Source organism: Streptomyces sp. NPDC050806, assembly GCF_055586425.1.
The window spans coordinates 359816-415830 of sequence record NZ_JBVJIF010000011.1 but is presented as its reverse complement, the minus strand read 5'-3'; the positions used below and the strand labels follow the sequence as shown (position 1 = coordinate 415830).

The window sequence follows — 56015 nt, the reverse complement described above, 5'->3', positions numbered from 1 at the left end:
AGAGCTTGGCGAGGGCCGCTTCGATGCGGATGTCGTTGCGGTCCTCGTCGGCCATCTGGGAGGAGAGGTCGACGACGGCCTCCAGCGCGAAGGTGGTGGCCGCGATGAAGGAGATCTTCCCGCCGACCGCCTCGTGCTCGGCGACCGGCCTGCCCCACTGCTCGCGCACCCCCGACCACTCACGGGCGATCTTCAGGCACCACTTGCCGACGCCCACGCACATCGCGGGCAGCGACAGCCGACCGGTGTTCAGCGTGGTCAGCGCGATCTTCAGGCCGGCGCCCTCGGGGCCGATACGGTTCGCGGCCGGGACCCGCACCCGGTGGAAGCGGGTGACGCCGTTCTCGATGCCGCGCAGACCCATGAAGGCGTTGCGGTTCTCCACGGTGATGCCGTCCGAGCCCGCCTCGACGACGAAGGCGGTGATGCCGCCCTTGTGCCCCTCGGACTTCGGTACGCGCGCCATCACGACGAGCAGGTCGGCGACGACTCCGTTGGTCGTCCACAGCTTGACGCCGTCGAGTACGTAGTCGTCCCCGTCCGGTACGGCCATGGTGGCCAGCCGGGCCGGGTCCGAACCTACGTCCGGTTCGGTGAGCAGGAACGCGGAGATGTCCGTACGGGCCAACCGCGGCAGGAACTGGTCCCGCTGCTCCTGTGTGCCGAACAGTTTCAGCGGCTGCGGTACGCCGATCGACTGGTGCGCGGAGAGCAGCGCCCCGACCGCCGGGCTGACGGAACCGACCAGTGACAGGGCCTTGTTGTAGTACACCTGGGTGAGGCCCAGGCCACCGTACTTGGTGTCGATCTTCATGCCGAGCGCGCCGATCTCCTTGAGACCGTTGATGGTCTCGTCGGGGATCTGCGCCTCACGCTCGATGCGCGCACCGTCGATCTTCGTCTCGCAGAAGTCGCGGAGCTTGGCGAGGAACTCCTCACCACGCTGGACCGCTTCCGCGGCAGGGGTGGGGTGGGGGTGGATGAGGTCGAGCCGGAAACGCCCCAGGAACAGCTCCTTGGCGAAGCTGGGCTTGCGCCAGTCCTGTTCACGGGCCGCCTCGGCGACCTGCCGGGCTTCGCGCTCGGAGACGTTGCGGGTGGATGGAGCCGTCATGAGGAGGGTCACCTCACCGCGGAGTCGGTGGTCCGTACCGGTCCGCCGGGATCGGCTACCGGTCAGTGGCCTGCCCGGGCTGGCTACCGGTCAGTGCTACTTGTGAGTCTGTACCCGATCCGCACGACTTGCACCAGTCCTCGCGCACACGGACGCGGAGCCGTGACCCCGGGCCCGCCGTCCGGCCCGCCGCCGTCAGGCCCGCGGAGGATCGATCAGCCCGCGCTGGTACGCCTTCACCAGACGGCGCGGCACGGTGTACTGGCTGCCGTCGATGGTGATCGGCACCAGATCGGGCGTGCCGGCCTTCCAGTTGGAACGGCGGTGCCGGGTGTTGGCGCGGGACATCTTCCGCTTCGGGACGGCCATGGCCTGCCTCCTGTGACAAGGGGTGCGATACGGACGCCAGCCTACATGAAAATGATTCCCATATTTACGGGAGGGGGTACCGCCCACGTCCGGGCAAACCGGAGGGCCGGGGCGCGCCCGATACGCGCCCCGGCCCCTGCTGTCCAGTGTCCGGCTCTACGGCCGGAAGCGTCAGAGTTCCAGCCCGGTCATCACCATCACTCGCTCGTAGGTGTAGTCCTCCATCGCGTAGCGGACGCCCTCGCGGCCCACACCGGACTGCTTGGCGCCGCCGTACGGCATCTGGTCGGCGCGGTACGACGGCACGTCGCCGATGATCACGCCGCCGACCTCCAGCACCTTGTGGGCGCGGAAGGCGGTCTGCAGGTCGTGCGTGAACACGCCCGCCTGGAGGCCGTACTTGGAGCTGTTGACGGCGGCGAAGGCCGCCTCCTCGCCGTCCACCTTCTGGACGGACAGGACCGGTCCGAAGACCTCCTCGCACGCCAGCGTGGTGCCCTCGGGCAGGTCGGCGAGCACGGTCGGCGCGTACGTGGCGCCCTCGCGCTTGCCGCCGGCCAGCAGCTGCGCGCCGGCCTGCACGGCCTCGTCCACCCAGGACTCCACGCGCTCGGCGGCGGCCTCGCTCACCAGCGGGCCGACCTCGGTCGCGGGGTCCGTCGGGTCGCCGGTGACCTGCGCCTCGACGCGCTCGACGATCTTCGGCAGCAGCCGGTCGTACACGCTCGCGTCGGCGATCACGCGCTGCACGGAGATGCAGGACTGGCCGCCCTGGTAGTTGGAGAAGGTCGCGATGCGCTGCGCCGCCCAGTCCAGGTCCGCGTCGGAGGCGTAGTCGGCGAGGATCACGGCCGCGCCGTTGCCGCCCAGCTCCAGGGTGCAGTGCTTGCGCGGCACCGAGTCCATGATCGCGTAACCGACCGTCTCGGAACCGGTGAAGGAGATCACGGGCAGCCGCTCGTCCTGGACCAGCGCGGGCATCCGGTCGTTCGGCACCGGCAGGATGCTCCACGAACCGGCCGGCAGCTCGGTCTCGGCCAGCAGCTCGCCGAGGATCAGGCCGGAGAGCGGGGTGGCCGGGGCGGGCTTGAGGATGATCGGCACGCCGGCCGCGATCGCCGGGGCGACCTTGTGGGCGCTCAGGTTGAGCGGGAAGTTGAAGGGCGCGATGCCGAGCACGGTGCCCTTGGGCACCCGGCGGATCAGCGCGAGACGGCCCGCGCCGCCGCCGTCGGTGTCCAGGCGCATGGCCTCGCCGGCGTTGAAGCGGCGGGCCTCCTCCGCGGCGAACCGGAAGACCGACACGGCGCGGCCGACCTCACCGCGCGCCCACTTGATCGGCTTGCCGTTCTCCGCGGAGATCAGCTGCGCGATCTCCTCCGTACGCTCCACCAGGCGCTTGGTGACGTGGTCCAGCGCGGCGGCGCGCACGTGCGCGGGGGTGGCGGCGAACTCGGCCTGCACCGCGACGGACGCGGCCACGGCCTCCTCGACCTGCTCCTCGGTGGGCACGCTCACGGTGCCGACGGTGCGGCCGTCCCAGGGCGAGGTGACCTCGAAGGTCTCCGTGCCGGTCGCCTCTCGGCCGGCGAGCCAGAAAGCCGTGGTGGCTGCGTCATTACGGATCGGCACAGTGGTTACCGGCCCTTCTCGGTGGCGGGGTGAGTGGCGCGCCGCCCGGTACGCGCGGCGGTTCCCGCCACGCCCGGCCTCGGTCGCCCTTCCGGACGGGATCCACGGTAGGTGCGCACTCCCGGACCGGTGTTTGTCCGGGACGTACTACTCCACGGGCCGGGTCCTACGGATTGGCGAGTGCGGGAGGGGCCTGCGGGCCTCCGGGCCTGCGGGCCTGCGGGCCTTCGACCGGTGCGGCCCGCTGGTCAGGCTTCCGGGGAGAAGGTGGTCGCCTTCAGGGCCAGCCACAGTTCCATGCGGACGTCCGGGTCGTCCAGGGAGCGCCCGAGGATCTCCTCGACGCGACGCATCCGGTAGCGCAGCGTGTGACGGTGGACGCCCAGGTCGGCGGCGGCCGCGTCCCACTGGCCGTGCCGGGACAGCCAGGCGCGCAGCGAGGCGACGAGATCGCCGCGGCCGGTCGCGTCGTGGTCGTGCAGGGCGCGCAGCATGCCGTCGGCGAAGGCCCGTACGGCGTCGTCGGCGAGCAGCGGCAGTACGGAACCGGCCGCCACGTCCTCGTGCTCGACCAGCGCCCGGCCGCGCCGCCCGGCCACCGACATCGCCTGCTCGGCCTGCCGGTGGGCGGCCGCCGCCGCGGCGGGACCGGCGGGCGCGGAGAGGCCGGCGGCCAGGCCCGGGGTGCCGCGGAGGGCGCCGGGCGCGCTCTTGGGGGCGCTCGCGCCTGCGCGGGCCTCCAGCGCTGCGGCGTGTGCCGCGCACGCCTCGGCCGCCGCGCCGCCGTCCGCCACGAGCACCGTCAGCCGGGAGTCGCCCGGGACCGCGAGCACCGCCTCGCCGCTGCGGGCCGCCGCCGACTCCATCGCGTCGGCCAGCGCGTCCAGCGCCGCCGTCGCCTCGGCCGCGGGCCGCTCCTCGCCGCCGCTCCCGGGCACCGGCTCGGCCACCAGCACCCGGAACGGCGTGTCCAGCAGCCCGCCGTACAGCCGCCCGGCCACGCCGCGCGCGTGGTCCGGCTCGCCGGCCAGCAGCATCCGCAGCACCGCGGCGCCGAGGCGCTGCTCGGCCTCCTGCAGCGCGCGGGACCGCTCGGTGGTCAGGGTCAGCAGGGCGACGGCCGAGTGCATGGCGTACCGCTCCGCCGTGCCCAGCGGGGCGCCCGTACCGACCGCGAGCACGCCGCGTGCCCGGCGGCCCGTGCCCAGCGACTGCAGCTCCACCCGGTCCTCGCCCTCGGCGTCCGGGACCACCGAACTCGCGGGGGCCGGGCGTTCGCGCAGCCTGCCGATGTCGCCGGTGAGCCGGGCGGCGCGGCGGGCCGCCCAGTCGGGGGCCGCGGCGACCACAGCGCCGGAGGCGTCGTACAGCGCTGCCCAGCCCTTCAGGTGCGCGGCGAGGCGGGCGAGCAGCTCGGCCGGGCCCTCGGCGGACAGCGCCGCGCGGGTCAGCTCCCGCTGCGCCTCGAACCCCTCGGTCACCGCGCGGTACTGGTCGGCGGCCACGGACGCCGAGACGGCCTTGCTGATCGCCACGAAGGGCGTCCGGCGGGGCACCGCGAGCAGCGGGAAGTCCTCCTCGCGGGCCGCGGTGAGCAGCGCGTCCGGCACGTCCTCGTAGTTCACCCCGACCGCGAAGCCCAGGCCCACCACGCCGGCGCCGGCGATCCGCCGTACGTACCGCCGGGCGACCTCCGGGTCCTCCGCGTCCAGCTTGAGCGCGGTGATCAGCAGGAGCTCGCCGCCCTCCATGTACGGGACGGGGTCGATCAGCTCGCTCACGTGCGCCCAGCGGACGGGGGTGTCCAGCCGGTCCTCGCCCGCGAGCACGGTCAGCTTGAGCGCGGAGTGGTGGGCGAGGGAGGCGAGGGTGTGAGGCATGGGACCTTCGATGCGCGTGCGGCGGGAGCCGGGGTTTTTCCGTCGGGTTTTCTCCGTCCCGTACGAACGACCACCATCAATTCTGCCTCAGCGGAGGAATCCCGGCGCCCGCATCCGCGGCCCGAGGAGCGGCGGAAGCGGGCAAGGGCGCCACCGGCCCGCCACCGGCTCACCCCCGCAGGTCGACCAGCACCGGCGGGGCCGTCTCCCCCGTCACGGACGTCACCGACAGCACCGCGTGCCCGGCCGGTACGGCATTGGCCAGGTCCGACGCCGACCACCGCTCCCGCTCGACCGTCCGTACGGTGACCGCCTTCGCCGTCACGTCCTTGCCCGTGACCAGCCGCCTGATCGAGTGCATCAGCTTGGTGAACGGCTCGTCGGAGACGATCTGCCGGTCGGTGACGTCCCGCGTCTCCACCCACGCCTTGCCCCACACCTCGGCGAACCGCGCGCCGTCCCACGTCGTCACGCCCGCGAACGCCATCCGGCAGCCGACCGTGCCGAGCAGCGCCCCGCGCAGTTGCTCCGGCACGTCGTCCAGCGCCCGCAGCGTCAGCACGACCCCCGCGTTCGCCGACCGCAGCCGCTGCAGCCCCCGCAGCGCCTCCTGCGTGACGACGTGCGAGGCGTCGTCGAGCACCAGACACGCGAACACCGACCGATCGGCCCGTGCCACCGCGCACTCCGTGAACTGCGCCAGCACCAGCCGCGCCAGAATCCGCGACGCGTCGGCGTGCCCGCGCTCCGGCAGGTCGATCCGCACCCGCAGCGGGCGGTCCAGCGCCCGCAGCGACACCTGGCGCGTCCGCCCCGCCGGGTCGAAGAACCCGGCGAACGCGGGCCGGTCCAGCAGCGCGATCCGGTCCGCGAGCAGCGCCCCGGCGTCCCCGGCCCACGCCGCCTGCCGCTCCCGCGCGTCCAGCTCGCGCAGCGCGCCCTGCTCCCCCGCCGTCTCCAGCGCGGTCCGCAGCCCGGTCATCGCCTCCGGCACCCCGTCCAGCAGCTCCCGCAGCTCGGCCACCCCGGGGAACCGCCCGTGCGCCGTCCGGAACGGCCCGAGCACCTGCCCCAGCACCGTAGCGGCCCGCCGGCTCTCCGCCCCCGCCGCGCCGGCGACCACGTCCCCCACCAACGCCTCCGCCAACACGGCAGCCGCCTCGTCGGGATCACTGGTCCCGCCGTAGAGGTCGAGGTCGCAGGGAGAGTCGGGACGACCGGCCGTCACGATGGCGTCGAAGGCGGCGTCCGGGCCCAGCTCGGCACCGGCCGCCCCGACGGCGACCACGGCCGTTCGGCCCGCCAGCGCCTGGAGGCACATCGCCTCGACCACGGGCCGGGTCAGCCGGCTCGTCTTGCCGCTCCCCGGCGGGCCGACAGCCAGCAGGGACGTACCGAGCAGCCCGGGCTGCAGTGCGATCCCCGCGCCTCGGTGCTGATAGGGGTTGCGCAGGTCGTCCAGAGCGGTTCCGATCCGCACCTGGCCGGCCAGCAAGTCGTGGCGCGCCCCGCGGTGCGGCAGATCCCGCAGTCCGGAGGGGTGCGCACAGGCCGCCGCGCCGTGGCGCAGCACCGTGTCGGTGAACGAGGCGAGGGAGTTCCGTCCGGCCCGGACCGAACGCCAGGCGCGCTCGATCCGGGCGGCGTCCACATCGTTCATGCGACCGCTGCGGGCCTCGGCGGCCAGTTTCTCCGCGGCGTCCGGGGCACCGCCCTGCCGAAGGGCGGGCCACAGCGAGCCGTCCTCCTCGGGGGACGGGGCGGCCTTCGGTGCGTGGTCCCGTGCTTCGCGTACCAGGGGGGCGGCCAGCCGCCGCCCCAGTTCGGCCCAGCGCCCCAGCCGGCCGAAGACGACGAGGAACGCCGCGATGACCAGGCCGTAGTAGATGTACGACGCCCAGACGTACGCCATCTTGTCTCCGCCCGCCTGTCGCCAGGAGTCCGGCGTCAGAGCCACCAGCGGCCACATCCAGTACCCGCCGAGATAGCCGTTCCACAACAGCGACCACAGGAGCCAGCCGCAGAGGAAGGAGATCACCGCACCGCTGACGAGCTGCCGCGTCGGCGCCCGGTCGGGCTCCTCCGGCGGCCGCACCCGGTGGCCGTACCGCCAGATTCCCGGCTCCGTTTCGGGGCGGGAAGCGCGCAGCCAGCCGACGACCGGCGGCTCGCCCGCCTCGGTGGGCGCGAGCTGCGCCGGCATCGGGGGTGCCGGCGGTACGGACGGTGGTGGCGGAACCGGCGCCGGCCCCCCGGCCCCACCGGGTCCCCCCGCCGGTCGCGGGATTTCGGCCGAGTGGGTGTTGCGTGCGTCGTGCGTGCCCTCGGTGTCCATCCGGTGTCCCTGTTCCCCCTAGTCAGCGGTGGCGGTGCGGTGGGCGGTGTGCCGCGGATCAATCTACTGGCCGTACGCCGTCGGCATACCCGGCCCGCGCTATGTCCGGTGCGGACAACGCGACCCCCGTACTTCTCCCGAACGGTGCATGCCCCGGCCGCCGGACCGCCCCTAGCCTGCGAACGCAACCCTTAGTACGTCACGTAGTACGCCGCCTCTGTGCGTCCGCGTCCTCGTTCCCTCCAGGAGACTCCCATGACCGAACTGACCGGAGGCCCCGCCCTCCCCCAGGAGCGCCGCGTCGTCACCGCGATCCCCGGCCCCAAGTCGCAGGAGCTGTGGGAGCGGAAGTCGGCCACCGTGGCGGCCGGCGTCGGTGCGGTCCTGCCCGTGTTCATCAAGCGCGCCGGCGGCGGTGTCCTGGAGGACGTGGACGGGAACTCGCTGATCGACTTCGGTTCCGGCATCGCCGTGACCTCGGTCGGCAGCAGCGCGGAGGCCGTCGTGCGGCGCGCCGCCGCGCAGCTCGCGGACTTCACCCACACCTGTGCGATGGTCACGCCGTACGAGCCGTACATCGAGGTCTGCGAGCAGCTCGCCGAGCTGACCCCGGGCGACCACGAGAAGAAGTCGGCGCTGTTCAACTCCGGCGCCGAGGCCGTCGAGAACGCCGTCAAGATCGCGCGTGCTTACACGAAGCGGCAGGCCGTGGTCGTGTTCGATCACGGGTACCACGGCCGTACGAACCTGACGATGGCGCTGACGGCGAAGAACATGCCGTACAAGCACGGCTTCGGGCCGTTCGCGCCCGAGGTCTACCGGGTGCCGCTGGCCTACCCCTACCGCTGGCTGACCGGCCCGGAGAACTGCGCCCAGGAGGCCGCGGACCAGGCCATCTCGCAGATCACCAAGCAGATCGGCGCGGAGAACGTCGCCGCGATCATCATCGAGCCGGTGCTCGGCGAGGGCGGCTTCATCGAGCCGGCCAAGGGCTTCCTGCCCGCGATCTCGAAGTTCGCGAAGGACAACGGGATCGTCTTCGTCGCCGATGAGATCCAGTCGGGCTTCTGCCGGACCGGGCAGTGGTTCGCGTGTGAGGACGAGGGCATCGTTCCGGACCTCATCACGACCGCGAAGGGCATTGCCGGTGGTCTGCCGCTGGCCGCCGTGACCGGCCGCGCGGAGATGATGGACGCCGCGCACGCGGGCGGCCTGGGCGGCACCTACGGCGGCAACCCCGTCGCCTGCGCCGCCGCCGTCGGTGCGATCGAGACCATGCGCGAGCAGGACCTGAACGGCAAGGCCAAGCGCATCGAAGAGGTCATGAAGGCCCGTCTGACGGCCCTGGCCGAGAAGTTCGACATCATCGGTGAGGTCCGCGGCCGCGGCGCGATGATCGCGATCGAGCTGGTGCAGTCCGGCTCGAAGGACCCGAACCCGGAGGCGACCGCGGCGCTGGCCAAGGCCTGCCACCAGGAGGGCCTGCTGATCCTCACGACCGGTACGTACGGCAACGTCATCCGCTTCCTGCCGCCGCTGGTCATCGGCGAGGACCTGCTGAACGAGGGCCTGGACATCCTGGAGTCGGCCTTCGCGGCCCTCTGATCCACCCCGCCGCCTGGTTCAGGTGAGCGAAGAACCGAGCGCCCGTCCGCCCGCCGGCACGGGCGCTCGGCGCATTCCGGAGGCGGAATGCGGGATACCGGCAGGAACCGGCGGGACGGCGTGAAGAAGATGTGCGGGGGCGATGGCGGGTGGGTGATCCGGCTGTCGGAGGGCCACCGGTCTGCCGTACGGTTTCTGCAGATGAGAGAAACACCCCGCTCGCAGGGGACTGCGAGCGATGCCCGGTCGGCGCTTCCCCGGCTTCGACCTGGCTGTGCCCTCGCGCACACCACCGGAGCCTCGGGCTCCGGGAATCCTCACCGATCGGATGGCCGCCCGCCCCAGACCCCCCGGGGCGCGCGGTTCGCCGGTCAGCACGGCCGCCCCGGAACCACCCCCCCTGTTCCGGGGCGGCCGGCCTCTCTCCCCGCGTACGCGTGCACGCTGGCCGCGTCGCTCCTCCTCTTCGCCCTCCTGACCTGGCAGGTCGCTGCCCAGGGGGCGCTGCTGCGGCTGGACGCCCGGCTGGACCGGGTCATGCTGGGCCGGGCCCTGCCCGCGCCGCTCGCCGAACTCCTCGCCGATCTGGGCAACATGACGGTGGCGCTGCCCGTCCTGCTGCTCGCGGCCGGCTGGACAGGATGGCGGGCCCGCACCGCGCCGTACCCCCGCCGGTGGCTGCCGCCGCTCGCCGCCGTCGTCGCCATGGCCCTGGTGCCGGCGCTGGTCGGGCCGCTGCAGGCCGCCCTGGCCCGGCCGGCCCCGCCGGGCGCGCTGGCCGGCGAAACCGGGTTCTACCCCTCGGGGCACGCCGCGACCGCCGCCGTCGCGTACGGGGCGGCCGCGCTGCTCCTGCTCCCGTACGCGGCCGCCCCGTACGCCCGGCGCCTGCTGATCACCGCGGCGCTCGTCCTCGTCCTCGCCACCGGCCCGGGCCTGGTCGTCCGCGGCTACCACTGGCCCGTGGACGTCGTCGGCTCCTGGGCGCTGTCGGCGGCGCTGCTGACGGTGCTGTACGGCGTGCTGCACGGCATCCGCCCACGGCCCGGCGCGCAGCAGGCTCCCGCAACTCGGCGATCGGCAGCTCCTCGTAGCCGCCCGGCGAGCGGCGGTCCCTCGTAGCGCGGCGAGCGGCAGGCCCCCGTGCCCCGCCGCTCGTCCGAGGGTCCTCAGGGGTCGCCCGCCACCCGCGCCGCGGCCTCGTGCAGGGCCAGTTCCAGGACGCCGGGGTCGGTGAGGGTGCCGTGGCCGTCCGGGGGGATCAGCCAGCGGGTGCCGCCGGTGGCGCGGCCCGGGTAGGGGACGACGATCCAGGTGCCGCGGCCGGCACCGCGTACGCCCGTGCCCAGCCAGCGGGCCGCCGTGCCCGGCGGGACGAAGAACCCCATGCGGCTGTCGCCGAAGTCGGCGAGCACCGGGCCCGGGCGGTCGAGACACCGGGTGAGCACGTCGAGCGCGGGATAGCCCAGGGACCCGGGGATGATCAGTACGTCCCAGGCCAGTCCGGCGGGGAGCAACGCCACCCCGAGCGGATTGCGCTCCCATTCGAAGCGGCAGGCCTCCGGGTCCGGCGCCACCGATACGAGCCATTCCACGGCGCGCTTGTCCCCCGTGGGGTCCATCTCTGCCTCCCTCACTCGCTCACCGGCCCGTCGGGGCCGCGTTCCGAGAGGGAGAGCGGGATGCCGCCGCCTTCTTACACGGGTTGATCAAGGATCTTGGGGTCGTGTGGTGCACCGGTCCGGGGAAGCCGTGCGCGGGCGCACCTCCGAGGCACGCCCGCGCCGACGGGAGACGTCTGCCGGGACAGACGGCTGTCCGAGGAGACGGCTGTCAGCTGTCGAAGCCCATGCCCACCTTGTCCATCGCCTTCAGCCAGAGGTTCCGCCTGCCGCCGCGCGCGTCGGCGCGGCTCATCGACCACTGGGTGATGCCGATGCCGGCCCAGCGCAGCGGCTCCGGCGGGAACGGCAGCGGCTTCGTGCGGACCATCTCCAGCTCGGTGCGCTCGGTGCGCTCGCCGGAGAGCAGGTCGAGCATGACATCGGCACCGAAGCGGGTGGCGCCCACGCCGAGGCCGGTGTAGCCCGCGGCGTACGCGACCCGGCCGCCGTGCGCGGTACCGAAGAACGCCGAGAAGCGGGAGCAGGTGTCGATCGCACCGCCCCAGGCGTGGCTGAAGCGGACGCCCTCCAGCTGCGGGAAGCACTGGAAGAAGTGGCGGGCGAGCTTCTCGTACGTCGCCGGGTGGTGGTCGTACTCGGCGCGGACGCCGCCGCCGTAGCGGTACACGATGTCGTAGCCGCCCCACAGGATGCGGTGGTCGGCGGTGATCCGGAAGTAGTGGAAGTGGTTGTTGCTGTCGGAGAGCCCCTGACGGTTCTTCCAGCCGAGGGCGGCCAGCTGCTCGCCGGTCAGCGGCTCGGTCATCAGGGCGTGGTCGTAGACCGGGACGACGTACGGGCGGACCCGGCGGACCAGGTGGGGGAAGGCGTTGGTGCCCAGCGCCACGTGGCGGGCGAAGACCCGCCCGTAGGGCGTGCGCACGGCCATGCCGGTGCCGTCGGCGGCGAGGTCGGTGGCGCGGGTGTGCTCGTAGATCCGTACGCCCTGGTCCAGGCAGGCCCGCTTCAGGCCCCAGGCGAGCCGCGCGGGGTTGAGCATGGCGACGCCGTCGCGGTTCCACAGGCCGGCCAGGAAGGTCGGCGAGTGGACCTCGGCGCGTACGGCGTCCCGGTCGAGGAAGTCGTACCCGCCGAGGCCGAAACGTTCGGCGTCCTCGGCGGCCTCGCGGAGCTCGGCGATCTGGTGCGGCTCGGTGGCCAGGTCGATCTCGCCGGTGCGCTCGAAGGCGCAGTCGATGCCGTACCGCTCGACGGCCTCCCCGATGGCGTCGAGGTTGCGGGCGCCCAGCTCTTCGAGCTTCTTCAGCTCGCCGGGCCAGCGGGCCAGGCCGTTGCCGAGGCCGTGGGTGAGGGAGGCGGCGCAGAAGCCGCCGTTGCGGCCGGAGGCGGCCCAGCCGACCTGCTGCCCCTCGACCAGGACGACATCGCGTTCCGGGTCGCGTTCCTTGGCGAGCAGCGCGGTCCACAGGCCGCTGTAGCCGCCGCCGACGACGAGCAGGTCGCACCGCTCGTCGCCGACCAGGGCCGGCAGCGCGGCGGGGCGGTCGGGGTCGTCCAGCCAGAAGGGCGTGGGGGCGGCGTCCGCGAGTGCGTGGACGGCCGGCGCGGGGGTCCGGGTGGTCTGCCCGGCGGGGTTCATGGCATCTCGTGCCATGGTTCTCAGCTCCTCTTGCGGCGTCCGGTGAGCAGTTGCCCGCCCAGGACGCAGAGCACGGCGATGAGGAACATCGCTGTTCCTATGACATTGATCTGAACGGGTGTGCCCCGTTGTGCCGATCCCCAGACGAACATGGGGAACGTCACGGTCGAGCCCGCGTTGAAGTTCGTGATGATGAAATCGTCGAACGACAGGGCGAAGGAGAGCAGCGCGCCGGCCGCGATGCCGGGCGCCGCGATCGGCAGCGTCACCTTCAGGAACGTCTGCGTCGGCGAGGCGTAGAGGTCCTGCGCCGCCTGCTCCAGCCGCGGGTCCATGCTCATCACGCGCGCCTTCACCGCGGTGACGACGAAGCTCAGGCAGAACATGATGTGCGCGATCAGGATCGTCCAGAAGCCGAACTGGATGCCCATGTTGAGGAAGAGCGTGGCCAGCGAGGCGGCCATGACGACCTCGGGCATCGCCATCGGCAGGAAGATCAGGGTGTTGACGGAGGACCGGGCGCGGAAGCGGTAACGGGCCAGCGCGAAGGCGATCAGCGTGCCCAGTACGGTCGCGCCGATCGTCGCCCAGACCGCGATCTGGAGGCTGAGGCCCAGCGAGCCGCACAGGTCGGCGACGCCGCACGGATCGGTCCAGGCGTCCGTGGAGAACCGCTGCCACTCGTAGTTGAAGCGCCCGTTCGGCTTGTTGAACGAGAAGACCATCACGATGACGTTGGGCAGGATCAGATACGCCAGCGTCAGCAGGCCCGCGATCACCACCGCATTGCGTCGAAGCCAGCGCATCAGACCAGGTCCTCCGTCCCCGACTTGCGGATGTAGATCGTGACCATCGCGAGGATGGCCGCCATGAGGATGAAGGAGAGGGCGGCGGCGGTCGGGTAGTCCAGGACGCGCAGGAACTGCGACTGGATGACGTTGCCGATCATCTTCTGGTCGGTGGAGCCCAGCAGTTCGGCGTTGATGTAGTCGCCGGCCGCCGGGATGAAGGTGAGCAGCGTGCCCGCGACCACGCCCGGCATGGAGAGCGGGAAGGTCACCTTGCGGAAGGTGGTGACGGGCTTGGCGTACAGATCGCCCGCCGCCTCGTGCAGCCGGGGATCGATCCGCTCCAGACAGGTGTAGAGCGGCAGGATCATGAACGGCAGGAAGTTGTACGTGAGGCCGCAGACCACCGCGAGCGGGGTGGCGAGCACCCGGGTGCCCTCGGTGAGGCCGATCGCGCTGGTCACGTCCAGGATGTGCAGCGAGTTCAGGGCGCTGACGACCGGGCCGCTGTCGGCGAGGATCGTCTTCCAGGCGAGCGTGCGGATCAGGAAGCTGGTGAAGAACGGCGCGATGACCAGGACCATCACGACGTTGCGCCAGCGGCCCGCCTTGAAGGCGATCAGGTAGGCGAGCGGGTAGCCGAGGACCAGGCACAGCACCGTCGCGATGGCGGCGAAGAGCACCGAGCGCAGGAACTGCGGCCAGTACTCCCCCAGCGCGTCCCAGTACGTGGCGAAGTGCCAGGTGACCTTGAAGCCCTCTTCGAGGGAGCCGGTCTGGATCGACGTGGACGCCTGGTAGACCAGCGGCGCGGCGAAGAAGACCAGCAGCCAGAGGATGCCGGGCAGCAGCAGCCAGTACGGTACGAGCCGCTTGCGCAGCGCCGGCCTGCGCACTTCGAGGGCGGGCCGCGGCTCCGGCGGCGCCTCGGTGGCGGCGCTCACGCGGCCTCCTCGTCCACGTCGGCGCCGGCGGCGATGTCCTGGTCGGCGGAGAGCCCGAAGGTGTGCGCGGGGTTCCAGTGCAGGATCACGTCGGCGCCCGGCACCAGCCGGCCGTCGCGCTCGATGTTCTGCTCGTAGACGGCCAGTTCACCGGCGCCGCCGGCATCGATGACGTACTGCGTGGAGACGCCGATGAAGCTCGCGTCCTTGATGCGGCCCGGAAGCCGGTTGAAGCCCTCGGGTACGGACCCCGCGTCGTCGGCGTGCGCGAGGGCGACCTTCTCGGGCCGCACGCCCGCCAGCACCTTCTCACCCGCACGGGCACTGCTCGCGGAACATCGCTCGGCGGGCAGCCGGAGCTTGGCGTCCCCGGCGGTGAGCAGCAGGTGCTCGCCGCCCGCCTCGGCGATCTCGGCGGTGATCAGGTTGGAGGTGCCGAGGAAGTTGGCGACGAAGGTGGTGCCGGGGTTCTCGTACAGGTCGGCGGGGGCGCCCAGTTGCTCGACCCGCCCGCCGTTCATCACCGCGACCGTGTCGGCCATCGTCATGGCCTCCTCCTGGTCGTGCGTGACGTGCACGAAGGTGATGCCGACCTCGGTCTGGATGCGCTTGAGTTCGAGCTGCATCTGGCGGCGCAGCTTGAGGTCCAGCGCGCCGAGCGGCTCGTCCAGGAGCAGCACCTGCGGGTGGTTGATCAGGGCGCGGGCCACGGCCACGCGCTGCTGCTGGCCGCCGGAGAGCTGGGTGGGCTTGCGGCGCGCCATCGGCCCGAGCTGCACGAGGTCGAGCATCTCCTCGACCTGCTTCTTCACGGACCTGATGCCGCGGCGGCGCAGGCCGAAGGCGACGTTCTCGTAGATGTCCAGGTGCGGGAAGAGGGCGTAGTTCTGGAAGACAGTGTTCACCGGGCGCTTGTAGGGCGGCAGCGCGGTGACGTCCTTGCCGGCCAGCTCGACGGTGCCCGTGGTGGGCTCCTCCAGGCCCGCGATCATGCGCAGGGTGGTGGTCTTGCCGCAGCCCGAGGCGCCCAGGAGGGCGAAGAAGGAGCCTGCGGGGACGGTGAGGTCCAGCGGCTGGACGGCGGTGAAGGAACCGTAGGTCTTGCTGATCCCGGTGAGGCGGACGTCGCCGCCGCTGCTGTCGGTCGTCGCGAGATCGGTCATGTATCAATTCCCGGGGCGGTGTCGTCGGTGGGCTGGGGAGGGGCCGGGCCGCGTGGTCAGGCGCCGGTGAGATCGGAGAACTTCTGCGCGAACTCCTTGCTCTCCTTGCTGCTGAGCGCGCGGAAGGCGTGCGACTTGGCGGCCATTTCCTTGTCGGGCAGGATCAGCGGGTTGTCCGCCAGCTTTTTGTCGATCTTCGCGAGTTCCTCGCGGACGCCGTCGACCGGGCAGACGTAGTTGATGTACGCCGCGATCCGGGCCGCCACTTCCGGCTCGTAGAAGTAGTCGATCAGCCGCTCGGCGTTCGCCTTGTGGCGCGCCTTGTTGGGCACCATCAGGTTGTCCGTCGAGGTCATGTAGCCGGCGTCCGGGATGACGTACTCGATGTCGCTGTTGTCGTTCTGGAGCTGGACGATGTCGCCCGCCCAGGCGATACAGGCCGCCAGGTCGCCCTTGCTGAGGTCGTTGAGGTAGTCGTTGCCGGTGAAGCGGCGGATCTGCTTGGAGTCCACGCCCTTCTGGAGCCGGGCGAGCGCCGCGTCGAAGTCGTCGGCGGTGACGTCCTCGGGCCGCTTTCCCATGTCCAGCAGGGTCATGCCGACGCTGTCGCGCATCTCGGAGAGGAAGCCGACCCGACCCTTGAGCTTCGGGTCGGACAGCATCTGGTCGACGGAGGTGACCTTCCGGCCGCCGGTGGCCTTCTTGTTGTACGCGAGGACGGTCGGGATGCCCTGCCAGGTGTAGGAGTGCGCGCGGCCCGGGTCCCAGTCCGGGTCGCGGAACTGGTCCGAGAGGTGGGTGTACGCGTGCGGCAGGCGGGCGGGGTCCAGCGGCTGGATCCAGCCCAGCGAGATCATCCGGGCGCACATCCAGTCGGTCAGGCAGATCAGGTCGCGCCCGGTGTCCTGGCCGGCCGCGAGCTGGGCCTGGACCTTGCCGAAGAACTCGTCGTTGTCGTTGATGTCCTCGGTGTACTTGACCGTGATGCCGGTGCGCTTCGTGAACGCCTCCAGCGTCGGGTGGTGCTTCTCGTCGTCACTGACGTCGATGTACTCGGTCCAGTTGGAGAAGGCGACCCGCTTCTCCGTGCGCGAGTGGTCCTCGGAGGACCCCGCGTCCGTACGGCCAGCGGGCGGGATCCCGCAGGCCGACAGTGCGACCGGGCCGCCGAGCGCCAGCAGTCCTGCCCCGCTCGCGCGCAGCAGGGACCGCCGGGTCAGGGCCAGCCGGCCGTTGGTCATGCTGCGCCGCACGGCGGCCAGTTCCGCCGCGGACAGCGGCTCGGGCCGTGGCTCGGGCTGCGCGAGGTGCTCCATACGGGTGGCCTTTCGAGTCGGCCGGTGGTCAGCCGGGTGGAGTGACGAACGGTGCGGCGCGCCGGTGTGCGCTCAGTCGCGGTCCCCGAAGACGGTGCGGTGCCAGTCCTTCCCGGCCACGCCCGTGATGTCGTACATGACGTGCTTGACCTGCGTGTACTCCTCGAAGGAGTACGCCGACATGTCCTTGCCGTAGCCGGAGGCCCGGTAGCCCCCGTGCGGCATCTCGCTGATGATCGGGATGTGGTCGTTGACCCACACACAGCCGGCCTTGATCTCGCGGACGGCGCGGCCCGTGCGGTAGACGTCGCGGCTCCAGGCGGAGGCGGCGAGCCCGTAGGGGGTGTCGTTGGCGAGCGCGAGGCCCTCGTCGTCGCTGTCGAAGGGCAGCACGACCAGCACCGGGCCGAAGATCTCGGACTGCACGATCTCGCTGTCCTGCGCGGCGCCCGCCACGAGGGTGGGCAGGTAGTAGGCGCCCTTGGCCAGCTCGCCCTGGGGCGCGGCGCCGCCGGTGACGACGGTGGCGTACTGCCGGGCGCGTTCGACGAAGCCGGCGACGCGGTCGCGCTGGGCGTGCGAGATGAGCGGGCCGAGGTCGGTGGCCGGGTCGAAGGGGTCGCCGAGCCGTACGGTCGCCATCAGGTCGGCGACGCCGCTGACGAACGCGTCGTACAGGGGGCGCTGCACGTAGGCGCGGGTGGCCGCCGTGCAGTCCTGGCCGGTGTTGATCAGGGCGCCGGCGACCGCGCCGTGCACGGCGGCCTCCAGGTCCGCGTCGTCGAAGACGACGAAGGGGGCCTTGCCGCCCAGTTCGAGGTGGAGGCGCTTGACGGTGGCGGTGGCGAGCTCGGCGACCCGCTTGCCGACCGCGGTGGAGCCGGTGAAGGAGGTCATCGCGACGTCCGGGTGGCCGACGAGGTGCTCGCCCGCGTCCCGGCCCGCGCCGGAGACGATGTTGATCACGCCGTCCGGGATGCCCGCGGCCTGCGCGGCCTGCGCGTACATCACGGAGGTCAGCGGGGTGATCTCGGCGGGCTTCAGGACGATGGTGTTGCCGGCTGCGACCGCCGGGAGCACCTTCCAGCTGGCCATCTGCAGCGGATAGTTCCACGGCGCGATGGAGCCGACGACGCCGATCGGCTCGCGGCGCACGAAGGAGGTGTGGTCGGGGCTGTACTCGCCGGCCGCCCGTCCCTCCAGGTGGCGCGCGGCGCCCGCGAAGAAGGCGGCGTTGTCCACCGAGCCGGGCACGTCGAACTCCCGGCTCAGCTTGATCGGCTTGCCGCACTGCAGCGACTCGGCGTACGCGAACTCCTCCGTCCGCTCGTCCAGGACGGCGGCGAAGCGGTGCAGCGCGTCGGAGCGCTCGCCGGGGGTGGCGCCCGCCCACTCGGGAAGGGCCTGCCGGGCCGCCTCGACGGCGGCGTCGACGTCCGCCGTGCCGGCGAGCTCGTACGTGTACACCTGCTCGCCGGTCGCCGGGTCGATCACGTCCTGGGTACGTCCCGAGGTCCCCGCGCGGAGCTCTCCCGCGATGAACTGAGCCCCTTGGGCGAATCGTTCGGTGACATCGAATCGCTGATCCATGGTGCTCTCCTCCACCGGCGGCCGGGCTTTCGCGGGGCCTGCCGGGCGTAGCTCTTTCCCGAATTGATGGCCGATCTTGACAGAGCAGAGGGGGCCCAACAAGTGATTCCGTTGTTGCCTTTTGGTTACGCGACGAATTCTGCGGAATCCGTCGTCCCGGCGCCCGACATGTTGTCGGTGCCCGCTGACAGAATCCCGGCATGGTGCAGGACCGGGGAAGACAGCCAGGGGAGAGAGCGGGGGCGGCGGGGATGACGACGGAGGGGAGCGTGGCCGACGGGCCGCGGTCGGTGACGGAGCTGCGCGCCGCACTGGAGTCCGGCAGTACGTACAAGTACGTGTACTTCTGGGGCCATGCGCCCCGCCGGGACGGCAGCCTGGGGGCGAGCTGCTTCAGCCAGTGGTGGCCGGCGCCGTTCACGGTGGACGGCGTGCGGTATCCCACGGCGGAGCACTGGATGATGGCCGGCAAGGCGCGGCTGTTCGGCGACCGCCAGGCGCTGCAGCGGGTGCTGCGCGCCGGCCATCCCAAGCAGGCGAAGGACGCGGGCCGGACGGTGCGCGGCTTCGACGAGGAGACCTGGCGCCGCCACCGGTACGCGCTGGTGGTCGAGGGCAGCCTGCACAAGTTCGGGCAGGACGCGGCCCTGCGCGACCATCTGCTGGGCACCGGGCAGCGGGTCCTGGTCGAGGCGAGCCCGCTGGACCGGATATGGGGCATCGGGCTGGCCGCCGACGACGAGCGCGCGGCCGACCCGGAGCGCTGGCAGGGGCTGAACCTGCTGGGCTTCGCGCTGATGGAGGCGCGGCAGCGGCTGGCGGCGGCCGGGGCCTGAGAAGCGGGGCCGACGGACGGCGGGCCGGGGCGGCCGGGGTCAGCGGGCCGGGGCGGGGGCGGCGGGGGCCGCGTTGTAGGTGTCGGAGTAGTCGTCGTCGTAGGGGGTGGTGCCGCGGTCCTCGCTGACACCGACGACGATCGCGAGGATCAGCAGGGCGCTGACGAGGACGCCGGCCACACCGCAGAGCAGACCGGCCAGTGCCATGCCGCCGTTGGTCGCCTCGCCGCGGCCGGACTTGGACCGGCCGATCGCGCCGAAGATGATCGCGAGGACGCCCAGCACGACACCGAAGAAGAGGGTGAGACTGGAGACGATGGCGAGGATGCCGAGGACGAGCGCGGCGATGCCCATGCCGTTGCTCGGCTGTCCGGGCCAGCCGGCCTGCGTACCGGGCCCGGCGCCGGGTATCCCCGCCGGTCCCGGGCCGTAGGGGCCGGGGTGCGCGGGGCCGGGGGCCGCGCCGTACGGCGGGTAGGCGTACGCGCCGCCGTGCGGCGGGCCGCCGTAGGGCTGCGGGGGGTACGGCGCTCCGTAGCCGCCCAGCTGCGGTCCGCCGGGGTAGGCAGTGCCGGGGGCGGCGGCGTGTCCGGGGGCGGGCGGCGGCGCGGGCACGGCGTAGCCGGCGCCGGCGGTGGGCCGGTCATGGGGAGCCATGCCGTACGGCGCTCCGCCCGGTGCGCCGGTCTCCGGCCGGCGCGGGGCCGGCGCGTCCTCGGACGGCGGCGCCCACGGGTCGCGCGGCTCGGGCTGCTGACTGTCGGACATGACTCTCCCCCATTGGCTCGCTCCATGCTAAGACCTGGCCCCGCCCCTCGGACCGCGTACGCCGCTCACGGTCCGGACCGCGGGGGCGGCCTCTCGGTCGGGGCCGTGCCGGGCCCGCATACGATGACGAGCGGCCGGCGCCCGTCGGCCGACGCTCCGCCGACCAGGAGGCACTGTTGTCCGATCTCGACGCATTCATCGCGGGCCTGCCCAAGGCGGAGCTGCACGTCCATCACGTCGGCTCCGCCTCCCCCCGCATCGTCGCCGAGCTGGCCGCGCGCCACCCGGACTCCAAGGTGCCCACCGACCCCGAAGCGCTGATGGACTACTTCGTCTTCCGGGACTTCGCGCACTTCATCCAGGTCTACCTCTCCGTCGTCGACCTCATCCGGGACGCCGAGGACGTGCGCCTGCTGACGTACGAGGTCGCCCGCGACATGGCGCGGCAGAACATCCGTTACGCCGAGCTGACCGTCACCCCGTACAGCTCCACCCGGCGCGGCATCCCGGACGCCGCGTTCGTCGAGGCCATCGAGGACGCCCGCAAGTCCGCCGAGTCCGAGCTCGGCGTCGTCCTGCGCTGGTGCTTCGACATCCCCGGCGAGGCGGGCCTGGAGTCGGCGGAGGAGACCGCACGGATCGCCTGCGAACTCAAGCCCGAGGGGCTGGTCTCGTTCGGTCTCGGCGGGCCCGAGATAGGCGTGCCCCGCCCGCAGTTCAAGCCGTACTTCGACCGCGCCATCGCCGCGGGCCTGCACTCCGTGCCGCACGCCGGCGAGACCACGGGCCCGGAGACCGTCTGGGACGCGCTGACGGAGCTGCGCGCCGAGCGCATCGGCCACGGCACCAGCTCCGTACAGGACCCGAAGCTGCTGGCCCACCTCGCCGAGCACCGCATCCCGCTGGAGGTCTGCCCGACCTCCAACATCGCCACCCGCGCGGTCCGCACCCTCGACGAGCACCCGATCAAGGAAATGGTCGCGGCCGGCGTGCTGGTGACCATCAACAGCGACGACCCGCCGATGTTCGGTACGGACCTGAACACCGAGTACGGCGTGGCCGCGCGGCTGCTGGAGCTGGACGAGGCGGGCATCGCCGCGCTGGCCAAGAACGCCGTCGAGGCCTCCTTCATGGACGGCCCGGCCAAGGCCCGGCTCGCCGCCGAGATCGACACGTACACCGCGTCCTGGCCCCGCTGACCGGAGCGCACCGCTGACCGGAGCACCCGGCCGGTCGGCCGGAGCGCCCCGCTGACCCGGGCACCCCGCTGTTCTACAGCCCCACCAGCGCGTTCCACCGCTCGGAGAACTCCGGGCGCTCCTTCGAAGTGATGTCCCGGGCGATGGCGAGGCGGTCGCGCATCGAGTCGTCCGGGAAGATCAGCGGGTCCTCGGCCAGCGCTGCGGTCTCCTCGTCCTTCGACGAGGCGAGCACGTCCCGGGCGGCCGGCACCGGGCAGACGTAGTTGACCCAGGTGGCCAGTTCGGCGGCGACCTCGGGCTCGTAGTAGTAGTCGACGAGCCGTTCCGCGTTGCGCTTGTGCGCGGCCAGGTTGGGGATCATCAGGCTCTCCGACCACAGTTCGGCGCCCTCCTCGGGGACCACGAACTCGATGTCGGGGTTGTCGGCCTTGAGCTGGATGACGTCGCCGGAGTACGCCTGTGCCGCCAGCACGTCCCCCGAGGAGAGGTCCTTGATGTAGTCGTTGCCGGTGAAGCGGCGGATGTGCTTCTTGCGGACGAGCGCCGCGATCCGGTCGGTCATGGTGTGGAAGTCGTCCGCCGTCCAGCGGGTGATGTCCACGCCGTCGCCCTGCATGAGCAGCGCGAACGCCTCGTCCATGCCGGCCAGCAGGGTGACCCGGCCGCGCAGGTCGTCCGCCCACAGGTCGCCGGTGTGCTTGATCTCCCGGCCGAGCTTCCTGCGGTTGTAGGCGATGCCGGTGATCCCGGACTGCCAGGGGACGCAGTGCGTGCGGCCGGGGTCGAACGACGGCTTGAGCAGCAGCGGGTCCAGGTGCTTCGCGACATGCGGCTGGCGGTCCCGGTCCATCTCCTGGACCCAGCCGAGCCGTACGAAGCGCGAGCACATCCAGTCGCTGATGACGATGAGGTCGCGCCCGGTGGGCTGGTGGTTCATCAGCGCGGGGCTGATCTTCCCGAAGAACTCGTCGTTGTCGTTGATCTCTTCGGTGTACGTCACGGATATCCCGGTGCGCTTCTCGAACGCGTCCAGGGTGGGCCGCTTCTGCTTGTCGTGGTCGTCGACGTCGATGTACAGCGGCCAGTTGGCGAAGGTGAGGGCCTTGTCGGCGGCCGAACGGTCGGGGGCGCCGCGCCGGCCGGCCCGTACGTACGCGGGCGGTACGCCGCACCCCGCTGCCGCCGCCAGGAATCCGACCGAACCGACACCTCTGAGCAGCGCACGCCGCGAAAGACCATCCATGTGAGGACTCTCACGCGTCGCGGGCCGGGGCGGCAACAGACAGATCGTCTGCTGCCGGGCCCCGGCCCGCGACGGTGTGTCAGGTGCCCCGCACGGCACCCGACTTCCGGCCGACGGTGTCGGTCGTCAGCCGTCCAGCGAGGTCATGACGTGCTTGACCCGGGTGTAGTCCTCGAAGCCGTAGGCGGAGAGGTCCTTGCCGTAGCCGGACTTCTTGAAGCCGCCGTGCGGCATCTCGGCGACGAGCGGGATGTGGGTGTTGATCCACACGCAGCCGAAGTCGAGCTTCTTGGACATCCGCATGGCGCGGGCGTGGTCCTTGGTCCACACCGAGGAGGCGAGCGCGTACTCCACGCCGTTGGCCCACTCGGTGGCCTGGTCCTCGTCGGTGAAGGACTGGACGGTGATGACCGGGCCGAAGACCTCCTGCTGGATGATCTCGTCGTCCTGCTTGAGGCCGGAGACGACGGTCGGGGCGAAGAAGTAGCCCTTCTCGCCGACCTGCTGACCGCCCGCCTCGATCTTGGCGTGCGCGGGCAGCCGCTCGATGAAGCCCTTGACCTGCTTGAGCTGGTTGGCGTTGTTCAGCGGGCCGTAGAGCACGTCCTCGTCGTCGACCGCGCCGGTCTTGGTGTCCGCCGCGGCCTTGGCGAGCGCGGTCACGAACTCGTCGTGGATGGACTCCTGGACGAGCACGCGGGTCGCGGCCGTGCAGTCCTGGCCCGCGTTGAAGTAACCGGCGGTGGAGATCTCCTCGACGGCCTTGGCGATGTCGGTGTCCTCGAAGACCACGACCGGGGCCTTGCCGCCCAGCTCCAGGTGGACCCGCTTGAGGTCCTTGGAGGCGGACTCGGCGACCTGCATGCCGGCCCGCACGGAACCGGTGATGGAGGCCATCGCCGGGGTCTTGTGCTCGACCATCAGGCGGCCGGTCTCGCGGTCACCGCAGACGACGTTGAAGACGGCCTTGGAGTGGCCGAGCTCCGCCAGCACGTCGCCGATGATCTCGCCGATGAGGACCGTGGACGCCGGGGTGGTGTCCGAGGGCTTGATGACGACGGTGTTGCCCGCCGCCAGGGCCGGCGCGAACTTCCACACCGCCATCATCATCGGGTAGTTCCAGGGCGCGACCTGGGCGCAGACGCCGACCGGCTCGCGCCGGATGATGGAGGTCAGGCCCTCCATGTACTCGCCCGCCGAGCGGCCCTCCAGCATCCGCGCCGCACCGGCGAAGAAGCGGATCTGGTCCACCATCGGCGGGATCTCCTCGGAGCGTACGAGGGCGATCGGCTTGCCGCAGTTCTCGGACTCGGCGGCGATCAGGTCCTCGGCGCGCTCCTCGAAGCGGTCGGCGATCTTGAGGAGCACCTTCTGGCGCTCGGCGGGGATCAGGTCGCGCCAGGCCGGGAAGGCGGCCTCGGCCGCGGCCATCGCGGCGTCGACGTCGGCGGCGGCGGACAGCGCGGCGGTGGCGTACACCTCGCCCGTCGCCGGGTTGACCACGTCCGTGGTGCGGCCGTCGGCGGCGTCCCGGAACTCCCCGTCGATGTAGTTGCGCAGACGACGCAGTTCGGTGGTCACGTGCGACCCCTCCTGTCAGGTGTCCGGTGTCAGATGACCGGTGTCTGGTGTCCGGTGGATGAGATGCCCACCCTAACCATGCGAGCCCCGTTTTCGACATACCCACGCGCCAGTAACAACGAATTCCGTAGAGTTCCCTTTGATCGGCAACTGATTTCGCCGAATCGGGCTTGCGTGACGGACGAGGCTCGTGCACAGTGAGGGACGTGGCCACTCGTGACAGAAACGGCACTCCGTCGATCGACTCCGTCTCCCTGGCGATCATCGAGCAGCTCCAGGAGGACGGGCGCCGTCCGTACGCCGCGATCGGCAAGGCCGTGGGCCTGTCCGAGGCGGCCGTACGGCAACGCGTACAGAAGCTGCTCGACCAGGGTGTGATGCAGATCGTCGCCGTCACCGACCCCCTCACGGTCGGCTTCCGGCGGCAGGCAATGGTCGGAATCAACGTCGAGGGCGACGTCGATCCCGTGGCAGAGGCCCTCACGGGCATGTCCGAGGTCGAGTACTGCGTCGTCACCGCCGGTTCCTTCGATCTGCTGATCGAGGTCGTCTGCGAGGACGACGATCACCTCCTGGACGTGATCAACAAGCGCATCCGCACGCTTCCCGGCGTGCGCACCACCGAGAGCTTCGTCTACATGAAGCTCAAGAAGCAGACCTATACCTGGGGAACGCGATAACCATGAGCGCCGACCTTTCCAAGACGGCGTACGACCACCTGTGGATGCACTTCACCCGCATGTCGTCGTACGAGAACGCCCCCGTGCCGACCATCGTCCGCGGTGAGGGCACGAACATCTACGACGACAAGGGCAAGCGCTACATCGACGGCCTCGCCGGCCTCTTTGTGGTCAACGCCGGCCACGGCCGTGTCGAGCTGGCCGAGACCGCGTCCAAGCAGGCCCAGGAGCTCGCCTTCTTCCCGGTGTGGTCCTACGCCCACCCCAAGGCCGTCGAGCTCTCCGAGCGCCTGGCGCACTACGCCCCCGGCGACCTGAACAAGGTCTTCTTCACCACCGGCGGCGGCGAGGCGGTCGAGACCGCCTGGAAGCTCGCCAAGCAGTACTTCAAGCTCACCGGCAAGCCGATGAAGCACAAGGTCATATCCCGCGCGGTGGCCTACCACGGCACCCCGCAGGGCGCCCTGTCCATCACCGGCCTGCCCGGCCTGAAGGCCCCCTTCGAGCCGCTGGTCCCCGGCGCGCACAAGGTGCCGAACACCAACATCTACCGCGCCCCGATCCACGGCGACGACCCCGAGGCCTTCGGCCGCTGGGCCGCCGACCAGATCGAGCAGCAGATCCTCTTCGAGGGCCCGGAGACCGTCGCCGCGGTGTTCCTGGAGCCGGTGCAGAACGCCGGTGGCTGCTTCCCGCCGCCGCCCGGGTACTTCCAGCGGGTCCGCGAGATCTGCGACCAGTACGACGTGCTGCTCGTCTCGGACGAGGTCATCTGCGCCTTCGGCCGCCTCGGCACGATGTTCGCGTGCGACAAGTTCGGCTACGTCCCGGACATGATCACCTGCGCCAAGGGCATGACCTCGGGCTACTCCCCGATCGGCGCCTGCATCATCTCCGACCGGCTGGCCGAGCCGTTCTACCAGGGTGACAACACCTTCCTGCACGGCTACACCTTCGGCGGCCACCCGGTCTCCTCGGCCGTGGCGCTGGGGAACTTCGAGATCTTCGAGCGCGAGGGCCTGAACAAGCACGTCCTGGAGAACGAGGGCAACTTCTTCTCGACGCTCCAGAAGCTGCACGACCTGCCGATCGTCGGCGACGTCCGCGGCAACGGCTTCTTCTACGGCATCGAGCTGGTCAAGGACAAGGTCACCAAGGAGTCGTTCAACGACGAGGAGACCGAGCGCGTCCTGTACGGCTTCCTCTCCAAGGCGCTGTTCGACGCCGGCCTGTACTGCCGCGCCGACGACCGCGGCGACCCGGTCATCCAGCTGGCCCCGCCGCTGATCGCGGACCAGACGGTGTTCGACGAGATCGAGCAGATCCTGCGCGGCGTCCTCACGGAGGCCTGGGCCAAGCTCTGATCCGCGGTACCGAGCTGTCCCTCCGGCCCCCACCGGAGGGAACGGGCGGAGCGGGGCCACGGAACCCGCTCCGCCCGACCTGCTCGCGGCGGTCCCCGAAAAGGGGATGCACAACGGAACAACCGACGGCCGAGGTCACTCATTTCAAGCCATATGAGTGAACCTCGGCCGTCTTCCGTGCTGAGCGGTGAATGGCGGGACCCGGCAGTACCTACCGTGCTTGTGACCGATACCCTCCATGGTCGTTCACCCGGTCAGGGGAACGAAGGACGCGAGCGAGCACGAGGTGCGCAGATGGTGGCCCCGCCCGACAACGACGTTCTATGGGCTCGCGGACTGCACCACGCCCACGGTCAGAGCCCCGCACTCACCGGCATCTCGCTCGGTGTGCGCGAAGGGGAGATCCTGGCCGTCACCGGTCCGCGCGGCAGCGGCAAGACCACGCTCCTGAAGTGCCTTTCCGGGCAGCTCGTCGCGGACAGCGGCGAGGTCTGGTTCAACAGCCACCCGGTCCACACCCTCTCCGCGACCAGCCGGGAGCGGCTCCGGCTGGACCGTTTCGGCTGGGTCGGCACCGAACCCCGGCTGGTCCCCGAGCTGACCGCCCGGGAGAACGCCGCGCTGCCCCTCCTGGTGCGCGGCGAGGGCCACCGGGCCGCGAAACAGGCCGCCACCGAGTGGCTGGAGCGGCTGGACGTGGCGGACTGCGCCAAGCGGCGGCCCGCGGCTCTGGACCGGGCGCAGCAGCAGCGCGTGGCGGTCGCCCGTGCGCTGGCCGTCACCCCGCAGGTGCTGTTCGCCGACGAGCCGACCGCGCCGCTGCACCGCGCCGACGCCGCGCAGGTGCTGCGGACGATCGTCAACGCCGCCCGCAGCCACGCCATCAGCGTCGTACTGGCCACCCAGGAACCGGAAGCGGCCACGCTCGCCGACCGCACCCTCGCCCTGCTGGACGGCCGGCGGGCCGCCGCGGGCCAGGCCGAGGGCCCCGCAGAGACGGAAGGCAGGGAAGAGTGCTCGCTCTCCGTCTAGGCCGGGGCGCCCGTCCGGCGGTGCACCTGCGCCGCCTGCTGGTCGTCGCGGCGGCGGCCGGCACGGCCTTCCTGCTGCTCGCCACGCTCGGCCACGCCGTCGACACCCCGGGCGACAGCGCCGGGTCGGCACTGCGGCTGGCCTGGTGCCTGGTCCCGCTCGCCGCCACCGCGCAGCTCGCCGTCGCCGTGGCCCGTACGGATCCGGCCGCCCGGCTGCACGACGGCATGACGGCCGCCGGGCTCGGTCCGGTCCGGCTCACGCTGATCGCCGCCGCCACGACCGTGCTCGGCTGCGTCCTGGGCAGTCTGCTGGGCCTGCTGGCCTTCCTGCGGCTGCGGGGCGCCCTGGGCGGCGCGCCGGTGGGCCCCGAGGCGCTGCTCGGCCGCGACCCGCTCCCGTACGCCGCGGTCGGCGTGCTGCTCGCCGCGGTCCCCGTGGTGGCCGGCATCGCGACCGCCGTGGTGCTCCGCCCGGGCCGGAACGAGCCGTCCGCGCCGTGCGCCGACGACCCGCCCCGTACCGCCGGCGCCACCCCGGCCGGACTCCCGTGGGGCATCGCGCTCACCGCCGCCGGGCTGGCCCTGGAGGTCTACGCGGCGGGCCACACCGGCCCCGGCGCCCGGCTGCTGCGGCTGCCCGGCGGGCTGGTCACCGGCGAGGCGGGCGTGGTGACCGGCTGGCTGCTGTCGGCCGCCGGCCTGGTGCTGGCCGCGCCCGGACTGGTCCACCTCATCGGGCGCGTCCTGGGCATGGGCCGCAGCGGCGCGGTGCGGCTGCTGGCCGGCCGGGTGCTCCAGGAGGAGTCCCGCCGGGTGGGCCGCCCGCTCGGCGTCCTGATGGCGGCCGCGTCCGGCGGCTATGCCGGGTACGTGGTGTACGGCCCCGGCGCGTTCGCCCTGCACGGCCACGACGGCCGCGCCTCCTTCGGCCCGCTCACCGCGCTCGGCACCGGCCTGGTGCTCGCGTGCACGGCGCTGTGCGTCCTGATCACCGTGGCCGAGTCCCGCACCGCCCGCTCCGCCACGACCGAGGCCCTGCGCCGCCTCGGCACCCCCGCCGGCCTCCTCCGCCGCGCCGCGGCCCTCCGCGCGTCCGTCCTCCTCGTCGTCCTCGCAGCGGTCACAGGCGGCGTCGCCCACCTGGCAGCGGGCCCGCTGGGCGGCTGAGGCTCCCCGGGGGCCGCACGCGGCCCCCGGCTGGCTCGGCTGCACGGGCGGAACGGGCGCGCGGGGGCCGGCCCTCGAAGGGGGTCAGTCCCCCGCCGGCAGTACCACCACGTCGCTCGCCGTGAATGCCGCGCCCACTCGCGCGCCCACCTCCGGCGCTGACGCGAGGGGGCAGGCCGCGTCCAGTTCGGGGCCGGCCGCCGGGCGCAGGCGCAGCGCGACGTGCGTACCGCGGAAGGTGCGCGCCGCGACGGTGCAGGGCAGACCCTCGTGGGGCGGCACCGGGCGGACGCCGGCCGGGCGGACGAGGAGGCGGCAGGCGCCCTCCCCCGTACCCTCGGGGACCGGCACCTTTCCCCAAGGCGTGTCGGCGGCCTCGCCGGTGACCGTGGCCGGTACGACGTTGTCGAAGCCGAGGAAGCGCGCGACGAACTCGTCGGCGGGGCGCTGCCACACCTCCAGCGGCGTCCCGGCCTGCGCGATCCGTCCGTCCCGCATGATCACGACCCGGTCGGCGAGCGCGAAGGCCTCACCCTGGTCGTGCGTGACCGCCAGCACGGTCGTCCCCAGCTCCCCGAAGAGCCGCCGCAGTTCGACCACGAGGCGTTCGCGCAGGCCGCGGTCGAGCTGCCCGAGCGGCTCGTCCAGCATGAGCAGCCGGGGCCCGGGTGCCAGCGCTCTGGCCAGTGCGACGCGCTGCTGCTCACCGCCGGAGAGCGAGCCGACGGCACGGCGCCCGGCGCCGGGGAGGCCCACCAGATCGAGCAGTTCGGCGACCTTGCGCTCCCGCTCGGCCCGCGCCGTGCCCCGCATCCGCAGCCCGAAGGCGACGTTGCCCGCCACGTCGCGCTGCGGGAAGAGCTGGTGGTCCTGGAACATCAGCCCGACGCCGCGCCGGTGGGTCGGCACGGTACGCAGGTCCCGGCCGTCCAGTACGACCTCTCCGGCGTCGGCCTGCTGCAGCCCGGCGATCACCCGCAGCAGGGTGGACTTGCCGCTGCCACTCGGTCCGAGGACGCAGACCGTCTCGTGCTCGGCGACGTCCAGCCCCACCGTGTCCAGCGCGGTGTGCGTCCCGAAGCGCACGGTGAGACCGCCGAGCCGCAGCAACGGCGCTCCGGACGGGGCCTGTTCGGCGGACGCGACGGAACCTTCCGCCGGGTTTTCGGTCACCTAGAACTCTCCCGTCCGGTCGGTGCGTACCCGCTCCAGCACCAGCAGCGCCGCCGCGCACACCACCATCAGAATCGTCGACAGGGCCATCGCCTGCCCGTAGTTGAGCTCCCCCGCGCGCCCCAGCAGCCGGGCCACGGCCACCGGCAGGGTGGGCCGGTCCGGGCTCGCGATGAACACCGTCGCCCCGAACTCGCCGAGCGACACGGCGAAGGCGAAGCCGGCCGCGACGAGCAGCGCCCGCCGCACCAGCGGCAGGTCCACCTCGCGCCACACCTGCCAGGGCGCGGCCCCCAGCACCGCGGCGGCCTCCCGCAGCCGCCCGTCCACCGCGCGCAGCACCGGCAGCATGGTCCGTACGACGAACGGCACCCCCACCAGCGCCTGTGCCAGCGGCACCAGCCACCACGAGGCGCGCAGATCCAGCGGCGGCTCGTCCAGCGAGATCAGGAAGCCGAAGCCGACGGTCACGGCGGAAACGCCGAGCGGCAGCATGAGCAGCGCGTCGAAGCCACGGACGAGCCGGCCGCCGCCCCGCCGCGCCAGCGCCGCCGCGGCCAGTCCGCCGACGACGACGGCGATCGCGGTCGCGGCCGCTCCGTACGCCAGCGAGTTCCCCAGGGCGGTCAGCGGCGGCACGGTGAACGTCGAGTCGGCGCCGGCCGCGGCCTGCAGCGCCCGGTAGAAGGCCAGGCCGTGGCCGTCGGGCCCGGCGAAGGACCGCTCGACCAGTACGGCCAGCGGCAGCACCAGCAGGACGACGATCACCGCGAGCGTGCTCCACAGCAGCGCCCACTGCCCGGCCCCGCGCGGCCGGCGCGCCGTGCGCGCCGCGTCCACGAGCTTCAGCGCGCTCTCGCGGCGCCGGACCGTCCACGCGTGCAGCCCGAGGAGGGCGAGGACCGCGGCGAACTGGAGCAGGGTGAGCACCGCTGCGGTCGGCAGGTCCAGGAAGTCGGCGGTCTGCCGGTAGATCTCCACTTCGAGGGTGGCGTAGCGCGGCCCCCCGAGGATCTGCACGATGCCGAACGAGGTGAAGGTGAAGAGGAAGACCATCAGCGCCGCGGCGGCCACGGCGGGCGCGAGCGCGGGCAGGGTCACCTGCCGCCAGGCCGCGAACCGCCCGGCGCCCAGCACCCGCGCGGCCTCCTCCTGCCGCGGGTCCAGGGCGCCCCAGAGCCCGCCGACGGTCCGTACGACGACCGCGTAGTTGAAGAAGACGTGCGCGAGCAGGATCGCCCACACCGAGGTGTCCAGCCGTACGCCCCAGAGGTCGTCCAGCAGTCCGCCGCGGCCGACGAGCGCGAGGAAGGCGGAGCCGACGACGACGGTGGGCAGCACGAACGGCACGGCGACGACCGCCCGCAGCAGTCTCTTTCCGGGGAACTCGAAGCGCGCGAAGACGTATGCGCCGGGGAGCGCGATCAGCAGCGTGAGTGCCGTGGAGGCCGCCGCCTGCCAGACGGTGAACCACAGCACGTGCAGCAGGTCGGGGTCGCCGAGCACGTCCGCGGCCCGCCCCCACTGCCAGCTGCCGCCCTCCCGCAGCCCCCGCCCGACGATCGTGACGACGGGGTAGGCGAAGAAGAGGACGAAGAAGGCGACCGGCAGCGCCATCAGCGCGAGCCGGGTCGCCGCGGCACGGCGTCCCGCACCAAGGCCGCCCGTGCCGCGTGCGGCCGGAGCGCCGGCCGCTTCGGCGCCTCCTGCCGCCACCTCGCCTTCCCCAGCCGTCACTTCAGGACGAGCGACGACCACTGCTTGATCCACTGTTCGCGGTTCTTGCTGATCTCGTCGGGCGCCACCGTCTTCGGGTCGTCGATCTTCTGCCCGTACCGGGTGAACAGCTCGGGCACCTTCGCGCCCTCGACCGCCGGGTTCACGAACATCTGCAGCGGCATGTCCTCCTGGAACTCCTTGCTGATCAGGAAGTCCAGCAGCGCCTTGCCGCCCTTCTCGTTCGCCGCGCCCTTCAGCAGCCCGGCGAACTCGATCTGCCGGAAGCAGGTACCGGTGGCGACGCCGGTCGGCGCCTCCTTCGGGGCCGGCTTTTTGTCCATCACCTCGGCCGGCGGGCTGGACGCGTACGAGACGACCAGCGGCTTGTCGCCCTTGCCGCCACCGCCCCCGGAGCCGGAGAACCGCTCGTAGTACGCCTGCTCCCAGCCGTCGACGGCCTCGACACCATTGGCCTTGAGCTTCTTCCAGTAGTCCTGCCAGCCGCCCTTGCCGTACTCCGCGACGGTGCCGAGCTGGAAGGCCAGCCCCGGCGACGACGTGGCCGGGTTCTCGGTGACCAGCAGTCCCTTGTACTCGGGCTTGAGGAGGTCGTCGAAGGTCTTCGGCGGCGCGATCCGGTGCTTCTCGAAGTACGCCTTGTCGTAGTTCACGCAGGTGTCGCCGTAGTCGACGGGCGTCACGCGGTGCTGCGCCCTGTCCAGCTGCAGCTTCTCCGGCACCCCGGCCAGCCCCTTGGCCTTGTACGGCGTGAACAGCCCCTCGTCCAGCCCGCGCGAGAGCAGCGTGTTGTCGATGCCGAAGAAGACGTCGCCCTGCGGGTTGCCCTTGGTCAGCACCGCCTGGTTGACGGCCTTCCCGGCGTCCCCGCCCTTGACCATCTGCACCTTGTAGCCGCTGCGCCGCTCGAACTCGGCCAGTACGGACTTCGAGACGGCGAAGGAGTCGTGCGAGACGAGCTTGACGGTCCTGTCCTCGGCCGGCCCGCCGCCGGACGTACCGCAGCCGGCCAGCGCCGTACCGCCCACCGCGACGGCGACGGCCGCCATCACGGACTTCCTGATGGTGCTCACTGGTTCATTCCTCCTGGCTGGCCAGGAAGAGACGCGGCCCCGCCCGCGGCGTCCGGTGGACCGGAGCCGCGAGCAGGGCGCAACAGCATGAGGAGACCGAACTTCCTACCCGGAATGACCCGGGCGAGGTTCAAGGGTCTGCGGCAGCGGCATCGGCTTCACTGCTCGCACTCTCAGCGCTGTGGCGCTCCCCTGTCGGATGGTGTGCGGTATAGGTGATGTACGAACGTTCGACGCCACGGTACCAGCGCGCCGCCGGCCTTCCGAGGGCCCACGTGCTCCCCCGGGCCCCAGCGGCCCGCCCTTGGTCTCCCCCCTGGGCCCTCAGCGCTCCGAGGCCGCGAGCTGGCCGCACGCGCCGTCGATCTCCTGCCCACGGGTGTCCCGCACCGTCACCGGCACGCCGTGCGCCGCGATCGCCTCGACGAACGCCTTCTCGTCCTCGGGCCGGGAGGCGGTCCACTTCGAGCCGGGGGTGGGGTTCAGCGGAATCAGGTTCACATGGACCCGCTTCCCCTTGAGCAGCCGCCCGAGCAGGTCACCCCGCCACGCCTGGTCATTGATGTCCCGGATCAGCGCGTACTCGATCGAGATACGGCGCCCGGACTTCTCCGCGTACGTCCACGCCGCGTCCAGCACCTCACGCACCTTCCAGCGCGTGTTCACCGGCACGAGCGTGTCGCGCAGCTCGTCGTCCGGCGCGTGCAGCGAGACGGCCAGCCGGCACTTGAAGCCCTCGTCGGCGAAGCGCAGCATCGCCGGCACCAGCCCCACCGTGGACACGGTGATCCCCCGCTGCGACAGGCCCAGCCCGTCGGGCTCGGGGTCGGTCAGCCGCCGGATGGCCCCCGTCACCCGGTTGTAGTTGGCGAGCGGCTCGCCCATCCCCATGAAAACGATGTTCGACAGCCGTGCCGGCCCGCCAGGGATCTCCCCGTCCCGGAGCGCCCGCATGCCGTCGACGATCTGATGAACGATCTCGGCCGTCGAGAGGTTCCGGTCCAGCCCCGCCTGCCCCGTCGCGCAGAACGGGCAGTTCATGCCGCACCCGGCCTGCGAGGAGATGCACATCGTGACCCGGTCCGGGTACCGCATCAGCACCGACTCGACCAGCGTCCCGTCGAAGAGCTTCCACAGCGTCTTCCGGGTCTGGTCGTCGTCGCACGAGATGTGCCGCACCACGCTCATCAGCTCCGGCAGCATCTCGGCCGCGAGCTTCTCCCGCGCGGCGGCCGGGATGTCCGTCCACTGCTCCGGGTCGTGCGCGTACCGCGCGAAGTAGTGCTGCGAAAGCTGCTTGGCGCGGAACGGCTTCTCCCCGATCGCCGCCACGGCCTCCTTGCGCTCGGCAGGCGAAAGATCGGCAAGATGCCGCGGCGGCTTCTTGGCCCCCCGCGGCGCGACAAAAGTAAGTTCTCCAGGTGCAGGCATGGTCCGTCCAGTGTGGCAGATCATCGGGGGCTGCCCTGGTGGGAGCGGGGTGGGGACGGTCACCCTCGCCGTGCCGCTGGGCGCTTTCCGGCCCGTGGCCCGCCCGGTCGCCGCTGCGGGCGTACGGGCAGACGATGGAGAGGACGGAGCCGGTACGCGGGCTCGGCACGTCTCGGCGGCGGGACGCGCGAGCCGGAAGGAGGCGCAGCGTCATGGCCCAGTTCATGGACGTCCACCACGGGATGAAGGACCTCACGGCCGACCAGTTGCGACAGGCCCACCAGGCCGACCTGGACATCGAGAAGGAAGAAGGCGTCCACTTCGAGAAGGCCTGGGCGGACCCGGGGTCCGGCACGGTCTACTGCCTCTCCGAGGCCCCCTCGGCCGACGCGGTGCAGCGCATCCACGAACGCGCCGGGCACCGGGCCGACGAGATCCACCCGGTCCCCTTGTCCGTGTGACGGCACGGTCCCCGGACCGCGGAGAACCGCAGCCAGGGGTACGTACCCGACGCGCACAGGCCCCCGCGCGGCTCGCGCGGGGGCCTGTGGCGTGGAGCGGCCGGGCGCGTCAGCCCGTGCCCGCGAAGAGGACCAGGAGGAGCCAGACCACCGGGGCCGTGGGCAGCAGGGAGTCCAGGCGGTCCATGATGCCGCCGTGGCCGGGCAGCAGGGTGCCCATGTCCTTGATGCCCAGGTCCCGCTTGATCATGGACTCGCCGAGGTCGCCGAGGGTGGCGCTGGCGGCGACGGCGAGGCCCAGGAGCAGGCCCTGCCACCACGCGCCGTTCTCGATGAGGAACTCCATGCACAGCGCGCCCGCCGCCATGGCGAAGGCCACCGCGCCGACCAGGCCCTCGCGGGTCTTGCCGGGGCTGATGCGGGGGGCGAGCTTCGTGCGGCCGAAGCGCCAGCCGACGGCGTACGCACCGGTGTCGCTGACGACCGTGAGCAGCAGGAAGGTCAGTACCCGCTGCGGCCCGTCCGCGTCCGCCGCGAGCATCAGGGCCACGAAGGTCGCCAGGAACGGTACGTAGAACGCCGCGAAGACGCCCGCCGTGACGTCCCGGAGGTAGTTGTCCGGAGCCTCCGTCATGCGCCAGACGAGGACCGCGAGCGCGGTGAGCGCCATGGCCACCCAGGCGCCCTCGGCCCCGCGTACGTATCCGGCGACGACCATGGCCGTACCGCCGACCGCGAGCGGCACCAGGGGCACGCGGATGTCCTTGCGCTCCGCGAGCCGGGAGGTCAGCTCCCAGAGCCCGACGACCACGGCGACCGCGACGACGCCCACGAAGACGGGCTTGTAGACGAACAGCGAGAGCACGATGATCACGCCGAGGCCGACGCCCACCCCTATGGCGGCCCGCAGATTGCGGCCCGCGCTCTTCTTCGCCGGCTTCTCCGGAGAGGGGCTGTCGTCCGGTGCCGGCGGGGTTGTGGGCATGGGTTCCCGGTGCTGGTCATCGTGGAAGAGGGGGCCACTCAGCCGAGCGGCCCCCCGTTCGTCCCGGTGGTCGTCCTGGTCTCCGCCTGCGTCGGGCACGGTGGGCATGGGCCGAGTCTGCGCTGCCGCGGCCCAGTCGTGCACGGGACCCGCCGACGGGGCTGCCGGTACGGTGCCAGGTGGCCACGGACCGGCGCCGGGTGGGGTCCCGCCTGCCGAGGGCGTGGGGCGGGCCCCCCAGGATGACTCGTTCATCAGACCTCGAGCAGCTCGGATTCCTTGTGCTTGAGCAGCTCGTCCACCTGCGCGACGTACTTCGCGGTGGTGTCGTCGAGCTCCTTCTCGGCGCGGCGCACCTCGTCCTCGCCGGTCTCCTTGTCCTTGACGAGCTTGTCGAGGGTCTCCTTCGCCTTGCGGCGGATGCTGCGGATGGAGATCTTCGCGTCCTCGGCCTTGTTCTTGGCGACCTTGATGAACTCCTTGCGGCGCTCTTCGGTGAGCTCGGGGAAGTTCACGCGAATGATGTTGCCGTCGTTGCTCGGGTTGACGCCGAGGTCGGAGTCCCGGATGGCCTGCTCGATGTTGCGCAGCGCGCTCTTGTCGAACGGGGTCACCACGGCCATCCGCGGCTCGGGCACCGAGAACGACGCCAGCTGGTTGATCGGCGTCAAGGCACCGTAGTAGTCCGCCACGATCTTGTTGAACATCGCCGGGTGCGCACGCCCGGTGCGGATCGCGGCGAAGTCCTCCTTGGCGACCACGACGGCCTTCTCCATCTTCTCCTCGGCCTCGAGGAGGATCTCTTCGATCACCACTTGCTCCTGGTCTTAATCGTAAGAAGCAGAGCCTCGCCCCTGCGCGCGTCTTCTCCTGCACGGTGTCCGACCGGCAGGCGGTTGTCCATCCCCGTGCCGTGGTCTTCCCACGGCCGGGAGTTGCCGCGCGTACGGGCTGCCGTCCGTACGGCTCGTACCGGCGAACGCGTGCTCCCCGTACGGCTCGTACGGTCGGCACGTGCTGCCCCTACGGATCGTACGGACGGACACGGGATGCCCGTACGGATCGTACGGACACCTGCTGCCCGTACGGATCGCGGCGGTGCGGGCCGTCAGGCCCTGGTGCCCTGATCGCTGACGAGCGTGCCGATCTTCTCACCCTTCACGGCGCGCGCGATATTGCCCTCTGCGAGCAGCTCGAAGACGAGGATCGGAAGCTTGTTGTCCCGGCACAGCGTGATGGCGGTGGCATCGGCGACCTTCAGGTCGCGGGTGATGACCTCGCCGTACTCGAGCGCGTCGAACTTCACCGCGTCGGGGTTCTTCTTGGGGTCGGAGTCGTAGACGCCGTCGACCCCGTTCTTGCCCATCAGCATGGCCTGCGCGTCGATCTCCAGAGCGCGCTGGGCGGCGGTGGTGTCGGTGGAGAAGTACGGCATGCCCATGCCCGCACCGAAGATGACCACGCGGTCCTTCTCCAGGTGGCGGATGGCGCGCAGCGGGATGTACGGCTCGGCGACCTGGCCCATGGTGATGGCGGTCTGCACGCGGCAGTCGATGCCCTCCTTCTCCAGGAAGTCCTGGAGGGCCAGGCAGTTCATGACCGTGCCGAGCATGCCCATGTAGTCGCTGCGGGCGCGGTCCATGCCGCGCTGCTGCAGCTCGGCGCCGCGGAAGAAGTTGCCGCCGCCGATCACGATGGCGATCTCGTAGCCGTCACTGACCACGGCCGAGATCTCACGGGCGATGGCGTGCACGACGTCCGGGTCGACACCCAGACCTCCGCCGCCGGCGAACGCCTCCCCCGAAAGCTTCAGAAGGAAGCGGCCCTTCCCCTTTTTGTGGGCTTTGTCCGCGCCGTCGGCACCGTGATTCATTGCGCTCTCCTCGTGCACATACGAAGAAGGCCATTGCCGGGGGTCTGGTCAGATCCCTGTGCGGCAATGGCCTCCTCGTCACATCTGCGGCCGGCCGGTGAGCGGCCGACTGCGTACGACCCTAGCGGGGCCGCGGGTCATTCGCTGCCCTGCGACAGGCCCGGCCCTGAAGGCCGTGGCCCGGCGGCAGGGTTTCGGCTCGACTCAGATGCCGACCTTGATGCGCGCGAAGCGCTTCAGGGTGACACCGGCCTCCTGGAGGACCTTCTCGACGGACTTCTTGTTGTCGAGGGCGTACGGCTGACCGAGCAGCGTCGCCTCCTTGAAGAAGCCGTTGACGCGACCCTCGACGATCTTCGGCAGGGCAGCCTCGGGCTTGCCCTCCGCACGCGTGGTCTCCTCGGCGACGCGGCGCTCGGCCTCGACGACGTCGGCCGGCACGTCCTCGCGGGACAGGTACTTCGGCGCGAAGGCGGCGATGTGCTGCGCGATGCCCTTGGCGACCTCGGCGTTCTCCTTGTCGAGCTCGACGAGGACGCCGATCTGCGGGGGCAGGTCGGGCATGGTGCGGTGCATGTACGCGGTCACGAAGCCATCGGTGAACTGCGCGAAGCGGTCCAGGACGATCTTCTCGCCCAGGTTCGCGTTGGCCTCGTCGACGAACGCCTGGACGGTCTTGCCGGCCTCGATCTCGGAGGCGAGCAGGGCCTGGATGTCGGCCGGCTTGGTGGCGGCGACGTGCTCGGCGATCTGCTGGGCGACAGCCTGGAACTTGTCACCCTTGGCGACGAAGTCCGTCTCGCACTTCAGCTCGACGATGACACCGGCGGTGTTGTCGTCGGCGATGAGGGAGACGACGGCGCCGTTCTCGGCGGACCGGCCCTCGCGCTTGGCGACGCCCTTCTGGCCCTTGATGCGCAGCGCCTCGACGGCCTTGTCGACGTTGCCCTCGGCCTCGTCCAGCGCCTTCTTGCAGTCCATCATGCCGGCGCCGGTGAGCTCACGGAGCTTCTTGACGTCAGCGGCGGTGTAGTTCGCCATGATCTGTGAATCTCTTCTCGAAAGTCGAAAGATCTACGGGTGAACGGCGGGGGCGGCGCTTGTGGCACCGGCCCCCGCCGTCATCATCCGATGCTGAGGTGTCAGGCCTGCTCGGCCTCGGCCTCGGCCGGCTTCTCGGCCTCGGCGGCGGGGGCCTCGGCAGCGGCCTCGGCCGGCTTCTCCTCGGCCTTGGGCTCCTCGGCCTTGGCCTCGTCGGCCTTGGGCTCCTCGGCCTTCTTCTCGCCCTCGAGCAGGTCACGCTCCCACTCGGCCAGCGGCTCGCCGGCGGCCTTCTCGCCCTTGGCCTCGGCACCACCGGAGCGGGCGATGAGGCCCTCGGCGACGGCGTCGGCGATCACGCGGGTGAGCAGGGTGACGGAGCGGATCGCGTCATCGTTGCCCGGGATCTTGTAGTCGACCTCGTCGGGGTCGCAGTTGGTGTCGAGGATGGCGACGACCGGGATGTTGAGCTTCCGGGCCTCGCCGACCGCGATGTGCTCCTTCTTGGTGTCCACGATCCAGACGGCGCTGGGCACCTTCTGCATCTCGCGGATACCGCCGAGGGTCTTCTCCAGCTTGGCCTTCTCGCGCGAGAGCACGAGAAGCTCCTTCTTGGTGAGACCGGAGGCCGCGACGTCCTCGAAGTCGATCTGCTCGAGCTCCTTGAGGCGCTGCAGACGCTTGTAGACGGTCGAGAAGTTGGTCAGCATGCCGCCGAGCCAGCGCTGGTTCACGTAGGGCATGCCCACGCGGGTCGCCTGCTCCGCGATGGCCTCCTGGGCCTGCTTCTTGGTGCCGACGAACATGACGGAGCCGCCGTGGGCGACGGTCTCCTTGACGAACTCGTAGGCGCGGTCGATGTACGACAGCGACTGGAGCAGGTCGATGATGTAGATGCCGTTGCGCTCGGTGAAGATGAAGCGCTTCATCTTCGGGTTCCAGCGGCGGGTCTGGTGCCCGAAGTGGACGCCGCTCTCCAGCAGCTCCCGCATCGTGACGACGGCCATGGCCGTTCTCCTTGTGTTTCTCGGTTCCACCGCGGCCGGGCGGCCGCTGTGCCTGACGCCCCTGCGCGCCTGCCTGCACGGGGGCTCCGGCAAAAACCGGGACACCTGTTCAGGACCGAGGGACGCGGCCACCGTGTGCGCTGCGTCTCCACTGCGCTTCGCGTGAAGCACGGGGAGTGACGCGCTGGTGGCGGGGCGTGCGAAGTCGACCCGGTCGCCCGGATCGCCACAAGAAGTGTACGGGAACGCCGAACCACCTAGCGACATGCCGCCGGAAGGGGGCGGGAGGGCGAGGACCGGGCTGCGAGGCGCGGGCTGCGGGGCCCGAGCTGCGCGGGCTCCGGACGGCGCGGGCTCCGGACGGCGGGACGGGTGCTCCGCACTCGCACGGGTGCGGGACGGCTACTGATCTCACTACTCGCACGGATGCGGAACAGCGGCTGCTCCCACACTCACACGAGTTACCGACTTGCACACACCAGGACCGTCGTCCACAGCCTTTGACCAAGATCCCCCGACCTCGGCCTGCATCCGCCACGGTCAGCTCATGCGCCAGTCACACCATCCCTCCCGCCCCCGCCCTTCCTGCTCCTCCTGCTCCTTGTGCTCCTCTACAGCTAGCTGCCGCTCGGCATCCCGTGCCGACCGGGGCACCGCGGGTAGTGCGGGTAGTGCGGGTAGTTCAGCCAGTGCGAGTAGTGCAGGCAGTGCGGGTACGACCGCTCACGCCCTCACCTGGGCCATCGGCTGCGTCGCGGGATGCGTCATCGGCTTTGTGTTCCTGGTCGGGCCCGCTCCCTTCCCCGCTCCGCCGCCTGCGGTGGCGGATGCCCGCGGCCCTCGCGCTCCGACCGCCGACCGACCCCCCTCGGAGGGGCACACCCCCAGCGGAACGTCCGCAACCCGCGCCTGGCCGGTCTCCGGCATAACAGGCGCGCGCCCCATCGTCTTGCGCCCCTGGTTGCCTCCGCCCACCCCTTGGGCGGCCGGCCACCGCGGCGTGGACCTCGCCGCACGCTCCGGAGCGACCGTACGAGCAGCCGCCCCCGGCCGCGTCACGTTCGCGGGCAAGGTCGCCGGCCGCGGCGTACTGACCATCGCCCTGTCGGGCACCGGCCGACCACCGCTCCGTACGACGTACGAGCCGGTACGCCCCACGGTCCGCAAGGGCGCCCGTGTCAGAGCGGGACAGCCCGTCGCCGTCCTCCAGTCCGGCCCGTACCACTGCGACGCCGCCTGCCTCCACTGGGGCCTGCGCCGCGGCCGCGCGTACCTGGACCCGCTCTCCCTCCTCCCGCCGTCCCTGCTCGCGAACGCCGCACCCCGCCTGCTCCCGGTCTTCCCCGTGCCCGAACCCCCGGCCGAGCCCCCTGCCGACAAGACCCGACCCCCACCCCTCTCCCCCACAGCAACCGCCCTCGCCCCCAACACCGACCTCGCCACCATCACCGCAGCCATCGCACTCGCAGCAACAGCAACCTGGTCCCACACCCGCCTACGCCACAGAAGAGCCACCGCCACCGGAGAGAACCGAAGAGAACCCAAGAGACCCGAAGGGAGGTAATGACCTTGTAGCCACTGGATACGTACGGCACGGCGACCAGCCCTGACCAGGGCATCCCAGCAACGGCGCAAGCGCGACCGACGTCGAGCGCGAAGACCGCTCAGCGCCGAGAGGGGCCGGAGAGGAAACGGCTGGCGCTGAGCAGGCGCGGCCGACGCTGGACACGGGCGCAGCCCCCTTCGGGCGCGGACGGGGTCAGGGCGACATTCGAGCGCTGAGTCAGCCCCCTCGGACGCGGACACGGACGCGGCGATCTTCCAGCGCGGACGCGGCCCCCCGAGGCCGCGAACGTGCCCAGCGCTGGAGGGGCGCAGCCAACCGTGATCGTGGAAACAACCGACGCCGAGCCCGGGGCACGACCGGCGCTGGAGCCGGTGCACGGCCGACATCGGAGCCTGGCTACGGCTACGGCTACGGCCAAGGTTGGAGTTTGGCTACGGCTACGGCCGACGACCGGACGAGGTCACGGCCGATGCTGGGCCCTGAGCAAGACCGATGCTGGGCCCTGCGCGAGACCGAAGCTGGGCCCGGGTGCGGCCGACGTGAGCGCGATCGTGACTGGAGGGGCAAGGCCGACCAGGGCCCGGGTACGGCCGACGTGGGCGCGACCGTGACTGGAGAGGCAAGGCCGCCGGCGCGTGCTGGGCCGAGTCGGGCCGGGCCGAGCGGGTTGGACCGAGCCGAGCTGGGTTGGACCGAGCCGGGCTGGGTTGGGCTGGGCTGGATCGACTCGGAGGTGGTGGAGGAGGGGGGCGGGGGGCGGGGGGGCCGGGGGAAGCGGGAGAGTCAGCCGCGGACGCCGCGGAGGGTCATTGCCACCGCCGCCTCCGTGATCTCCGTCGGGTCCTCCGCCGCTCCCAGTTCGATCCGGCGGACCGCGGCGTCGACGACGCCCTGCAGGAGCATCGCGGCGAGCCTCGGCTGCTCGTGGCCGAGCGCTGCCAGGGCCTCGACGATCATGGCGATGAGGCCGCCGTGCGCGGCGCGGATCTTCTCGCGGGCGCCGGCGTCCAGCTCGCCCGCCGAGATCGCCACGACAGCGCGGTGCCGGCGGTCGCCGACGAGGGCGAGCTGCTGCCGTACGTACGCCTCGATCTTCTCCTCGGGCGTCTCGACGCGCTCCATCGCGGCTTCGACCTCCGCGGCCCATACCGGGAAGTCGACCGCGCAGAGCTCTTCGACGACGGCGGCGCGGGAGCGGAAGTACTCGTACACGGAGGAGCGCGCGAGGCCCGTTCGCTCGGCGAGGGCGGGGAAGGACAGGGCCTCCGTACCGCCTTCGGACAGCAAGGTACGAGCAGCGTCCAACAGGGCGTCGCGCTGCATGGTCCGGTGCTCGGCCACTGAGGCCGCTCGAATCCTGGGCACGCCACCACTGTACGGATGCGTCCCCGGCAGTGGCACTCCGCGGCACGGCGTAAAGCGTGGCGCGCCGCATCAGCGGTGGTCAGCGGCCCACGTCGGCGAGCTTGGCGCGCAGCTGGAGGACGGACTTGGTGTGGATCTGGCTGACCCGGCTCTCGGTGACGCCGAGGACGTTGCCGATCTCGGCGAGGGTCAGCCCTTCGTAGTAGTAGAGCGTGACGACGGTCTTCTCGCGTTCGGGGAGCGTGTTGATGGCCCGGGCGAGCAGTCGGCGGAGTTCGCGGTCCTCGGCGATCTCGACCGGGTTCTCGGCGGCCGTGTCCTCGAGGGTGTCCATCAGGCTCAGCCGCTCGCCGCTCTCGCCGCCGGCGTGCAGCAGCTCTTCGAGGGCGACGACGTTGGCCAGGGACAACTGGCTGAAGATGGCGTGCAGTTCTTCGAGCGCGATGCCCATCTCCGCGGCGACCTCGGCTTCGGAGGGGGTGCGGCGCAGCTGCGCTTCGAGCGTGGCGTACGCGCGCTCGACGGCCCGTGCCTTCTGGCGGACCGAGCGGGGAATCCAGTCCAGGGCCCGCAGTTCGTCGATCATCGCACCGCGGATGCGGGTGATGGCGTACGTCTCGAACTTGATGGACCGTTCCGGCTCGAATTTCTCGATGGCGTCGATCAGCCCGAACACACCGCTGGAGACAAAGTCGGCCTGCTCGACGTTGGGCGGCAGGCCGACGCTGACGCGGCCCGCGACGTATTTGACCAGCGGTGAGTAGTGCAGGATCAGCTGCTCCCGCAGCCGTTCGTCGCCCGTCGCCTTGTAGGAGCGCCAGAGCTCCTCTAGCGAGGTGGGCGCTGCCGGGCGCACGCTGCCGCGGGCGGCGGGAGGTACCGCCGCGCGGTCAGACCCGGAAGTGTGCTGGGGCATTCGTCGCCTTGAGCCGTTCTGCCGAGACGCTGGTGAAGAGGTGCGTGAGGGTCGGGTGGTCCGTGGAGGGCGGATGCCTTGCGAGCGTAGCGTGACTACGCCGTCGCAGTGTGCGATCAGAGCGTGTTCGGGAGTGCGCAGATTCGTCCGGTAGTCCGCACCCTCGGATGACGGCGGGCGACTTCGCAGTCGTCCACGCGAAACTCGCAAAGATGCATTCTGCGGTCATCCCTCTCACCTTTTCACCCGTTCGCCCCAGGTCAAGGACCGCCTCGCCGGTAACCTCCCGCCGGACGGCCGCGGGGAGGCAACTCCCAGCGAGATCCGCATCTTTGAACGAATCCGAGCGCCTGGAGTTCGAAGAGCTTCGCTTGGGTCACTTCCAGAGCCGTACCCGCATCACGGGCGATCTGGCGGATGTCGGCCGTCCCTCGTACGGGAAGCGCTTCGAGCAGGCGTGCGGCCGTCGGGTCCAGCAGGTCGCGCGCCAGGACCGGCCCGCGCCGTTCGGGGGCCAGGTCGCCGATGCTGCCGACCAGTTCGACGACCTCGGCCGCGTCGGCAACCACCGCGGCCTCGCCTCTGAGCAGTTGGTGGACGCCGGCCGACAGGCTGCTGGTGACCGGGCCGGGCACGCCCATCGTGAACCGCCCCAGCTCGGCGGCCCTGCGGGCGGTGGCCAGCGATCCGCTGCGCAGCGCGGCCTCGACGACGACCGTGCCCCGGGTGAGGGCTGCGATCACGCGGTTGCGCTGGATGAATCGGCTGCGGGTCGGATGATCACCGGGTGGTAATTCCGCGATGATCAAGCCCTGTTCGGCGATGCGTCCGAGCAGTTCGGTGTGTCCGCTCGGGTAGACGCGGTCGACACCGGAGGCGAGGACCGCGACGGTCGCGCCGCCTGCCGCCAGTGCGCCCCGGTGGGCGGCGCCGTCCACGCCGTACGCGGCTCCGGACACCACCGACCAGCCGCGTTCGGCGAGCCCGGCGCCCAAGGTGGCCGCCACGTGTGCGCCGTACTCCGTGCAGGCGCGGGCGCCGACGAGGGCGACGGAGCGCAGGGCCCACAGACGGAGGTTCGCGGTGCCGCGTACCCATAGGCCTACGGGGCGGGCATCGCCCAGGTCGTCCAGCTGGCGGGGCCACTCGTCGTCACCGGGGCAGAGGAACCTGCCGCCGAGCGCGGCGGCGGTGGCGAGGTCGGCCTCGGGCGACGCGCGCTCGGCACGTAACCGCAGGCCCGCCACCTTTGCCGCGCCGACGCCTTCGGGCGGGTCGTCCGCGCCGAGGAGTGAGCGCCAGAGGGCGACCGGGCCCCTCCGCCGCAGCCATCCCCCGGTGACCTCGTCGCCCGGTTCCAGGACGCGGGTGAGGGCGGCCCGGGCCAGGCGCTCCGGCTCGGGCTCGGGACGTGTGCCCGCGTCCGGGCCGTGCCTCCCGCCTGTGTCTCCGTCTCCCGATGCACTGCCGAGGAGGGTCATGATCGGCTCACCGCCAGGGGGACGCCGCGGCGCACGCCGGTGCGCAGTTCCAGGGCCAAATCGACGTCCTCGGCCGTCGGCCGGTCGCGGCCCGCGAGGTCGGCCGCGGTCCAGGCGACGCGCAGTACACGGTCCAGGCCGCGTGCGGTGAGCAGACCGTTCTCCAGGTCACGCTCGGCCTGGACAAGTGCCCCCGGGGCGACGGACCACCGGGTGCGCAGCTCGTGCCCTGGAACTTCGTTGTTCGTGTGCCAGGGCGTGCCCTCGAAGCGGTGGGCTGCGCGTTCTCTGGCGGCGCGGATCCGGTCGGCGACGGTGGCGGTGGATTCGCCTCGCGTGCCCGCGACCAGTTCGCTGCGGGCGACCGGCTCGACGGCGATCCGCAGGTCGATCCGGTCCATGAGCGGCCCGGAGAGCCGGGCGCGGTATCGGGTGATCGAGGACGGGCGGCACTCGCAGCCACCCGCTGCGGTGCCGTAACGCCCGCAGGGACAGGGGTTCGCGGCCAGGACCAGCAGGAAGGACGCCGGGAGCCGCATCATTCCGGCGGCGCGGGCGACCACGACGTGGCCGGCTTCGAGGGGCTGGCGCAGCGCGTCGAGCACCTTGGCGCTGCATTCGGCGGCTTCGTCGACGAACAGGACACCGCGGTGGGCGAGGGACACCGCGCCGGGGCGGGGCAGTCCACTGCCGCCGCCCACGAGGGAGGCCATGGTGGCGGAGTGGTGCGGTGCGCAGTACGGCGGGCGGCTGACCAGCGGCTGGCCGGGCGGAAGCATGCCCGCCACGGAGTGCACCGCGGTGACCTCCAGTGACTCCTTGGGCGAGAGGGGCGGCAGAAGTCCGGGGAGCCGTTCGGCGAGCATGGTCTTGCCGGCGCCGGGCGGTCCCTTCAGGAAGATGTGGTGCCGCCCGGCGGCGGCGATCTCCAGGGCGCGCCGGGCACCGTGCTGACCTGCGACTTCCGCGAGGTCCGGCGGTCGCCCCTCGGGAGGCGGCCCGGCGCAGGACCCGGCCCCCGGGACGACCAGTCCGGCGAGCAGCGGGTCCGGGCGGCCGGGCTCGTCGCCTTCGTCCTCCTCCTCGGGGACGGGCCCGTCGGTGAGGACGGCGATGAGCTGGCGCAGGCTCCGGACGCCCAGGACGGAGACACCAGGGACGAGCGAGGCCTCGGCGGCGGTGCGCTCGGGGACGACGACCTGGCGGTATCCCGCGTCGGCGGCGGCGAGGACGGCGGGCAGCACGCCGCGTACGGGGCGCACCCGGCCGTCGAGACCGAGTTCGCCGATCATGACGAGGTCGGTGAGTTCGCGTGGGTCGATGAGTTCGGCGGCGCCCAGGACGGCGCAGGCGACGGCCAGGTCGAAGCCGCTGCCGCCCTTGGGGACGGAGGCCGGGCTGAGCCCGACGGTCAGCTTCTTCTGCGGCCACTCGGAACCGGAATTGACCACGGCGGCGCGCACCCGGTCGCGTGATTCGATGAGGCTCTTGTCGGGGAGGCCGACGAGGGTGAAGGCGGCGACGCCTGGTTCGAGGTCGGCCTGTACCTCGACGACGACGCCTTCCACGCCGACCAGGGCGACGGAGCAGGTACGGGCGAATCCCATCAGGTCACCCCCCGTACGTGGCTCACGACGGGCGCACCGCGGGTGGGGAGCTGCACGCCGATCACGTCGATGCGTACGCCGCCCGGGGGCGGGCCGCCGTGCGCCGCGGTCCAGTGTTCCGCGAGGAGGCACAGGCGGCGGGCCTTGGTCGGCGTGACGGCTGCCATGGGGTGTTCGTACGGGCCGGTGCGCCTGGTCTTGACCTCGCACACCACGAACGCGTCGGCGTCGGCGGCGACGATGTCGATCTCTCCGAAGCGGCAGCGCCAGTTGCGGTCGAGGATGCGCATGCCGTGGGCCGTCAGCCACCTGGTCGCGAGGTCCTCGCCGTACCGGCCGAGGCCAGAGCGGCGGCCACCCGCTCGGGCGCGGCCGTCCGGGCCACCCCGGCGCCGCGGGCGCTTGCGCCGTTTCCTCGCCGAGCCGGCCGCTCTTGTAGAGCCAGGACCTGCCCGGCCCGATCCGGGGTCTGTCCGGTCCGGCCCGGGGTCTGTCGTACCGCTTCCGACCGGGGTGTTCTCTGCTGTGGCGTTCATCCGGCACCACCTCCGGCACCGACAGTGACGCCTCAGCCGCCAAGTATTGGATCTTGGTGGACAACCCGGCGGCTGTGCATAACCCCGTCACCCATGGGAGGGAACGAGGCCCCTCCGCGGCCGATCACGCGGAAACGGTCATTCAGCCGCTCGGCAGTTCGAGGTCGCTCTTGTTCAGCTCCTCGATGTTCACGTCCTTGAACGTGAGTACGCGCACTTGCTTCACGAACCTGGCGGGGCGGTACATGTCCCAGACCCACGCGTCCGCCATGGAGACTTCGAAGAAGACCTCACCCTGGACGGAGTGCACCTGCATCTCGTAGTCGTTGGTGAGGTAGAACCGGCGCTCGGTCTCGATCACGTATTTGAACAGTCCGACGACGTCTCGGTACTCCCGGTAGAGCTTCAGCTCCATCTCGGTCTCGTACTTTTCGAGGTCCTCGGCGCTCATGGCAGATCCCCTTCAGCCGTGCGTCCCCCTATTGTGCGTCAGACACTCTCGGTCTCCAGGACCACCGGCGCACTAGGGGGTCCTTCGTCGAGCAGTGTGCGCAACAGCTCGGCGAGTCTGGTCGGGTACACCGTCTCATGGGATGCGGAAAGTTCCGCCACCGTCCACCATCGCAGACCCGCCACGCTGCGCCGTTCCAGCTCCGTCAGGCCGCTCAGCCGGGTCGCCGTGCTCCGTGTACGCGCCAGGTAGAACCACTCGTCCTGGTCCCAGCGCCGCCCGTCGAACGGGAACGAGCACTCTCGCCGCCACAGCACGGGGCCGAGTTCCGCGTCGGTGATCCCGGTTTCCTCGGCGAGCTCCCGCAGGGCCGCCTCCTCCCGGCTCTCGGCGCCCTCCAGGCCGCCGCCCGGCGTGAACCACCAGGTCCGCGATGGTTCGTCCGGTTCGAATCCGTGCATCAGCAGGACCCGGTCCTCGGGGTCGAGCAGGATCACCCGGGAGACGCGTCGCTGCGCCGTGCCCGTGGGTGTTCCGGTCTGCTCCTCCATGCCGGTGTCCGCCTCAGACACGCGTTCGCCTCCTCCGGTTCGCGATCGGCCCGTAGGCCGCTCCCCCCAGTATCAGCACCGCGCCGGCCACGATGGCCACCATGATGGGCCGCAGGGGGCCGGGCTGGGAGATGCCGCCGGGCAGGTCGGAGAAGGTCGTGGGCCGGTCCAGCATGCCGAAGCTGCTGATCGGCCAGGCCTCGGCGTCCACCCGGGCGTCGACCGCTCCGCGCGGCACGGCGCCGTGATCGCCGTCCGTGAGGTGCACCCGCGAGTCCATGGAGTCGCTGCGGTGATCACCGAGGAGGAAGAGCTGTCCCTGGGGGACCTTGGCCTTGAAGCCGACGGGCGAGGCCGGGCCGCTGCCCTGGAGATACGGTTCCTCTACGGGCTTGCCGTTGATGGTGAGCTTGCCGCCCTTGTCGCAGCAGGCGACCTTGTCGCCGCCGACCCCGACGACCCGCTTCACCATGGGAACGTCGCCCCACACGGAGTCCTGGAAGACGACGATGTCGCCGCGGCGCACTTCCGAGCCGTCCACCTGCTGCGCCAGAACGCGGTCGCCGGCCCCGATGGTGGGCGCCATCGAATCGGTCGGCACGGTGTAGGGCCGGTAGAGCACCGCGCCCCATATGAATCCGCCGAGGAACAGCACACAGCCGAGGGCCACCGCCAGCCCGGACAGCACACTGCCCGCGGTCCGGACGTGGCCGTCCCCCGTACGCACCCTGGTCCCGCTCATCCCGCGCTCCTGCCCCGCGGGCGAGCCCCGCGTCGAAGATCCGGGACGGCACATTACCTGGGGTTACGCGCCCCAGTCAGCCTCCGGCCGACGGCCCGATCCGGGCATCCCGGACGCCGTTGCGCAACGTCCGCCGCACATCGACGGTCCGTCCGCCGGAAGCACACACATCCCTCACCTGCGGGCTGTGCGGTCAGCCGTCGCGGGGCTCCTTGCCGGTCGCGCCCACGGCCACGTTCGCCGGCAGCTTGGCGAGCACCCGCCGGCGCCGCCACAGGACGATCGGCACCGCGCCGGCCAGACCCAGCGCCGCCGGCGCTGCGGCCATCGCCTGATTCAGGGCCGGCTGGTCGAAGGTGTCCGGCACCGGGAGCAGCGACCAGCGGTTGATCGGCCAGGCGATCGTGAACGCGCGGCCCACGACCTCGTCCTCCGACACCGTGCCGTTGCCCTTCAGGTCCTGGTGGTAGCGCGAGTCCAGGGAGTCCTGGCGGTGGTCGCCCATCACCCAGATCCGGCCCTCGGGGACCTTGAGGGGACCGAAGGGCTTGTCGCCGCACGGGGTGTTCCCCGCGAAGAGGTACGAGTCCTCCTTGAGCGCCGTGCCGTTGACCTTCACCGGACCGGTGCCCTTGCACTCCACCGTGTCGCCGCCGACCGCGATGACCCGCTTGATCAGGTCCTTCTCCTCCGCGGACGGCATCAGGCCGATCCAGCTGAGGACCTTCTGGACCGGATTGGGCGTCGGGGTGGGCACCTCGTTCAGCCAGCCGCCCGGGTCGTGGAACACGACGACCTCGCCGCGCTCCGGCTTCGAGCCGAACCACGGGGTCAGCTTGTCCACCAGCACCCGGTCGCCGCGCTGCAGGGTGTTCTGCATCGAGTCTGACGGGATCGAGAACGCCTGCACCAGGAAGGTCTTGATGACCAGCGCCAGGGCCAGCGCGATGAGAATGAGGAGCGGCAGCTCCTTCCAGAAGGAACGCGGCTTTTTCTCCGTCGTCACGCCGCCGTTCTCCTCTTCCCTCTCCTGTCGCGCGTCCCGCGGCTGCTGCTCCTGATGCGCCGCGTCCGCCTCGGGGGACCTACCGCGCCCCTCTGGTTCTTCGGGCTCTTCGGTTCCGGACCGTGCGCCGACCGCCAAGTCCCCCACATTCACTCCTTACTCCAAGCCGCTGCCTGCTCGTCAAACGGTGCAGGCCCACCACTCCCATAACGAGCGGGAGTTCCGCAGGGGTCGGGAGTACGGTCAAACCTTCGGGTGACAGCCTATGCGGCACCGATGCCTGCGTCGCCGGTGCACCCGGCGCGTCGCGCACAGAAGCGTACGTATCGGGTTCTTCCAGGCGTCGCCAGTGACCGAACGGCCAGGCGATCACGACAGCGCGGCCGACGACACTGCTCTCCGCCACGGTGCCGCGGTACGGCTCGTCCAGGTGGTAGCGGGAGTCGGCGGAGTTGGACCGGTGGTCGCCCATCATGAAGAGCCGTCCGGTCGGCACGGTGACCTCGAACTTCAGCTGCGAGGGCGGGTTGCCCGGGTGGATGTAGGGCTCGCTCAGGGGCGTGCCGTTGACGGTGACCCGGCCGTTCTTGTCGCAGCACTTGACGGTGTCGCCGCCGACCGCGACCACGCGCTTGATCAGGTCCTGCTCGTCCGCGGACGGCAGCAGCCCGATGAAGGTGAGCGCTTCCTTGATCTGCTTCACGCCCACCGGGTCGTCGGCCACGGTGGTGCGCTCCCCCGCCAGCCAGTGGTTCGGGTCCTTGAAGACGACCACGTCCCCGCGCTGCGGCTCCGAGCCGAACCACGGGGTCAGCTTGTCGACGAGCACCCGGTCGCCGATCTTGATGGTCTGCTCCATGGAGCCCGACGGGATCACGAAGGCCTGTACGAGGAAGGTCTTCAGAACCAGCGCGATCGCCAGCGCCACCCCGATCAGGATCGGGATCTCCTTCAGGTACGACCGTTGCCTGCGCCTCTTGATGCGCTTGGCCTGACGCCTCCGTTCGGCCCGGCCGCCCGTGGCCGGCAGGGTCGTACGCGTCGCCGAGCCGCCCGTCCGGACGTCGGCCCCGTAGGGGTCGGCACCGGGCACCCCGAAGTCGTGCGTCCCCGCCGCTCCGATGTCGTGCGTACCTGCCGCCCCGGAGGTGTACGCGTCCGTGCCGCGCTCTTCTTGTGGTGCGCCTTCCCGATGGTGTCCGTGGCGCGGGCGCCCTCTGTTACCCATGCGCCCCTGCCGGGTCCGGTATGCCGTCGAACGCGTGAGCCCCCTTCAGGGACGTCCAGCGGCCCACGGGCCAGCCGATCCAGTCGGCGCGGCCGATCACCTTGTCCAGCGGTACGGTGCCGCCGCCCGGGTCTCCCAGGTGATCGCGGGAGTCGCTCGACCTGGCGCGGTGGTCACCCATGACCCACAGCTTCCCTTCGGGGACGACCACGTCGAAGGGCACGTCCGAAGCGCTGTCCCCGGGACGGAGATAGGGCTCGTCCACCGGTTTGCCGTTCACCTTGATCCGCCCCCGTTTGTCGCAGCAGGTCACCCGGTCCCCGCCGACGCCGATCACGCGCTTGATGTAGTCAGTCTCCGCGGCCGGTACGAGTCCGACCGCGGCACCGGCGCCGCGCAGCAGCCCCGTCACCGGGTTGCCCGCCGGCGCCTCCTGAACGAATGAGCCGGTGCCGTCGAACACGACGGCGTCCCCCCGGCGGGGCTCATCGCCGAACCGGTACGCCAGCTTGTTCACCAGCACCCGGTCACCGACCTGGAGCGTGTTCTCCATCGAGGAGCTGGGGATCAGGAACGGCTGGACGACGAAGGCGCTCAGCAGCCCCACGAACGCCAGACAGGCCAGCACCAGCAGCGCGGGCCCGCGCCGCAGCAGCGGACGCCTCTCGGCCTCCTCACGGCCTTCCTCGCGGCGCTCCCCGGGCTCCTCCGTCGCGCCCCTGCCGGCCGCACCGGCAGGCCTCTCGCCGGCCCGCTGCCGCCGCCGGAGAAAACGCGCGGAGCGCGACCCCTGCTCCGCCCCCTGGTCGGGGGCGGGAGAGGAGTCGCGCTCCGGAAGCGTTGAAGGCTGTGCGTCGGTGTCCATCGAGCCCAGAGCCTAACCGGCCGGGCCGTAAGGACACCGTACGGCTGGTCAGCTCTCGCGCTTCTCCTTGATCTTGGCGGCCTTGCCGCGCAGCTCGCGGAGGTAGTACAGCTTGGCGCGACGGACGTCACCGCGGGTCACGACCTCGATCTTCTCGACGATCGGGGTGTGCACCGGGAAGGTGCGCTCGACGCCGACGGAGAAGCTGACCTTGCGGACCGTGAAGGTCTCGCGCACGCCGGCGCCCTGGCGGCGGATGACGACGCCCTTGAACTGCTGCACACGGGAGCGGTTGCCCTCGATGACGCGGACGTGGACGTTGACGGTGTCACCCGGGCGGAACGCGGGGACGTCGCTGCGCAGCGACGCAGCGTCGACGGAGTCGAGAAGGTGCATGACCTACTGCTTTCTTCGCTGATGCCACAGGTCATCAGCGGGATTCGTGATGATGTTTCGGAGACCGAACCAGAGCGTTCGGGTGCCGGTCCGCCGGGCGGGCGTCGTTCCCCCTGTGGCAGGGGCGCACGCCGGACGCACAGCAGCGGCCTATTCTTCCACGGGCTCGGTCGTCCGCCCAAATCGGCCGTCCGGCCCGGATCCCCACCCCAGGATGGAGAGGATTTCGCGGTCCTTCTTGTCGAACGCGGCGGGGTCGGCGCGCTCGATCAGGTCCGGGCGGTTCCGGTCCGTACGGCGGAAGGCCTCGTCCCGCCGCCAGCGGGCGATCTTCCCGTGGTGGCCACTGATCAGCACCTCGGGGATGCCACGGCCGCGCCACTCCGGGGGCTTGGTGTAGACCGGCCCCTCCAGGAGGTCGGCCATCGCCCCGGGGGCGAAGGAGTCGTCCTGATGAGAGGCCGCGTTGCCGAGCACTCCCGGGAGCAGCCGGGCGATGGCCTCGACCATGACAAGTACGGGGGCCTCGCCGCCGGCCAGCACGTAGTCGCCGATGGAGACCTCACGGACGTCCAGGCTGTCGCCGTACTCCTCGATGACGCGGCGGTCGATGCCTTCGTAGCGGGCGGGGGTGAACACCAGCCAGGGCTTCTCGGACAGCTCGACGGCGAGCTGCTGGGTGAAGGGCCGGCCGCTGGGCGTCGGAACGACGAGCACCGGCTTGTCCTCGCCCTCCGCCGACGCGATGACCGAGTCCAGCGCCTCGCCCCACGGCTCGGGCTTCATGACCATGCCGGGGCCACCGCCGTACGGGGTGTCGTCCACGGTGTTGTGCTTGTCGTGCGTGAACTCGCGCAGGTCGTGGATGCGTACGTCCAGTTGGCCACGGGCCCGCGCCTTGCCGACCAGGGAGACGTTCAGCGGTTCGAGGTACTCGGGGAAGATCGTGACGACGTCGAGGCGCATGTCAGGCGTCCTCACCGCGCGAGGGCTGATCGCCTTCGGGGGCGCGGTCCTGCTCGGACGCGCCGGTCGAGTCGGCACCGTCCGCCGTGTCCCGGCTGGAGACGACCTCGGCCCGGTCCTCGTCCAGCAGCCCCGGCGGCGGGGTGATCACCGCGCGCTGCTCCTCCAGGTCGATCTCGGGCACGATCTCCGTGACGAACGGGATCATGACCTCGCTGCCGTCGGGGCGCTCGACGACCAGCAGGTCGTGGTACGGCAGGTGCGAGACCTCGGTGATGCGGCCGACCTCGGTGCAGTCCGCGGTGACCACGTCGAGGTCGACGAGCTGGTGGTCGTAGAACTCCTCGGGGTCCTCCGGCATGACCTCGGGGTCCACCTCGGCGATCAGAAGGGTGTTGCGCAGCGCCTCTGCGGCCGTGCGGTCCTTCACACCCTCGAAGCGCAGCAGCAGCCGCCCGCTGTGCACACGACCGGTCTCGATGGTCAGCGGGCCGGTGGACGCGGGGTCGGTGGCCAGAACCGCGCCCGGCGCGAGCCTCAGCTCGGGCTCGTCCGTGCGCACCTCCACCGTGACCTCGCCCTTGATCCCGTGGGCACGCCCGATCCGCGCGACAACCAGCTGCACGATTGCGCCTTGCCCTTTCTTTGCGGCTGAGCCGCCGCCGCTTTCGCGGAGGTGGTCCTCGCCATCGTGGTTCCTCAATTGATGGTTGCGGTCGGCCGAATGCCGCCGCAAACCGGCACGGGCCGGGACGGGCCGAAGCCCACCCCGGCCCGTGCCGGTGTTCCGATGCTCAGCGGACCTGGTCCACGTCGACGAGGTCGACGCGGATGCCGCGGCCGCCGAGGGCACCCACGACCGTACGCAGAGCGCGCGCGGTGCGGCCGTTGCGGCCGATCACCTTGCCGAGGTCGTCCGGGTGGACCCGGACCTCCAGGACGCGCCCACGACGCAGATTGCGCGAGGCGACCTGCACGTCGTCGGGGTTGTCAACGATGCCTTTTACGAGGTGCTCAAGAGCCTCCTCGAGCATGCTCAGGCCTCGGTCGACTCGGACTTGGCCGTCTCGGCCTCGGCCTCGTCCGCCTTCTTGTCAGCCTTCTTGGCCTTGGGGGTGATGGCCTCACCCTTGGGCTCGTCACCGGCGTCCTTGGCAGCGGCCTCGAAGAGGGCGCGCTTGTCGGCCTTGGGCTCGGCGACCTTCATCGGGGCCGGGGCGGGCAGACCCTTGAACTTCTGCCAGTCACCGGTGACCTTGAGGATGGCCGCGACGGGCTCGGTCGGCTGTGCGCCGACACCCAGCCAGTACTGGACGCGCTCGGAGTCGACCTCGATGCGCGAGGGGTTCTGCACCGGGTGGTACAGGCCGATCTCCTCGATGGCCCGGCCGTCACGGCGGGTGCGGGAGTCGGCAACGACGATGCGGTAGTGAGGCGAACGGATCTTGCCCAGACGCTTCAGCTTGATCTTGACTGCCACGGGAGTGGTGTCTCCTGGTGTTGACGTGGTTGGGCACAACGAGATGCCACGTGGGGTTGCGGTACCCGAGTGCCCGATGGACGCGTCAGCCGGAGGAGAGAGGGGTCCTGTGCGACTGTCGAGTACAGCTAGCCATTGTGCCATACGAGCGTGGGGCGGCCGACCTCGGGCGCCTCGCCACCGCTCCCGCCGGGCGGGACCGCACCCCGCCCCTCGGGGCCTCGGCCGGCCGCGGGTGTCGCGGAGCGGCCGGCCTGGGCACCTCGGTCAGCCGACCGCGGCCACCTCGGGGATACGGAACGGCTTGCCGCAGCCGCCGCACATGATGGGGGCCTGGGCGAGCACGGAGGGGACGACCCGGACGTTGCGTCCGCAGTCGCAGACGGCCTTGACCCGTACGCCGCCACCGGAGGAGCCGTGCCGCGCCGCCGGGCCGCGGAAGCTCCGGCTGCTGTCGGCAGCGGTGGCGACGGTGTGCGCCTTGAGGGCTCTGCCGAGCCGCTCGATGGTGGGGCGGTACCGCCTTCTGGCCTCGGGGTTGAGAGTGACCAGGGAGAAGCCACTGCTGGGATGCGGCTCGTCCGCGTGGTCCAGGCCCAGCTCCTCGGCGATCGCCAGGAATCGGCGGTTGTGGTAGCGACCGGCGCGTGAGGTGTCGCGGACGCCGCGGGAGGCGGCGATGCCGTGCACGGCCTCATGGAGCAGCCGTTCGAAGGAGAGGTCGGCGCCACAGGCGGACGAGGACTCTCCGATCAGGGATTCGGGCGCGGCCAAATCCGGCAGCTCGGGATGGTGCCGTTGAATGTCGGCCCAAGCGAGCGCCAGCTCGGCGGCGAGAACAGGTGTCGTGCTCACGTCGTGACAACGAGCCGGTGCCGCTCAGTGTTCCGATTCCGGGGCATCCCAAATAATTTGCACGTACCGGTCAGTTTCCGCTCATGCGCCGCACGGAGGGCGGGTGCGCAGTTCTCCGGAGGAGACGCGCACCGGGTACCTGGTCGGCACGTATCGGGGCGTACGTCCGGCGCGCTACCGGGGATGGACGGCACCGGGGCTTCTTCGTGCCCGGCATCCCACGAGTCCCGAGGGCGCGGCCTCGCCTCGACGACGACCGCTGATCACCGCGATGCTACCCGTGGCGTCGCGGCCGTACGGAACCACCCCGTCCACGGCACCCCGGACGCCCTACGGCCGGGGGTACGAGAGGGCGTACGCCACCCGGGTGACGGCCGTAACGAAGCGCCCGAACGGCGCAGGACCACAGTCACCTCCGCGTCCGCCGCCTGCCGGGTGGCGCTCGGAGGGCGCAAACGGGGGCGCGCGGTAGACAACCGGGCGCAACCCCTGGACTCTGGGATCGATGGGGGGTTGTCTGGATCGGGGGGCACAGCGCAACAAATCGGGGGCGGAAGACCATTTCCCAAGCTCGGGCTCTCGGCGAATAGGGGCGCTTTCCATGACACCCACGCTCGTACAGCACGGCCTCCAGCGTTCCGGCCCTTCTGGTCACCCGGTACCGGGCGGCTCCGGTTCGGGGGCGCGCGCCCGCGACTGGGCCGAAATCCAGGAACGGATGCTGGTGCCGCTGTACGAGGCCGTTTACCAGCGCCTGGACGTCGGTCCGCACACCCGGTTGCTCGCGCTGGGCTGCGGTTCGGGGCTCGCCCTGCTCATGGCGGCCACTCGTGGCGCGCAGGTGAGCGGGGTGGACGAGGACGAGCCGCGGCTGCGGCTGGCCCGCGAGCGGCTGACGCCCCAGCCGGAGGCGAGCGCGGCCTCCGCGGGGTCCGCCGCCCGCCTGGCCCGCGGCGGGCCGGAGCGCATGGACGCCCCGGAGCGGGGCCGCTTCAACATGGTGACGGCGTTCCATCCGGCGGGCTGCGCCGGCAGCGCCGAAGGGCTGGTGTCCTCCCTGCAGACGGCGACGACGCTCGCCGAACGCGGCAGTCCAGTGGTGCTCGGCGGCTGGGGTCCGTTCGAACGGTGCGCGACGGCCGGCGTACTCCGAGTGGCGCAACGCCTCGCGGATCCGTCCGTCTCCCTCGACCGGACGGCCTCGCCCGGAGCGGGCAGCTGGCGGCCGAGCGGCCGGGACGACCTGGAGGAGTTGGCCGAGCGTGCGGGGCTGCGCCCCGACGGCTCGGGCCGGGTGGCCTGCCCGTTCGGGTACGCCGACATGCCGAGCGCGATGCGCGGGCTGCT

Annotated in this window: 52 protein-coding genes (2 of these 52 running past the window's edge); 11 read left to right on the top strand and 41 right to left on the bottom strand. The window is 71.5% G+C overall.

Annotated elements, in window-relative coordinates:
* From ACZ6WH_RS33490 to ACZ6WH_RS33470, 5 genes are all read right to left on the bottom strand, one after another.
* A protein-coding gene (locus tag ACZ6WH_RS33490) for an acyl-CoA dehydrogenase family protein (RefSeq protein ID WP_469733190.1) crosses the window boundary here: on the bottom strand, window positions 1–1114 show its 5' portion. It extends 806 nt beyond the left edge of the window; 1114 of the gene's 1920 nt are visible here — the first part of the coding sequence; it begins with the start codon at window positions 1112–1114; its stop codon lies off the left edge, out of view.
* A gap of 195 nt (window positions 1115–1309) precedes the next feature.
* Window positions 1310–1483 carry a 50S ribosomal protein L32 gene (gene rpmF, locus ACZ6WH_RS33485; protein ID WP_399710859.1) on the bottom strand — a complete coding sequence of 58 codons (174 nt, stop codon included), beginning with the start codon at window positions 1481–1483 and terminating at the stop codon, window positions 1310–1312.
* Between the two features lie 171 nt (window positions 1484–1654).
* Complete coding sequence (locus ACZ6WH_RS33480; RefSeq protein ID WP_469733188.1) at window positions 1655–3115, bottom strand: aldehyde dehydrogenase family protein; 1461 nt, start codon at window positions 3113–3115, stop codon at window positions 1655–1657.
* A 248-nt stretch (window positions 3116–3363) separates the two neighbouring features.
* Window positions 3364–4995, bottom strand: a complete 1632-nt coding sequence (locus ACZ6WH_RS33475; protein WP_469733186.1) for a PucR family transcriptional regulator — start codon at window positions 4993–4995, stop codon at window positions 3364–3366.
* Between the two features lie 169 nt (window positions 4996–5164).
* Window positions 5165–7330, bottom strand: a complete 2166-nt coding sequence (locus ACZ6WH_RS33470) for an ATP-binding protein (RefSeq protein WP_469733184.1) — start codon at window positions 7328–7330, stop codon at window positions 5165–5167.
* A 255-nt stretch (window positions 7331–7585) separates the two neighbouring features.
* Here ACZ6WH_RS33470 and gabT point away from each other — a divergent pair, with 255 nt between their 5' ends.
* Window positions 7586–8935, top strand: coding sequence for a 4-aminobutyrate--2-oxoglutarate transaminase (gabT, locus tag ACZ6WH_RS33465; protein ID WP_469733182.1), 1350 nt, complete (start codon window positions 7586–7588; stop codon window positions 8933–8935).
* Window positions 8936–9472: 537 nt separating this feature from the next.
* Window positions 9473–10057 carry a phosphatase PAP2 family protein gene (locus ACZ6WH_RS33460; RefSeq protein WP_469733180.1) on the top strand — a complete coding sequence of 195 codons (585 nt, stop codon included), beginning with the start codon at window positions 9473–9475 and terminating at the stop codon, window positions 10055–10057.
* Between the two features lie 47 nt (window positions 10058–10104).
* On the opposite strand, the gene ACZ6WH_RS33455 is transcribed toward ACZ6WH_RS33460, so the two are convergent.
* The 7 genes from ACZ6WH_RS33455 to ACZ6WH_RS33425 form a co-directional block, all read right to left on the bottom strand.
* The gene (locus ACZ6WH_RS33455; RefSeq protein WP_432859233.1) at window positions 10105–10557 is read right to left on the bottom strand and encodes a hypothetical protein; all 453 of its coding nucleotides are present in this window, start codon (window positions 10555–10557) and stop codon (window positions 10105–10107) included.
* 211 nt (window positions 10558–10768) lie between these two features.
* Window positions 10769–12214, bottom strand: coding sequence for an NAD(P)/FAD-dependent oxidoreductase (locus ACZ6WH_RS33450; RefSeq protein WP_469733178.1), 1446 nt, complete (start codon window positions 12212–12214; stop codon window positions 10769–10771).
* A 5-nt stretch (window positions 12215–12219) separates the two neighbouring features.
* Window positions 12220–13005: an ABC transporter permease gene (locus ACZ6WH_RS33445; protein WP_361556371.1), complete on the bottom strand. Its 786-nt coding sequence runs from the start codon at window positions 13003–13005 to the stop codon at window positions 12220–12222.
* On the bottom strand, window positions 13005–13931 hold the full coding sequence (locus ACZ6WH_RS33440; RefSeq protein ID WP_432859228.1) for an ABC transporter permease: 927 nt from the start codon (window positions 13929–13931) through the stop codon (window positions 13005–13007). The genes ACZ6WH_RS33445 and ACZ6WH_RS33440 overlap by 1 nt, the downstream gene beginning before the upstream one ends.
* A complete protein-coding gene (locus ACZ6WH_RS33435; RefSeq protein WP_432859226.1) occupies window positions 13928–15094 on the bottom strand; it encodes an ABC transporter ATP-binding protein in 1167 nt (388 codons plus the stop codon). The genes ACZ6WH_RS33440 and ACZ6WH_RS33435 overlap by 4 nt, the downstream gene beginning before the upstream one ends.
* Window positions 15095–15150: 56 nt before the next feature.
* The gene (locus ACZ6WH_RS33430) at window positions 15151–16410 is read right to left on the bottom strand and encodes a polyamine ABC transporter substrate-binding protein (protein WP_469733175.1); all 1260 of its coding nucleotides are present in this window, start codon (window positions 16408–16410) and stop codon (window positions 15151–15153) included.
* 72 nt (window positions 16411–16482) lie between these two features.
* Window positions 16483–18000 (bottom strand): gamma-aminobutyraldehyde dehydrogenase, encoded by a 1518-nt coding sequence (locus tag ACZ6WH_RS33425; protein WP_469733173.1) that lies wholly within the window; start codon window positions 17998–18000, stop codon window positions 16483–16485.
* Between the two features lie 251 nt (window positions 18001–18251).
* Here ACZ6WH_RS33425 and ACZ6WH_RS33420 point away from each other — a divergent pair, with 251 nt between their 5' ends.
* Window positions 18252–18836: an NADAR family protein gene (locus tag ACZ6WH_RS33420; RefSeq protein ID WP_469733171.1), complete on the top strand. Its 585-nt coding sequence runs from the start codon at window positions 18252–18254 to the stop codon at window positions 18834–18836.
* Between the two features lie 39 nt (window positions 18837–18875).
* On the opposite strand, the gene ACZ6WH_RS33415 is transcribed toward ACZ6WH_RS33420, so the two are convergent.
* Complete coding sequence (locus tag ACZ6WH_RS33415) at window positions 18876–19604, bottom strand: DUF4190 domain-containing protein (RefSeq protein ID WP_469733169.1); 729 nt, start codon at window positions 19602–19604, stop codon at window positions 18876–18878.
* A 176-nt stretch (window positions 19605–19780) separates the two neighbouring features.
* Here ACZ6WH_RS33415 and ACZ6WH_RS33410 point away from each other — a divergent pair, with 176 nt between their 5' ends.
* Window positions 19781–20803, top strand: coding sequence for an adenosine deaminase (locus tag ACZ6WH_RS33410; protein WP_469733167.1), 1023 nt, complete (start codon window positions 19781–19783; stop codon window positions 20801–20803).
* A 73-nt stretch (window positions 20804–20876) separates the two neighbouring features.
* On the opposite strand, the gene ACZ6WH_RS33405 is transcribed toward ACZ6WH_RS33410, so the two are convergent.
* Window positions 20877–22049 (bottom strand): ABC transporter substrate-binding protein, encoded by a 1173-nt coding sequence (locus ACZ6WH_RS33405; protein WP_469733165.1) that lies wholly within the window; start codon window positions 22047–22049, stop codon window positions 20877–20879.
* A gap of 126 nt (window positions 22050–22175) precedes the next feature.
* Window positions 22176–23630: a gamma-aminobutyraldehyde dehydrogenase gene (locus tag ACZ6WH_RS33400; protein ID WP_469733164.1), complete on the bottom strand. Its 1455-nt coding sequence runs from the start codon at window positions 23628–23630 to the stop codon at window positions 22176–22178.
* Between the two features lie 206 nt (window positions 23631–23836).
* Between ACZ6WH_RS33400 and ACZ6WH_RS33395 the strand changes: the two genes are divergently transcribed.
* From ACZ6WH_RS33395 to ACZ6WH_RS33380, 4 genes are all read left to right on the top strand, one after another.
* Entirely contained in the window at window positions 23837–24310 is a 474-nt protein-coding gene (locus ACZ6WH_RS33395; protein WP_432859212.1) for an Lrp/AsnC family transcriptional regulator, read from the top strand.
* 2 nt (window positions 24311–24312) lie between these two features.
* Window positions 24313–25674: an aspartate aminotransferase family protein gene (locus tag ACZ6WH_RS33390; RefSeq protein ID WP_362209045.1), complete on the top strand. Its 1362-nt coding sequence runs from the start codon at window positions 24313–24315 to the stop codon at window positions 25672–25674.
* A 294-nt stretch (window positions 25675–25968) separates the two neighbouring features.
* Window positions 25969–26706, top strand: a complete 738-nt coding sequence (locus tag ACZ6WH_RS33385; RefSeq protein WP_469733161.1) for an ABC transporter ATP-binding protein — start codon at window positions 25969–25971, stop codon at window positions 26704–26706.
* Window positions 26688–27875 carry a hypothetical protein gene (locus tag ACZ6WH_RS33380; protein WP_469733159.1) on the top strand — a complete coding sequence of 396 codons (1188 nt, stop codon included), beginning with the start codon at window positions 26688–26690 and terminating at the stop codon, window positions 27873–27875. Before ACZ6WH_RS33385 ends, ACZ6WH_RS33380 begins: the two co-directional genes overlap by 19 nt.
* Before the next feature lie 84 nt (window positions 27876–27959).
* Here ACZ6WH_RS33380 and ACZ6WH_RS33375 read toward each other — a convergent pair whose 3' ends face one another.
* The 4 genes from ACZ6WH_RS33375 to rlmN form a co-directional block, all read right to left on the bottom strand.
* Window positions 27960–28985, bottom strand: coding sequence for an ABC transporter ATP-binding protein (locus ACZ6WH_RS33375; protein WP_469733238.1), 1026 nt, complete (start codon window positions 28983–28985; stop codon window positions 27960–27962).
* Between the two features lie 63 nt (window positions 28986–29048).
* Window positions 29049–30665, bottom strand: coding sequence for an ABC transporter permease (locus tag ACZ6WH_RS33370; RefSeq protein ID WP_469733236.1), 1617 nt, complete (start codon window positions 30663–30665; stop codon window positions 29049–29051).
* Between the two features lie 116 nt (window positions 30666–30781).
* Entirely contained in the window at window positions 30782–31834 is a 1053-nt protein-coding gene (locus ACZ6WH_RS33365; RefSeq protein ID WP_469733234.1) for a thiamine ABC transporter substrate-binding protein, read from the bottom strand.
* A 348-nt stretch (window positions 31835–32182) separates the two neighbouring features.
* Window positions 32183–33289 carry a dual-specificity RNA methyltransferase RlmN gene (gene rlmN, locus ACZ6WH_RS33360; protein ID WP_103836800.1) on the bottom strand — a complete coding sequence of 369 codons (1107 nt, stop codon included), beginning with the start codon at window positions 33287–33289 and terminating at the stop codon, window positions 32183–32185.
* Window positions 33290–33501: 212 nt separating this feature from the next.
* Between rlmN and ACZ6WH_RS33355 the strand changes: the two genes are divergently transcribed.
* On the top strand, window positions 33502–33750 hold the full coding sequence (locus ACZ6WH_RS33355; protein WP_361556323.1) for an SCO4226 family nickel-binding protein: 249 nt from the start codon (window positions 33502–33504) through the stop codon (window positions 33748–33750).
* Window positions 33751–33859: 109 nt separating this feature from the next.
* Here the strand turns inward: ACZ6WH_RS33355 and ACZ6WH_RS33350 are convergent, their stop codons facing one another.
* The 5 genes from ACZ6WH_RS33350 to rpsB form a co-directional block, all read right to left on the bottom strand.
* Window positions 33860–34990 (bottom strand): phosphatidate cytidylyltransferase, encoded by a 1131-nt coding sequence (locus tag ACZ6WH_RS33350; RefSeq protein WP_469733156.1) that lies wholly within the window; start codon window positions 34988–34990, stop codon window positions 33860–33862.
* Entirely contained in the window at window positions 34990–35547 is a 558-nt protein-coding gene (frr, locus tag ACZ6WH_RS33345; RefSeq protein ID WP_361556317.1) for a ribosome recycling factor, read from the bottom strand. Before frr ends, ACZ6WH_RS33350 begins: the two co-directional genes overlap by 1 nt.
* A gap of 296 nt (window positions 35548–35843) precedes the next feature.
* Complete coding sequence (gene pyrH / locus ACZ6WH_RS33340) at window positions 35844–36608, bottom strand: UMP kinase (RefSeq protein ID WP_361556314.1); 765 nt, start codon at window positions 36606–36608, stop codon at window positions 35844–35846.
* Between the two features lie 204 nt (window positions 36609–36812).
* Window positions 36813–37649, bottom strand: coding sequence for a translation elongation factor Ts (tsf, locus tag ACZ6WH_RS33335; protein ID WP_469733154.1), 837 nt, complete (start codon window positions 37647–37649; stop codon window positions 36813–36815).
* 101 nt (window positions 37650–37750) lie between these two features.
* Complete coding sequence (gene rpsB, locus ACZ6WH_RS33330; RefSeq protein WP_469733152.1) at window positions 37751–38656, bottom strand: 30S ribosomal protein S2; 906 nt, start codon at window positions 38654–38656, stop codon at window positions 37751–37753.
* A 961-nt stretch (window positions 38657–39617) separates the two neighbouring features.
* Between rpsB and ACZ6WH_RS33325 the strand changes: the two genes are divergently transcribed.
* A complete protein-coding gene (locus tag ACZ6WH_RS33325) occupies window positions 39618–40220 on the top strand; it encodes a peptidoglycan DD-metalloendopeptidase family protein (RefSeq protein ID WP_469733150.1) in 603 nt (200 codons plus the stop codon).
* Window positions 40221–41006: 786 nt separating this feature from the next.
* Here the strand turns inward: ACZ6WH_RS33325 and ACZ6WH_RS33320 are convergent.
* The 17 genes from ACZ6WH_RS33320 to ACZ6WH_RS33240 all read right to left on the bottom strand — a co-directional run bounded on the left by ACZ6WH_RS33320 (window position 41007) and on the right by ACZ6WH_RS33240 (window position 54668).
* On the bottom strand, window positions 41007–41546 hold the full coding sequence (locus ACZ6WH_RS33320; RefSeq protein WP_361556606.1) for a TetR/AcrR family transcriptional regulator: 540 nt from the start codon (window positions 41544–41546) through the stop codon (window positions 41007–41009).
* A 121-nt stretch (window positions 41547–41667) separates the two neighbouring features.
* Complete coding sequence (gene whiG, locus ACZ6WH_RS33315) at window positions 41668–42504, bottom strand: RNA polymerase sigma factor WhiG (protein WP_432859196.1); 837 nt, start codon at window positions 42502–42504, stop codon at window positions 41668–41670.
* A 260-nt stretch (window positions 42505–42764) separates the two neighbouring features.
* Window positions 42765–43985, bottom strand: a complete 1221-nt coding sequence (gene dprA / locus ACZ6WH_RS33310; protein WP_469733148.1) for a DNA-processing protein DprA — start codon at window positions 43983–43985, stop codon at window positions 42765–42767.
* On the bottom strand, window positions 43982–45592 hold the full coding sequence (locus tag ACZ6WH_RS33305; RefSeq protein ID WP_469733146.1) for a YifB family Mg chelatase-like AAA ATPase: 1611 nt from the start codon (window positions 45590–45592) through the stop codon (window positions 43982–43984). The genes dprA and ACZ6WH_RS33305 overlap by 4 nt, the downstream gene beginning before the upstream one ends.
* Entirely contained in the window at window positions 45592–45897 is a 306-nt protein-coding gene (locus ACZ6WH_RS33300) for a YraN family protein (protein ID WP_432864754.1), read from the bottom strand. The genes ACZ6WH_RS33305 and ACZ6WH_RS33300 overlap by 1 nt, the downstream gene beginning before the upstream one ends.
* 373 nt (window positions 45898–46270) lie before the next feature.
* Complete coding sequence (locus ACZ6WH_RS33295; RefSeq protein ID WP_003993268.1) at window positions 46271–46579, bottom strand: DUF2469 domain-containing protein; 309 nt, start codon at window positions 46577–46579, stop codon at window positions 46271–46273.
* 38 nt (window positions 46580–46617) lie between these two features.
* A complete protein-coding gene (locus ACZ6WH_RS33290) occupies window positions 46618–47130 on the bottom strand; it encodes an NUDIX hydrolase (protein WP_432864751.1) in 513 nt (170 codons plus the stop codon).
* 13 nt (window positions 47131–47143) lie between these two features.
* Entirely contained in the window at window positions 47144–47872 is a 729-nt protein-coding gene (lepB, locus tag ACZ6WH_RS33285; RefSeq protein ID WP_469733144.1) for a signal peptidase I, read from the bottom strand.
* Window positions 47873–48065: 193 nt separating this feature from the next.
* Window positions 48066–49025 (bottom strand): signal peptidase I, encoded by a 960-nt coding sequence (lepB, locus tag ACZ6WH_RS33280; RefSeq protein ID WP_432859188.1) that lies wholly within the window; start codon window positions 49023–49025, stop codon window positions 48066–48068.
* Window positions 48958–50106 carry a signal peptidase I gene (gene lepB / locus ACZ6WH_RS33275; protein ID WP_469733142.1) on the bottom strand — a complete coding sequence of 383 codons (1149 nt, stop codon included), beginning with the start codon at window positions 50104–50106 and terminating at the stop codon, window positions 48958–48960. Before lepB (ACZ6WH_RS33275) ends, lepB (ACZ6WH_RS33280) begins: the two co-directional genes overlap by 68 nt.
* Window positions 50099–50971 (bottom strand): signal peptidase I, encoded by an 873-nt coding sequence (lepB, locus tag ACZ6WH_RS33270; protein ID WP_469733140.1) that lies wholly within the window; start codon window positions 50969–50971, stop codon window positions 50099–50101. Before lepB (ACZ6WH_RS33270) ends, lepB (ACZ6WH_RS33275) begins: the two co-directional genes overlap by 8 nt.
* 48 nt (window positions 50972–51019) lie before the next feature.
* A complete protein-coding gene (gene rplS, locus ACZ6WH_RS33265; protein ID WP_361556245.1) occupies window positions 51020–51367 on the bottom strand; it encodes a 50S ribosomal protein L19 in 348 nt (115 codons plus the stop codon).
* 150 nt (window positions 51368–51517) lie between these two features.
* Window positions 51518–52333, bottom strand: a complete 816-nt coding sequence (gene trmD / locus ACZ6WH_RS33260) for a tRNA (guanosine(37)-N1)-methyltransferase TrmD (protein ID WP_469733138.1) — start codon at window positions 52331–52333, stop codon at window positions 51518–51520.
* Window position 52334: 1 nt separating this feature from the next.
* Window positions 52335–52958 (bottom strand): ribosome maturation factor RimM, encoded by a 624-nt coding sequence (gene rimM, locus ACZ6WH_RS33255; protein WP_469733136.1) that lies wholly within the window; start codon window positions 52956–52958, stop codon window positions 52335–52337.
* A gap of 169 nt (window positions 52959–53127) precedes the next feature.
* Window positions 53128–53367, bottom strand: coding sequence for an RNA-binding protein (locus ACZ6WH_RS33250; protein ID WP_030267150.1), 240 nt, complete (start codon window positions 53365–53367; stop codon window positions 53128–53130).
* A gap of 2 nt (window positions 53368–53369) precedes the next feature.
* The gene (gene rpsP / locus ACZ6WH_RS33245; protein ID WP_030267147.1) at window positions 53370–53813 is read right to left on the bottom strand and encodes a 30S ribosomal protein S16; all 444 of its coding nucleotides are present in this window, start codon (window positions 53811–53813) and stop codon (window positions 53370–53372) included.
* A 267-nt stretch (window positions 53814–54080) separates the two neighbouring features.
* Window positions 54081–54668 (bottom strand): hypothetical protein, encoded by a 588-nt coding sequence (locus ACZ6WH_RS33240; protein WP_432859181.1) that lies wholly within the window; start codon window positions 54666–54668, stop codon window positions 54081–54083.
* Window positions 54669–55269: 601 nt separating this feature from the next.
* Between ACZ6WH_RS33240 and ACZ6WH_RS33235 the strand changes: the two genes are divergently transcribed.
* Window positions 55270–56015, top strand: the 5' portion of a protein-coding gene (locus ACZ6WH_RS33235) for a class I SAM-dependent methyltransferase (protein WP_469733133.1). The gene runs 151 nt beyond the window's last position; 746 of the gene's 897 nt are visible here — the first part of the coding sequence; it begins with the start codon at window positions 55270–55272; its stop codon lies beyond the right edge, outside the window.

Bases quoted from the DNA above. Each gene is read 5' to 3' on its own strand.
- rpmF (WP_399710859.1), bottom strand. From the start codon at position 1,483: ATGGCCGTCCCGAAGCGGAAGATGTCCCGCGCCAACACCCGGCACCGC.
- ACZ6WH_RS33475 (WP_469733186.1), bottom strand. From the start codon at position 4,995: ATGCCTCACACCCTCGCCTCCCTCGCCCACCACTCCGCGCTCAAGCTG.
- ACZ6WH_RS33470 (WP_469733184.1), bottom strand. From the start codon at position 7,330: ATGGACACCGAGGGCACGCACGACGCACGCAACACCCACTCGGCCGAA.
- gabT (WP_469733182.1), top strand. From the start codon at position 7,586: ATGACCGAACTGACCGGAGGCCCCGCCCTCCCCCAGGAGCGCCGCGTC.
- ACZ6WH_RS33460 (WP_469733180.1), top strand. From the start codon at position 9,473: ATGCTGGGCCGGGCCCTGCCCGCGCCGCTCGCCGAACTCCTCGCCGAT.
- ACZ6WH_RS33455 (WP_432859233.1), bottom strand. From the start codon at position 10,557: ATGGACCCCACGGGGGACAAGCGCGCCGTGGAATGGCTCGTATCGGTG.
- ACZ6WH_RS33450 (WP_469733178.1), bottom strand. From the start codon at position 12,214: ATGGCACGAGATGCCATGAACCCCGCCGGGCAGACCACCCGGACCCCC.
- ACZ6WH_RS33445 (WP_361556371.1), bottom strand. From the start codon at position 13,005: ATGCGCTGGCTTCGACGCAATGCGGTGGTGATCGCGGGCCTGCTGACG.
- ACZ6WH_RS33435 (WP_432859226.1), bottom strand. From the start codon at position 15,094: ATGACCGATCTCGCGACGACCGACAGCAGCGGCGGCGACGTCCGCCTC.
- ACZ6WH_RS33430 (WP_469733175.1), bottom strand. From the start codon at position 16,410: ATGGAGCACCTCGCGCAGCCCGAGCCACGGCCCGAGCCGCTGTCCGCG.
- ACZ6WH_RS33425 (WP_469733173.1), bottom strand. From the start codon at position 18,000: ATGGATCAGCGATTCGATGTCACCGAACGATTCGCCCAAGGGGCTCAG.
- ACZ6WH_RS33420 (WP_469733171.1), top strand. From the start codon at position 18,252: ATGACGACGGAGGGGAGCGTGGCCGACGGGCCGCGGTCGGTGACGGAG.
- ACZ6WH_RS33415 (WP_469733169.1), bottom strand. From the start codon at position 19,604: ATGTCCGACAGTCAGCAGCCCGAGCCGCGCGACCCGTGGGCGCCGCCG.
- ACZ6WH_RS33405 (WP_469733165.1), bottom strand. From the start codon at position 22,049: ATGGATGGTCTTTCGCGGCGTGCGCTGCTCAGAGGTGTCGGTTCGGTC.
- ACZ6WH_RS33390 (WP_362209045.1), top strand. From the start codon at position 24,313: ATGAGCGCCGACCTTTCCAAGACGGCGTACGACCACCTGTGGATGCAC.
- ACZ6WH_RS33385 (WP_469733161.1), top strand. From the start codon at position 25,969: ATGGTGGCCCCGCCCGACAACGACGTTCTATGGGCTCGCGGACTGCAC.
- ACZ6WH_RS33370 (WP_469733236.1), bottom strand. From the start codon at position 30,665: ATGGCGCTGCCGGTCGCCTTCTTCGTCCTCTTCTTCGCCTACCCCGTC.
- ACZ6WH_RS33365 (WP_469733234.1), bottom strand. From the start codon at position 31,834: ATGGCGGCCGTCGCCGTCGCGGTGGGCGGTACGGCGCTGGCCGGCTGC.
- rlmN (WP_103836800.1), bottom strand. From the start codon at position 33,289: ATGCCTGCACCTGGAGAACTTACTTTTGTCGCGCCGCGGGGGGCCAAG.
- ACZ6WH_RS33355 (WP_361556323.1), top strand. From the start codon at position 33,502: ATGGCCCAGTTCATGGACGTCCACCACGGGATGAAGGACCTCACGGCC.
- ACZ6WH_RS33350 (WP_469733156.1), bottom strand. From the start codon at position 34,990: ATGAACGAGTCATCCTGGGGGGCCCGCCCCACGCCCTCGGCAGGCGGG.
- pyrH (WP_361556314.1), bottom strand. From the start codon at position 36,608: ATGAATCACGGTGCCGACGGCGCGGACAAAGCCCACAAAAAGGGGAAG.
- tsf (WP_469733154.1), bottom strand. From the start codon at position 37,649: ATGGCGAACTACACCGCCGCTGACGTCAAGAAGCTCCGTGAGCTCACC.
- rpsB (WP_469733152.1), bottom strand. From the start codon at position 38,656: ATGGCCGTCGTCACGATGCGGGAGCTGCTGGAGAGCGGCGTCCACTTC.
- ACZ6WH_RS33320 (WP_361556606.1), bottom strand. From the start codon at position 41,546: ATGCAGCGCGACGCCCTGTTGGACGCTGCTCGTACCTTGCTGTCCGAA.
- whiG (WP_432859196.1), bottom strand. From the start codon at position 42,504: ATGCCCCAGCACACTTCCGGGTCTGACCGCGCGGCGGTACCTCCCGCC.
- dprA (WP_469733148.1), bottom strand. From the start codon at position 43,985: ATGACCCTCCTCGGCAGTGCATCGGGAGACGGAGACACAGGCGGGAGG.
- ACZ6WH_RS33305 (WP_469733146.1), bottom strand. From the start codon at position 45,592: ATGGGATTCGCCCGTACCTGCTCCGTCGCCCTGGTCGGCGTGGAAGGC.
- ACZ6WH_RS33295 (WP_003993268.1), bottom strand. From the start codon at position 46,579: ATGAGCGCCGAGGACCTCGAAAAGTACGAGACCGAGATGGAGCTGAAG.
- ACZ6WH_RS33290 (WP_432864751.1), bottom strand. From the start codon at position 47,130: ATGGAGGAGCAGACCGGAACACCCACGGGCACGGCGCAGCGACGCGTC.
- lepB (WP_469733144.1), bottom strand. From the start codon at position 47,872: ATGAGCGGGACCAGGGTGCGTACGGGGGACGGCCACGTCCGGACCGCG.
- lepB (WP_469733142.1), bottom strand. From the start codon at position 50,106: ATGGGTAACAGAGGGCGCCCGCGCCACGGACACCATCGGGAAGGCGCA.
- lepB (WP_469733140.1), bottom strand. From the start codon at position 50,971: ATGGACACCGACGCACAGCCTTCAACGCTTCCGGAGCGCGACTCCTCT.
- rplS (WP_361556245.1), bottom strand. From the start codon at position 51,367: ATGCACCTTCTCGACTCCGTCGACGCTGCGTCGCTGCGCAGCGACGTC.
- trmD (WP_469733138.1), bottom strand. From the start codon at position 52,333: ATGCGCCTCGACGTCGTCACGATCTTCCCCGAGTACCTCGAACCGCTG.
- ACZ6WH_RS33250 (WP_030267150.1), bottom strand. From the start codon at position 53,367: ATGCTCGAGGAGGCTCTTGAGCACCTCGTAAAAGGCATCGTTGACAAC.